The following is a 54,335-nucleotide window of genomic DNA, read 5'->3' as shown; positions in this document are numbered from 1 at the left end:
TGGTCGCCGACCGCGCCGCAGGCGCGTTCGCCCAGGCCCGCAGCGTCGAGGCCGAGCGCCGGCGCTCGGACCGCATCTGGACCAACGCCCGCGACCTCATGGTGGTGGTCGATGGCGAGGGGCTGTTCCGCTCGGTCAGTCCGGCGTGGACGCGAATCCTGGGCCACCCGGTCGAGGAGGTGGTCGGTCGCCCGATGTCCGCCTTCGTTCCCGATGAGGAGATCGAGGACACCTACGCCGCGCACGCCCGCGTCCTGGACGGCGACCAGGTCACCGGCTTCGAGAACCGATACCGCACCAAGAACGGCGACTGGCGCTGGATCTCCTGGAACACCGCCGTCGAGGACGGCCTGATCTACGGCTACGGTCGAGACGTCACCGAGGAAAAGCAGCAGGCTCAGCAACTCAACCAGGCCGAAGAGGCCCTGCGCCACGCCCAGAAGATGGAGGCGATCGGCCAGCTCACCGGCGGCGTCGCCCACGACTTCAATAACCTGCTGACCGTCATCCGCGCGTCGGCCGACCTGCTCCGGAAGCACGAGCTGCAGCCCGAGCGCCGCCAGCGCTATCTCGACGCGATCTCCGACACGGCCGACCGCGCGGCCAAGCTCACGGCGCAGTTGCTCGCCTTCTCCCGGCGTCAGGCGCTCAAGCCCGAACGCTTCGACGTCGCGCTCAAGGTCGACGCCCTGACCGACATGTTGCGCTCGGTGCTGGGCGCGCGCGTCCGCCTGGACATCCTGGTCGATTGCGAGAACTGCGTGGTCGAGGCCGACGTCGCCCAGTTCGAGACCGCCCTGATCAATCTGTCCGTCAACGCCCGCGACGCCATGGACGGCGAAGGGAAGCTGGCCATCCGCATCGATACGGCCGAGTCGATCCCCGCCTTGCGCGGTCACGCCGCCAGTCCCGGCGAGTTCGTGACGATCTCGGTCGTCGACCACGGATCGGGCATCGAAGGCGAGGATCTGGCCAAGATCTTCGAGCCGTTCTTCACCACCAAGGAGGTGGGGCGCGGCACCGGTCTCGGGCTCAGCCAGGTCTACGGCTTCGCCAAGCAATCGGGCGGCGACGTCGCGGTTCACAGTCAGCGTGGAGAGGGCTCGGCGTTCACGCTCTTTCTGCCGCGATCGCGCGGGCCGCTGACCCCGCCCGGTCCGTCGGCGGACACGCCTCAGGCCTACCACAAGGGACGCATCCTGGTTGTGGAGGACAACGCCGCGGTCGGCGAGTTCGCGACCCAGCTGCTGTCCGACCTGGGCTACCGGACCGAATGGGCCGCCAACGCCGCCGACGCCTTGGCGCGGCTGGAACAGGACAGCGAGTTCGACGTCGTGTTCAGCGACGTGGTGATGCCGGGGCTCGGCGGCGTCGAGCTCGCCCGCGCCATTCAGAGCCGCTGGCCCGCAACGCCGATCGTGCTCACCAGCGGCTACAGCCAAGTCCTGGCTGCGGATGCGCGGCACGGATTTCCTCTGCTGCACAAGCCCTACTCGATCGAGGAGCTCGCGCAAATTCTCCGCCAGGTCGCCCTGGCCCCGGCGAAGGCGCCTTAGAGGGCCCTAATCCTCGGCCGCCAGCAGCCAGACCGGCAGCTCGGCGACTGTTCGGAAGCCCAGGCTCTCATAGAGCGGCAGCCCCGCCTCGGTGGCGCCCAGGTGGAAGCGCCGCATGCCGCGCCGCCGATAGTCGCCGATCACCTGGCTCAGCAGCGCCCGGCCCAGGCCCCTGCGTTGGTGCGCCGGCGGCGTCGCCATCAGCGAGATCGCCCCGGTATCGCCCGTCGGCGTGACTGAGACGGTGCACATGGCCCCGTCGTCGCCGTGGCCGACATAGGTCTCGACGCCCGAGGTCCCGGTCATCCCGATATCGATGTACCTGGCGATGACGTCGCGCGGTTCATCGAACGCCGCGGCGATCAGGTCCCCGGCGACGCCCGCCGACTGCGGGTCCAGCACGCGGACGACCTTCATCGGGCGGCTCGGCCCGATGGAAACCTCCGGGCCGAGCACCATGAGCGGCGAAGACCCGACCTCCGCGAAGCCGAGCCGCGCTACGGCCGGCGCCAACGCTCGCGCCGCCAGAGGACTCATCGTCGCCACCAGCGGACGGCGCCGCTCCTTCGCCCGCGCCACGGCGCGCACCAGAAAGCCTTCGGCGTCGCCGCCGGCGCCCAGGATCAGCCGGTTGAAGTCGGCCAGCGGCTCGTCGGTCAGCCCCAGAACGCAGCTGCGCGTGACGTGCAGCTCAATCCCCGGCGCCGCGATCATCTGCGAAACCAGCGCGCGCACGCACAACTCGATCAGCTCATCGGCCTCGTCCATGCGCATCTATCCGTCGCCTTGGAGGTCGGCGGCCACCTCCGTCAGCGTCCGCCGGGCCATCTGGCAGAGCACCGGATTGGTCTGCAGGTAGAACGCCATCGCGATGACGGCGTTGAACACCGCCCAGCCGCGCCCGCGCGCCCACATGGCGTCGTCCGCCCCCGCGGCCGCACGGAAGGTCTCGCGGGCTGGGGCGTCGAGCAGGCTCCAGCCGACGAAGAGGTCAGCCGCGGGATCGCCCACGCCCAGCAATCCGAAATCGAGAACGGCGACGATCCGACCGTCTCTGACTAGCAAGTTGCCCGGATGGAGATCGCCGTGCAGCCAGGCGCCTGGCCGGTCCCAGACGGGCGCGCCCAGCGCCCTCTCCCAGGCGGTCAGCGTCGCGGCGACATCGATCTCGCCGGCCAACTGCGCGACGTCGCACCGCACCCGCTCGTCAAGGAACGCCAGCGGCACGCCCCGTCCATGGTTCGCGCGGCCCGCCCGCGGCCCGCCCGTCGCGTCGATCGCCCGTAAAGCTGCGAGAAAGCTCCCGAGGTCGCGGGCGGCCTGCGGTAGGTCAATCGCCCCCGCGCTCGCCGCATCCTCGCCGCCCAGCCAACGGCAGACGGACCATGGCCACGGATAGCCCTCGGCCGCGACCCCGGCCCCGACAGGGGCGGGGATCGCCAACGGCAAGTGCTGCGCCAGCACGGGCAACCACCGCTGCTCCTTGGCCACCTGCGGAACCGCGCTTTCGCGCAACGGCAGCCGGACCGCGAGATCCTCGCCTAGCCGATAGATCGCATTGTCGGTGCCGGCGCTCGCCAGCGGGACGAGAGTTCGGCTCGCCAGTTCCGGAAACTGCGCGCCGATCAGCCGCCGCACGCGCGCCGTGTCGAGTTCAGCCTGAGCGTCTTCCATCCCGAAGCTTAGCCTCAGGCGCGCGCTTTCCGCTACGCCCGCAGGCCAAGTCGCATCACTAGAAGAGGTGGACACATCCCACCCGAGGGAACGACCGCCTCAGGTATTATGCCAATAAATCATTGGCCAAAGAAGGTAGCGAACGCAACTCGTCCGCCCTGACAATATACAGATCAATGATCGCATGAAACGAAGCGAAACTGCTCAAATATCACCATATTTCAACAACGTAAGCTTGAGCATCAACACTCAGGTCCATGCCTGATGGATGCCGCACTCCATTGACGCACGCAATGCTCGGATAGCCATAATCTCTGAAGGCGGGGACACAGCCGGAGAGACCGATGCCTCATTCGAGCGATTTGTCCCGACGCGTTGTTGTTCAAGCTGGCGGACTGGCGTTGGCGGCCGGAACCGCCGCCCTGACGTCCGCCACGGCCGAGGCCGCCGACCGCGACTTCGATATCGATCGAACGTTCTCGCAGTTCATGCGTGACATCGGCGGCGACGTGTCCGACGCCGGCGGGCGGGTCGCCTTCACCGGCGCCGACCCGATCATCCGCAGTCACTTTCGGGTCGGATCCTGCATGGCGATCGCCGCCATGGGCGCAGGCCTCGGGGCGGCCGCCATCTGGCGTGACCGGACGGGCGAAAGCCAGGACCTGACCGTCGACCTTCGGGAGTCCGTCTACAACGTCAATCCGCTGATCGGCGCCATCCTGCTCATGGCCCAGCGCGACGGCACGATTCCCGCCGCCGATCCGGTGCCGCGCGACTTCGTCATCCCGACCGTGAACGGCCTCATGCTCCAGGCGCCCCTGGGCCTCGGCAATCCGCTGACCTTCGTGCCCTTCGAGACGCGGGACGGCCGCTACCTGAATGTGACGGGCGCCTACCCGCACCTGGAGGCGCGCGCCCTCAAGGCGATGAAGTCGCTCCCAGGCCGCGAGAACATCGTGAGGGCGCTCAAGCAGGTCGACGCCTTCGAGTTCGAAGAGGAACTGAACGCGGCGGGCGGCGTCGGCGTCGTGCACCGCACCAAAGAGGAGTGGCTGGCGCATCCGGAAGGTCAGGTGCTGGCCAGCACCCCTCTGATCGAGATCATCAAGATTTCCGACGGCTCGCCGGTTCCATGGGCCGCCGGTCCCGCCGCCCAGCCCTTGTCGGGCCTTCGCGTGCTTTCGAACACCCACGTGATCGCCGGCACCTGCTCGTCACGCACGCTGGCGGAGTACGGGGCTCAGGTGTTGCATGTGGCGCGCGATCAGGCTTTCGAGCACGAGGCGTTGGTCGTCGACGTCAATGTCGGCATGCGCTCGACCTTCGTCGACCTTCGCAATCCTGACCAGAACAAGCGGCTCAAGGCGCTCACGCCCCAGGCGGACGTGTTTGTCGAAAACTACCGCGTCGGCACGCTCGACCGCCTCGGCTTCAGCCCCGCCGAACTCGCCAACGGCCATCGCGGACTCATCTACCTCTCCTGCAACGCCAACAGCGCGACGGGGCCTTGGGCGCACCGCGGCGGGTTCGACATGGAGGGTTTGTCCGTCTCGGGCTTCACCATTGCGGAGGGCGGCGGCGGCGTGCCGCGCTTTCCGCCGACCCTGGTGATGAACGACTACATCGCCGGATATCTTGGGGCCTGCGGCGTCATCGCCGCCCTGCGCCGACGCGCCAAGGAGGGCGGCAGCTATCACGTCCGGATCAGCCTCACGCGGGCGGCCATGTGGTACGCCAGCCTCGGCCGCTTCCCGAACACCCAGTTCGACCTGTCCGGTCCCCAAAACCGCCTGATCACGCCCGAACTGCTGGTCGCCCAAACCCCTTATGGAGAAGTCCGCCGCCTCGGACCGCAGGTGAAGCTCAGCCGCACGCCAGGCCGCTGGCGCACGCCGCTGGTCGCGGTGCGAGGATCCGACAAGGTGGCGTGGGCATGATGCGCGCGCCTCTCATCGCGCTGGCCTTCTGCGCGACGGCCGCCGTCGCCCACGCGCAAACGCCGGCGTCGCAGCCTGCTGACGAGGCTGAGCTCAGCCCCTACCCGGAGTTGCTGGAAACGCCTCTCTCCACAGAGGGAGACATGGCCGAGGACGAGCGCCTGGCGAAGGCGGCCTCCAACAAGCCCGAGCTCCAACCCTGGTTCGCCTTCAAGCAGCGGTTCGAGGATCGCACCGGGATCAGCTTCGGCGGCTCCTATGGCGTCCTCGCCCAAAGCTACTCGGCCAGCCTGGTCGATCAGGACTGGGCCGCCGGCCACAAGTTCACCTTCAACGCCTCGGCCGCCCTGCTCGACCGGGGCAGGCCCAATGCGCTCTACTTCGACCTGACCGTCGAGGACAGACGTCCCATCTTCGGGTCGGAGCGCGCGCCCCTCGCCGCCGGCGTGCTGGCCGGATCAGGCGTCCCGACCGCGGCGACCTGGGGCGACTTCGAGCTTGGGGTCACCCAGGCCTACCTGCGTCAGACCCTGGCCGGCGGCCGGTTTCAGTACACGATCGGCAAGGTGTTCGCGCCGAACTTCGTGAACCCCTACCCGTTCTTCGACGACAACCGTCAGTTCCTCAATCTCGCCTTCTCGACCAGCCCCACCATCGCCGTACCGCTACGTGGCGCCGGGGCGGTCGCAGCGGTCTATCCGGGCACAGGCTCGGTCTACATCAAGGGCGGCGTCTTCACGGCCAACTCCAACGATACAGGCTGGACCGTGGATGACTTCTTCAGCCGGAACGAGCGCTTCTATTTCGTCGAGGTGGGTTCAACGAGCTTCGCCCGCCGCCCCATCCCGATCCACGCGCGCGGCCCGATGGATGCGAACAATTTTCACGTCACCTTCTGGTATCGCGACCCGCTGGAGCGTCGCGGCCCGCAGGACATCACGCGCCCGCAGGACGAAGCCTACGGCGTCGCCTTCAACATCAATCAGATGGCCGGCGAGAACATCATGTGGTTCGTCCGCGGAGGGCTCGGGACCGGAGGCTTCGCCAAGGTCAATCTGACGGTCGGAATGGGCTACAGGCCCCCTGAGCGACAAGCCGATCTGTTCGGCCTCGGCGTCGGCTGGTCCGATCCCGACGACGCGCAACTCCCGCAGCAGCTCCCGGTCAACCTCCGAGACCAGACCACGCTCGAGACCTTCTACAGGTTCGCCCTGACGCCCAACGTCGCGCTCACGCCCGCCTACCAGCTGATCGTCAATCCGAGCCTCAATCCAAACGAAGACGCGCTGTCGGTCTTCAGCATCCGGGCGCGGTTGGCGTTCTGATCAACCACTTGGAGCGCATACGCAAAGCCGGCCCCGCTCTTCCGTCTCGCCTAAGCGTCGCCCGCCGCTACGCCCGCAGGATCTTCGCCATCGCCTTGCCCTTGGCCAGTTCGTCGACGAGCTTATCCAGATAGCGGATCTCGCGCATGGTCGGTTCTTCGATGGTCTCGACCCGCACGCCGCAGATCACTCCGGTGATCAGCGAACGCGCCGGGTTCATCGCCGGCGCCTGGGCGAAGAAGTCCTCGAAGCTGGCCTTCATCGGCGCGTCGAGCGCGCCGGCGTCGTATCCGGTGAGCCAGGCGATGATCTCGTCGACCTCGGCCCTCGAGCGACCCTTCCTTTCCGCCTTGGCGACATAGGCCGGATAAACGCTCGCGACGCTCATGGCGTAGATCTTGTGCTTGGACATGCGCGCTCCTGTGCTCTGGGAGAGCCACCAGCCTAGCGGGTCCCGGACGCGGTTGTCGCGCACCGGGCAAGACCTCTCGCCTTCGACCCACGAATAGGGCACGAAGCGCCGCATGAAGCGCCTCGCCTTTCTTGCTCTTTTCGCCGCGGGCGCATTCTGGGGGTTGGGTTTTCCCCTCGGCAAACTGGCCCTGCGCGAGACCGACGCCGCCCACATGGTGCTGCTGCGCTTCGCGGTCGCGGCCCTCGCCGCCGCGCCGTTCGCGTTCCGGGACGCGCAGACCCGAGCGCTGTTCCGCTCGCCGCCGGTGCTGGCGGCCGGCGCGCTCTACGGCGTGGCCTTCATGGTGCAGTTCGAGGGCCTGGCCCATGTCAGCGTCACCCTGGCGGCGCTGCTGGTCGGGGCCATGCCGGCCCTGATCGCGGTCTCCGCCCGGCTGCTCGGCGAAAAGGTCAGCCGCGCCTCCTGGGCCGGGGTCACCGCCGCCACCCTCGGCGCGGCCCTGATCGCCGGCAAGCCGGACGCCGGCTCCTCGCCGTTCGGCGTCGCCCTCTCGCTGATCGCGCTGCTGATCTTCCTGGCCTGGCTGCTGGTCCTGCGCCGCGCGCCCAAGGCGGCCAGCCCGATGGCGATCCCGGCCGTCACCGTGGTCATCGCCGCCCTGACCATCCTGCCGATCGCGCTCATCATGCATGGCCCTCCAAAACTCGACCTCAGCGGCGCGGCCTGGGCCGGCATCGTCGGCCAGGGCGTGCTCTCGACTCTGGTCGCCACCGCCGCCTGGCAGTTCGGCTCGGCCCGGGTCGGCGCCGCCAGCGCCGGGGTGTTCATCAACATCGAGCCGCTGATGGGGGCCGGTATCGGGGTGGCCCTGTTCGGCGACCAGCTGAGCCTGGCGCTCGCCGCCGGCGGCCTGCTGATCGTCGCCGGCAGCCTGGCCGTCGTGCTGGGCGAGCGCTCGACCCCGGCCATCGACACGCCGGCTCCGACCCCGGCCTAGTCGGCCATCCCGCCCGCCGCCCAAGCGTCGGCGACCGCCAGGATCTCGCGCGCGCCGTCCAGGCCGATCTTCAGGGCCAGCAAGCCGGTCGAGGTGCGCGCCGCCTAGCGCAGCAGCGCGGCGATCATCGCGCGCAGCGGATTGGCGGGGTCGCTCAGCAGCTTCACCGTCATGGCGAGCGAGATCACCACCAGCAGCGGCCGGATCAACCGCGGCCCCCAGCGCATCGCCGCGCGCGAACCCAGCCGCCCGCCGATGAACTGACCGACCGCCATCGCCCCGCCGAGCGCCCACAGCACGTGGCCGCCCAGGCCCAGCACCACCACCGACACGATGTTGCTGGTCAGGTTCAGCGCCTTGGTGTGAGCCGTCGCCCGCACCAGCCCCATGCCCAGCAGGGTCACCAGGCTGAGCGTATAGAACGAGCCCGCGCCGGGCCCGAAGAAGCCGTCGTAGAAGCCGATGCCGCCGGCGACCAGCCCGTAGCCCAGCGGCCCTAGGCGCGCGTGCATGTCCTGCTCCCCGATCTTCGGGCCGAACAGGAAGTAGAGCGCGATCGCCACCAGCATCACCGGCAACAGCAGCATCAGCCAGCGGGTGTCGACCACCATCACCGCCAGCGCGCCCAGCACAGCGCCGGCCAGCACCATCACCAGGGCGAACTTGATGGCGGCCAGGTCGATCCGCCCGGCCCGCCAGAAGGTCCAGGTCGCCGAGGCGGTTCCGACGCTGCTTTGCACCTTGTTGGTGGCGATGGCCGAGACCGGGTCGACGCCGGCAGCCAGCAACGCCGGCACGGTGATCAGGCCGCCGCCGCCGGCGATCGCATCGACGAACCCCGCCGCCAGCGCCGCCACGCACAACAGCGCCACGGCCTGCGGCCCCAACTCAGCAAACAATACGGCCCCTCCGAGAGGCCGCTGCTATAGGCCCGCGACGCCGCGCCGGCCAGTGCGCCTGACCGCGCAGGTCCGCACCAATCGATTGCCAACCACGACCTTAGATAGCAACCTCCACCATAAGGCGGGGGAAATGGACATGAGCAATCCGATCGTCGCGGGCCTGACCCGCTTGGCGCAGTTCGAGGGCCGCGACTCGACAGGCCGCTTCTGGCCCTACGCCGCCCTGGTCCTCGCCCTGACTTTCGCCGTCATGTGCGCGCCGTTCGTCATCGAAGTGAATAAGACGTTCGAGGCCTTCAACAACTTCGCCGCGGAACATCCCGAACTGACCACCGTCCAGCGCAGCGCAGGTCAGGTCTCGATCCAGGTCGAGGGCTCGCATCCCGAACTGATGCCGAACTTCGGCTATCTGATAAAGACGACCGGCTTCGTGGCGGCAGGCGCCGTCCTGCTTCTTGCCGCGGCGGTCGCGCGGCGGCTGCACGACACCGGTCGCTCGGGCCTCTGGGGCCTCGCGCCCCTGCCCTTCATGGCGTTCGGCCTGTTCGGATTTGGGGCGGTGATCGAGAGCTTCATGACCGATGGTCCGATCATGCCCTTGTTCGCCGCCGTGCTGCTCAACAACATGATCTATCTGCTCAGCCTGGCCGGGCTGGTCTGGATGCTCGGTTCGGCCGGGTCGCCGGGTCCAAATCGCTTTGGCCCGGCGCCGGTCGATGCGGCCGTGGAGGCCTGAACCTACATCCGGTGCAGAGCGCAGAGCTTGTTGCCGTCCGGGTCGCGCAGATAGGCCAGGTACATCTTGCCGGTGCTGCCCGCGCGCACGCCCGGCGGCTCCTCGATGCTGACCCCGCCCGCGGCCACGCCCGCGGCGTGCCAGGCGTCGGCCTGCTCGGAGCTGGCGCAGTTGAAGCCGACGGTGCTGCCGTTGCCGATGGTGGCCGCCTCGCCGTCGATCGGCAGCGACACCGCGAACACGCCGGTCGGGGTCATGTAGAAAATCCGGTGGCCGTCGACGAAGCCGGGCGACACGCCCAGCGCGCCCAGCAGCGAGTCATAGAAACCCTTGGCGCGGTTGAGGTCGTTGGTGCCGACCATCACGTGCGAAAACATTGGCGTTCTCCCCTTTTCGATTCCGGCTCGAGGCCGGCGGCGGGACGCTATCACCACCGCCGGCCAGAGGAGAAGGCCGCCGGCTACTGCGGCTGCGGCACGATCCGCAGGTAGGGGCGCGGGGCGTCCCAGCCGTCCGGATAGATGGTCTTGGCCTCGTCGTCCGACACCGAGCCGGCGATGATCACCTTCTCGCCCTGCCGCCAGTTCACGGGCGTGGCCACCCGGTGCTTGGCGGTCAGCTGCATTGAATCCAGCACCCGCAGGATCTCGTCGAAGTTCCGGCCCGTGGTCATCGGATAGGCCAGCATCAGTTTGATCTTCTTGTCGGGGCCGATGATGAACACCGTGCGCACCGTGGCGTTGTCGGTGGCCGTGCGCCCGTCCGAGCCGCCGGCCGTCTCCTCGGGCAGCATGTTGTAGAGCTTGGAGACCGTCAGGTCGGTGTCGCCGATCATCGGATAGTTCGGCGCCGTGCCTTGCGTCTCGGCGATGTCCTGCGCCCAGCGGGCGTGGTTGTCGACCGGGTCCACCGACAGGCCGATGACCTTGGTGTTGCGCTTGTCAAACTCCGGCTTCAGCTTGGCCATGTAGCCCAGCTCGGTCGTGCAGACCGGCGTGAAGTCCTTGGGGTGCGAGAACAGGATCGCCCAGCTGTCGCCGATCCAGTCGTGGAAGTTGATCTTCCCTTCGGTGGTCTCGGCCGTGAAGTTCGGCGCCTCGCCGTTGATACGAAGTGACATCGCCCGTTCCTTTTCGTTGAGCCCGAGGCAGCTCGCGGCTCCTGCGACGCGACATGCCTTGCCAATGCCGCCCTCGTGTCAAGGCCGGCGGCCGGCGACTATGCAATTCCGGCATGAACCGGCCGCGCGCTAGGCTTCGCCCACCGTCCGCAGCCGTTGGGCGTCGCGCACCACGATGCGGCCATAGGCCAACTGCACCATACCGGCCCGCTCCAGCGCCTTCAGCTCCTTGTTGATGGTCTGGCGCGAGACCCCGATCATCGCCGCCAGGTCCTCCTGGCGCACATGCAGCTCCGAGCCGCCCGAGCTGCGCGCCGCCCCGGCCAGGGTGCGGGCCAGCCGCACGCCGATCGGCTGGGCGATGCTGTGGGCCATGAAATTCAGCGCCGAACGCTGGCGCGAGCAGATCAGCACTCCGAGGTCGCGATAGAGCAGCGGATGCGCCTGCGCCACCTGCTCGACCGCCGCCAGCCCGACGTGCAGCAGCCGCGCCGGCTTGACCACCACCGCATCATGCGGCCGCGGCCCGCCGTCGATCACCGACAGTTCTCCGAACCAGGCGCCGGGCCCCAGGATCATCGCCACCGACTCCATGCCGACGGCGGGATAGGACACCAGCCGCACCTCGCCCTCGGCCACCGCCCACAGTCCGTCCGGCGGATCGCCCAGGCCGTAGACCCGTGCGCCGGCGCCCGCCGTGCTGGCCCGCGCCCGCGCCAGCAGCGCCTCGCGCCGCGCGGCCGGCAACATCGAGAACCAGGGATCGGGCGACAGGTCGGTCATGGCGCGAAAAGATCGCCTTGCGCCGCCAATTGTCAATTCGGCGACAATCTGCGCCCCGCGCCCGTGCGAGGACTGGCGCCAACAGAAGGAGGAGACTGGCCATGACGACCATGACCGAGACGTGCGCCGAGGGCCCGTCGATCCGCGACCAGGTGTCCGAGGAAGAATGGGCGCTGCGCGTCGATCTCGCCGCCGCCTACCGTCTCGTGGCCCATTACGGCTGGGACGACCTGATCTTCACCCACCTGTCGGCGCGGGTGCCGGGTCCGGAACACCACTTCCTGATCAACCCCTACACCCACATGTTCGACGAGATCACCGCGTCCTCGCTGGTCAAGATCGACGTCGACGGCAACCGGGTGATGGAAGCGCGCCAGCCGGTGAACAAGGCCGGCTTCGTGATCCACTCGGCGATCCACATGGGCCGCGACGACGCCCACGCCGTCCTGCACCTGCACACCCCGCACGGCCAGGCGGTATCGGCCATGGCCGAGGGCCTGCTGCCGCACACCCAGACGGCGATGATCGCCCGTCACGACGTCGCCTATCATGACTTCGAAGGCATCGCGACGGACCTGGACGAGCGCGAGCGCCTGGTCGCCGACCTCGGGACCAAGAACGCCATGATCCTGCGCAACCACGGCACCCTGACCGTCGGCGAGAGCGTCGCCCACGCCTTCCTGCGCATGTACTATCTGGAGCGCGCCTGCGAGGCGCAGGTGCTGATGCTCAGCGCCGGCCGCGACGGCCTCTACAACCCGCCGCAGGGCGTCGAGGAGAAGGTCGAACACCAGACAGCTCCGGCCGGCATGAAGCGCCTGGCCGAGGGCCTCGCCTGGCCGGCCCTGCTACGCAAGCTGGACCGCATCGACCCCAGCTACCGCAACTGACGAACCTCTCCGGTGCGCGGCCAACGCTGCGCACCGGACACCGGTCATCCCGGCGAAGGCCGGGACCCAGATGCATCCGCGGCAGATGGTGTTGCTCCGCCAAAGCGCAGCCCTACGACCTGGGTCCCGGCCTTCGCCGGGATGAGCGGATAAGGAGCGCTACGCCGCACCGAGCTCCGGCGACGCCTCGCCCTTGGCGTAGGCCCGCGTCAGCTGGCGGTAATAGCTGGAATTGAACGCAAGCAGCGTCACGATCACGCCCGCCACCCCGGCCAGGGTGAAGACCAGCGCGATGCCACGGTCCTCCCCACGCCCGAACCAGTCGCCGATCGCGTCGGCCCCGGCCCCGGTGGTCATCAGCGGAATGAACACGAACTGGGTCAGCGGCCCGATCAGGAACGCCGTCAGCGGCGAGGCTGCCTGCTCCACCGACTGGGCGAAGCCGAACACCCGTCCCTGCCGCTCGAACGGCACCACCTTCTGCAGCGTCGTCTGCTCCGCCGCCTCGGCGTAGGGCCCCAGGAACATCCAGACGAAGCAGCCGGCGATCAGCAGCGTGATCGAGGGCTGCAGCGTGAACACGCAGCAGACGCCCCAGCTGATCAGGTTGACCAGCAGCAGGGTGCGCAGCGGACTGCGCCCCAGCCCGGTGCGCGCGATCAGCAGGCCGCTGATGATGAACGCAGTCGACAGCAGCCCCCAGAGCAGGCCCCAGGTCTGCACCTTCACCAGCGACAGGCCGTAGGCGTCCATCAACGCCATGAAGATGCCGCCGAGGAAGTTGTTGAAGGTGGCGAAGAAGATCAGCGCGAACAGCCCCGGCACCGCCCCGATCACCCGGATCGTGCCGGCCAGGTCGACCTTGCGATGCTCGTGCGGGCTCGCCGGCGCCGCCGCGTCCTCGTCCAGCCGCACGAACAACAGATGCGCGAACGCCGCCGCCGTGAACACCAGCGCGAAGACCAGCGTCGAGACCATGCCGCCCCAGGCGACGAGAAAGCCGCTGATCACCGAGGTGGTCAGAAAGCCGACGCCCGAGACCATGCCGACCAGGCCGTTGGCCTTGTCGCGCCGATCCTCGGGGATCATCAGCGTCACCAGGGTCGGCAGCGCGATGCCGCGGATGTTGCCGGCGATGACGCCCAGCATGACCAGCGACACCAGGATCCACACCGGCGCCCCGTAGGGATCGGCCAGGCTGCCCTTCGGCGCCAGCCCATAGGCGGCGAACGCGAGGGCGTAGAGCGCGAATGACACCGCGCTCGAGGCCAGCATCACCGTCCGCTTGCGATGATGGTCGACCAGGCTTCCGAACCAGATGCCGGTGCTGGCCGTCAGCACCAGATAGATCCCCGCCACCATGCCGGTCGCGAAGACCGACTTGGTTTCCAGGTAGATCCAGAAGGTCAGCGCGAACCACACCGTGAAATTGGTGATGTTCGCGACCAGGTTATTGGCCAGCAGCTGATAGAAGCGGTTCACCGCGCGGCCCTCTGCGTATGACCGCGAGACGCGCCGCGGAGCGCCCGTGACTTAGGCGCCGCCCCGGGCAAGCTCAAGGACCTCGACGCCCCTCGCGCGCGTCCAGCTACCGCGCCGGGCGGGCGTCGACGGGCGGCGGCGTCTGCCAGCCGCACGCGGCGGGCCTGGACGCCTGAGCCGTCCGCCACTTCTGGAAGACGCTCGGCGGATACGCCGCGATCCTCGCCCGCAGCAGCTCCATCGGCCGCTGGCTTTCGACCACCGCGCCGCCCAGCGGCCCGTCGATATCTACGATCATCGCGAGCGTCATGGTGAGCAGGGCCAGCAGAACGCCGGCCGCGACCCGTCCCCCGTTCCCGCGCAGCACATAGCCGAGCACCGCCGCCGTGGTGATCATGTAGACAAAGAGGACGACGAAGACCTCGAACGGCACCCGCGCTATGCGCGCGGCCTTGCGCGACGCATCCGACGTGACGATCGTGTTCATCGTGTCCAGGTAGGTGCTCGACCAGTCGTAGCACTTGATGCCGTCCAGGGCCGCCGCGGTCGCCGCCCACAAGTCGTTGATCAGGGCGTCGTTCCGCGAGAGCAGCGCCTTACGGCTCTGATCGTCGGCCTGCGCCAGCGTGATGCGCAGGTCCAGATAGGCGACCAGCAACTGGCTCGTCCGCGTCCGGTCCGGCTCATCCAGCAGTTGGGCGCGAAAATAGGCCTCGCCGATCGCGTTCGCCTCGTCGCGGACCAACAGCCGTCGCGCGTCGTAGCGATCGACGGCCAACGAAAAGCTGAACCCCAGCAAAAGCGCCAGCAGCCCAAGCACCGCCGACACGATGTAGGCCTCGGCGCCCTTGTTCGCGTCCAGATCCGACTGGCTCGGCGGTCGCCGGCGTTCGCGAAGCCTCCGCACGTTCATCGCGGCGTAAGCTGCAATCGCCATTGACGCATATAGCGTGGCCGCCACGCGCCAAAGTGAAACCGAAGTCAAAAAGGGTTCCAGATCGCGCCAGTCCATGGGGCGATACTTGCACCGCTGCAGCGGCGCCGGGCATCGGGTCGATGCCCTATCGCCGGCTGGATCTGCAAAGTCCTTCGCTCAGCATTCGGCTTTGACAGCCCTCGCCCAGACCATCCGCCGCAACCAGCAGATGAGCCAAATTGCCAAGCCCCCGGCCTGGTCGTACTGACGTCGGGCAGCACCTCCCTCCCCGGGGCTCCCCATGACGCCTGACCGGCGCCCTTCGCCGTTCCCGACCTACTACGGCGACTTCGCCGACCCTGCCTCGATGGCGCTGGCGCTGCTCGGCGAGGATGTGCGCGAGGGGCCGCGCCCGGCGGTCGATCCCGCCCTGCGCAGCATGCTGGCCCGTGGGGCGCTCGGGGACCTCAATGTCGCCGTCGGACGGTTCGGCCAGGGCATCGCCCAGTCCCACGTCACCCGGGACATGCACACCTTCGTCTTCCCGACCGAGACCCGGGCGGTGCGCCAGGTGTCGGGCCAGAGCCTGGGGCATGGACAGATCTTCCACTTCCGGCCCAACGCCCCGACCCATTCGGCCTCATTGGGCGACCTGCCCTGGGCGTTCGGCCTGATCACCCTGCCGCTCGGCGCCTTGGCCGCGGGCGGTCCGCACGCGGCCGGGCTCGATCCCGGCGTGCCGCTCGACGCCGACCGGATGTTCCTGGCGCCGCCCCATGCCCGGGACCGCCTGATCGCGCTCATGGACGACGTCGTCCGCGTCATCCGCGACACGCCGTGGATCACGGCCCGTCCCGCGCCCTCGGCCGCCCTCGCCGGCACGCTCATCGAGGCCCTGCTCGCCTGCCTGACGGAAGGCCTCGCCCTGCCCGACCGCGCCGCCCTGCGCCGCCATCGCCAGATCGTCACCCGGTTCGAGGACCTGCTGCGCGAGCGGCCCGAGGAGATGCTGTCGCTATCGGCCATCTGCACCGCCCTGGGCGTCGCCGAGCGCACGCTCAGCCTGGCGTGTCAGGAGTTCCTCGGCCAAGGCCCCATGCAGTACGCCCGCGGCCGGCGACTGGACCTGGTGCGCCTGCGGCTGCTGGCCGCCGATCCGGCGCTCGCCCAGGTCACCGACGTCGCCATGCACTACGGCTTCTGGGAGCTCGGCCGCTTCGCCCGCGCCTACCGCCTGCGCTTTGGCGAGCTTCCATCCCAGACCCTGCGGCGCGACGGCCCCGTTCATGCGGAAATTGCATAGTGAGCAGCCGCCGCAACCTCTAGCAGCGCCCCATCACTCATTCGCAAGGGGGCGACCATGCGCAAACTGAACCTCGCCGCGGCCGCCGCCGCGCTCGTCCTGGCGGCGCAGCCCGCCGCCGCCGCCACGCCGCTGCTGTCGATCAACCTCTACCATGGCGACTCGAACGGCAATTGCGCCGACACCCGGCCCGGCTCGGGCTGCTCGCCGATCGGCGTGACCGCGATCGGCGGCACGGCCAATCCGTTCCTCAACGACACCGCCACCAAGGCCATCAGCCTTGCGCCCGGCTCCTACTACCTGTTCGGCAATCCCTATGCCGGCACGAACTTCATGACCCAGGGCGCCGTGATCAGCAGCATGATCACGGTCGGCGCCGGCGACGCCGGCTCCTCCTATCTGATGATGGGAAACACCCTCGTCCCCGACCTGTCGGTCGCCGGCGTGACGCTGTTCGACTTCGCCAAGTACGGCGTGAAGATCAGCACCACCGGCCTGACGGCCGACCGCATGTCGTTCGGCTATCCGCCAGGCGCGTTCAAGCCGGACGGCGCCACCGACTTCGTGCTGCGCCTCGACTACCTGGTTCCGGGTTCAGCCGTCCCTGAGCCGGCGACCTGGGCGATGATGATCGCCGGCTTTGGTCTGGCTGGCGCGACGCTGCGTCGGCGGCGCACCGCTTTCGCCTAGCGGCCCTGCCGATACACGATGTCCAAGGTCACCGAGCTGAAGCTGGCGACCTTTTCGGACTTGGCGGCCGCGCTCAGGCTGCGGTCGTCGCGGATCACCGGGCAGAACATCGCCGTCAGGTAGTTCACCGTATCGGCGTCGGAAAACCCGTGCTCGCGGAACAGGCCCACGGTGCGGGTCAGCCCGCCGATGTCGTTCAGCGCCCGCGGGTCCGGGACCAGTTCAGACGCCAGCTTTCCGCTGGCGTCCGGACCGAGCTTGGACAAAACCGGGCACTCGAGCGGCTCGGCGGTGAATGCAGCGTGCGGCGCCGTCAGGACGACGATCCCCGCTAAGGCCGCGATCAGATGCTGCTGCATGTCTGGCCCTCAAGGCAGGCCGCGAGTTATGCGCCCCCGGCCAACGCCGCCTCAAGTCACACGCCCGCGATCAGCTTCAGAACACTTCGATCCAACGCTCGTTGTCGGCGTCGGGGTTCGACTTGCCGCGGCAGACCAGGCCGTCCCGCGCCCTGGTCTCCTTGCCGCGGGTCAACTCCCAGCGCAGCTGCTTGCAGGCGAACGGCCCGACGGCGTCGGCGCTGACCGCCGTGATCTTCCCGACCCCGGCGCGCCCACGCCAGTTCAGCGCCTGGCCGACCTCCAACCCGCCCAGGGCGCTGTCGAACGCCCACATGTCCCGCAGATCGAGGAACTTCTTGGCCGCGGTGTCGAAGCTCACCCCGCCCTCGCAGTCGTTGCACGACACCTCGCCGAACTTCTTGAAGGCGTCCTTCTGCGCCTCCAGCGCCGGATCGAACTTCAGCTGGCCGGGGCGCTTCAACTTCGGATCGCCCAGATTGATCGGCTGCGGCCCCGCGCCGACGGCCGCCTGCGCCGTCGAGGCTGCTGCCAAGGCGACCATCGCCGCCAAGATGAAACGCTTCACGAAAACCTCCTTGCGATTGCTCGGTCGGAGATTGCCGCCCCTGGCCGCAGGCGGCGCGTCGATGTCGACCGAGGCCGGCATTGTTCGTCCTATCGATCAAACCGGCCTCCGGCGCGACCGGGACGGTGCGCGCTTGCCCGCGCAGGATTCGGCTGCGACCTTTGCTCGTGGGGGACGGAGACGACATGGAGGTCAACGATCTGAGGCGCGTGCTGGCCGTGCACGAGCATGGCAGCTTCGCGAAGGCGGCCACCGCCCTGAACATGGCCCAGCCTAGCCTCTCGAAAGCGATCAGCCGGCTCGAGCGTGAGCTCGGCGTACGGATCTTCGAACGCGACGCCACGGGTTGCGAACTCACTCCGATCGGCGAGCTCCTGGTCGCGCGCGGCCGCGGGCTGGTCGCCCAGGCCGGCAATCTCATGCGTGAGGCCTCGCTGATCGCCAACGGCGAAGCCGGTCAGCTGCGCATCGGCGTCGGCACGCCGCTGCGCCAGCCCTTCCTCGCCCGCTTGCTGCCGGCGCTGACCACGCGACATGAAAGACTGCGGCTGGACGTCGAACTGGGGCACGGCACCGACCTGATCCGCCGCCTGAAGCTCCGAGAACTGGACCTCATTTTCTGCGGCCAGCCGTCGCCGCTCGAAAAGCCCCTGCTGTTCTTTCCGATGCTGACAGCGGCGGCGATCGTGGCCGTGGCGCCCGGCCATCCGCTGGCCGGCCAGCAAGGCGTGACCGTCGAGCGCCTGGTGACCCACCGGCTCGCCGGAACCAATTTCGCGTTCCGCAACACCACCCTGTTCGACCGGCCGGACGACGATCCATGCGCCGGCGCCTTCATGGCGAACGACTACGAGGCGCTCACCGGCCTCGCCATCGACGGGATCTGCGCCCTGGTGGCCCCCAACTTCGTCGTCGCCGAGCATCTGCGCGCGGGCCGACTGGTCGAGGTCGACATCGACTGGCGCCTCGACGTCACCTTCGGGGCGGTGACGACGCCGAGCGTCGCCCTATCGCCGGTCGCGCAGAGCGCGATCGCCATCGCCCAGGCCATCTTCGACGACGTCTAGGCAGCACCACGCGCCTGTTCCTGCGGTTCGGCGGCTTCGAGCGCCACCAGAGTGAAGCCCTCGCACACCTCGTCGCGCATGCGCCGGCAGAGCGCCGCCCGAAGCACCCGCTGACCGCCGTTGCGCTCCACCATGTCCAGTTCGACCACCACCCGGTCGGCCTCGAAGTGCATGAGCTGGTTGAACGCCTCTCTCAGGCTCTGGCGGCAGAGCGCGGTGGCCAGGTCGGTCAGTTGCACCTCGCCCAGCTGCGCCTCGGTGAAGCCGAGCACGCGTCGCAGCGCCGTGTTGGTCTTCAGCAAGAAGCCCAGCACGTTGAGTTCAGCCAGACAGATTTCGTCGTGCGCCTCGAGCAGCTCGAGTTCCGCCAGCCATTGCGACCGCTCCCGGCGAAGCGCGGCCAGCTCGGTGGTGTTCTCAAACACCACGCCGACCCCTTCTCGATACGGAAACGCCCGGATCTCGACCGTGCCGCCGTCGCGCAGGAGCGTCGACGTCTCCATCGCCAGCGGCTCGCCGCTGCGCAGCACCCAGCGCAGCCTGTCCTCCAGGACTCCGGCCCGCCCCGCCATTTCCCGTTGCGGCAACGGACCGCCGCGCAGCGCCTCTTCGCTGCGGCCGAGCAGACTCTGGGCGGCCGGATTGGCCTCCACGATCCGCAGACCTGCGTCCAGGGCGACAAACGCCTGCCCCATGCCCGTCAGCAACGCCTGCAGCGCCTCGGCGTCTCCCGACGCCGCCACGGGCGGCGCGCCCTCGCCCGCGCCCAGGCGCAGGCGTTCGAACTCGTTGCTCGCCAGCAAAACCACCCGCGGGCGACCGTGGTGAGTCACCAGGACCGGCCCCTGCAGGGCGCGGTCCTGCCACATTCCAAAGTTGCGGCTGATCTCCGCCGCGGCGACTTCAAAATCCTTCATTTCGGCCCGCTCCCCCACGGCTCCGAAATCTGATCCGCCTGCGATGCCCCAAACGCACTACCCTGGATATAGCTGCGGCCTGTGGGAGCCGGATCTCAAAACTTCGGAAAATGCCCAATTGAGATTGGGTAGGAGGGAAGTCTCCGGTCCGGTATCTGGTTTCTTCGGCGCGCCCCTATAGCTAACACCTATGACCTAGGCCGATTGGCCAGGCGCTTCTCTGCTTGCGGCGACTTCCGATCTCGCCATTCTGCACCTGTGGACATCAGGAACCTCCGCCAGCTCGCCGCCGTCGCCCGTCATGGCAGTTTCACCAAGGCCGCCGACCACCTCGGGATCACCCAGGCCAGCCTTTCGCAGGCGATCGGCAGGTTCGAGGACGAACTGGGTCTGCGCCTCTTCAGCCGCACCGCCGCCGGCGCGGCGCTCACCCCGGTAGGCCAGGCGCTCCTCGATGGCGCCGATCCGCTGCTACGGGACATGGCGGACCTCGCGCGCGAGGTCGAACTGGCGGCTCAGGGCGACAGGGGCGTCGTGCGCATCGGCGTGGGGACCGCGTTGCGCGATACGCTGGCCCCCGCGCTGTTGACGCGCATTCTGCAAGCGCATCCCCAGATGCGGCTGCACATCGACGTGGCCGACGGCGAGTTGCTGCAGGCTCGCTTGATCGACGCCGACCTCGACCTCGTGCTCATGGGCGAACACCCCGGCGCGCGGCATCCCGACTTCACGTCGTTCCATCTGTTCAACTCGCGCTTCATCGCCTGCGCCAGCCCGGCCCACCCGTTGGCCGGCGAGAGGGCCATTCCGCCGGAACGCCTGTTGGAGTTCAGATGCGCCGGCGGCGTGGCTCCGCCGTTTCGAAACGATGCGATCTACGATCTCCAGGGCGTCGGCGGCCTGCTGGCGGTGATGACCAACGAGCACGCGCTGATCCCAGCCGCCGTCGAAGCGGGCCTTATCGTCACCTGTGTCGAGTTCGTCGGTCAGGCCCATGTCGCGGCAGGCCGTGCAGTCGCGCTCGATATCGACTGGAGCTCGCCCCTGCCGTTCGTCGCCCTGGCGCGCCGCGCGGTCAGCTCCCTGCCGGCAGTCAAGGCCGTCGTCGCCCACGCTCAGGAGATCGGCGCGACGATAGAGGCGCAGGCCGATCGCACGCGTACGGCGCTGTCCGCCGCCGACGGGCCGAGCTAGGCGCCGCCCATCGCCGCCTTGATCTCCGCGGCCGGGATTTCGCCGCTGGCGAGCTTGGCGAGGATCAGCGCCGACAGCTGCGCGCGTTCGACGAAGCTCTCGGGCCAGGCGTATTCGTCATGCGAATGGATGTCGCCGCCGCGAACCCCCAGGGTGTCGACGTTCGGCAGGCCGGCCGCGAACAGGTTGTTGCCCTCGCACACCCCGCCGGACGGCGCCCAGGTGATGTCCTGGCCGATCAGCGCGCCGGCGTCCTTCACCGCGCCGAACAGCTGCTGCTGGGCCGGGGTGAACGGCTTGGCCGGGCGGGTGAAGCCGCCGTGCAGCTCGGCCGCGATCCCGTCCGCCGCGGTCGCGGCGACCTCGCGCTGCACATGCGCCAGCGCCCAGGCGGCGGCTTCGGCGTCCGGCAGTCGGATGTTGAAGCGCACGACGGCGACGTCGGGCACCATGTTCAGCGGTCCGCCGCCGTCGATGCGCGCCACGTTCAGGGTCACCCCTTCGCGCTGGCCGTTGGCGGCGGACAGCCGCACCGCCAGCTCGGCGGCTGCGGCGATGGCGTTGCGGCCCTTGTCGAAGTCGCGCCCCGCGTGGGCCGCGCGCCCGCGCACCACCACATGGAAGTTGCCCGAACCCTTGCGCTGCGCGGCCAGCGCGCCGCCGGCCATCGCCGGCTCGTAGGTCAGGCCGACGTGCCCGCCGGCCGCCAGCCGCGCCAGCACCGGGCCGGAGGCCAGCGAGCCGATCTCCTCGTCGGGCGACAGCAGCACCCGATAGCCGACCTCGCCCTTGTCGGGATGGTCCTCGAACGCGCGCAGCGCCGCCAGCATGACGCTGATCCCGCCCTTCATGTCGGCCAGGCCCGGCCCGTTCAGCGCCCCGTCAGCGCACCGGGTCACCGCGGTGAACGGCGTCCCGGCCGGATAGACGGTGTCGTAGTGCCCGGTCAGCACCACCTGCACCGGCGCTTGCGGCCGCACGGTCAGCATCAGCGCGTCGGGATGCGCTTGGGCCGACAGGCTTCCGTCGGCGGCGACCTCGTGGCTGTCGGCCAGCGGCACGTTCTCGACCTCGCCGGGCAGCTGGGCCATCACGCCCTCCAGCACGGCGCGCTGCGCCTCCAGTCCCGGCAGGTTCCGACTGCCTGACGATAGGGCGCACCATTCCACGGCGCGGCCCAGAATGTCGGTTTCCTCCCCGGCCAGGCGGCCGAGGATGGATGAATCTTGCGCGGTGAGTTTCATGTCCGCGAGCCTCGCCCCCAAAAGCGGGCTCGCGCAAGGCCCCATCGGGAGGTTACTGGAAGCCCATGGCCATAACCTTCCTGAATCGCCTCTCCCCCGACGCCCAGAGCCGCTGGCTGGAGGCCCTCCGCGCCGCCCTCCCCGGCGAGACGATCGGCGTCGAGCCCTCGCCGCAGACCGAGATCGCCATCGTCGCCAATCCCGGGCGCGGCGTGCTGGGGAGCCTGCCGAACCTGGCCTTCGTGCAGTCGGCCTGGGCCGGCGTCGACAGCCTGCTGGACGATCCCGACCTGCCCCGCGTTCCGATCGCCCGGCTGATCGATCCCGGCCTCGCCGCCCAGATGGCCCAGGCGACCGCCGCCCACGTGCTCTACCTGCACCGCCAGGTCCCGGCCTACGCCGCCCAGCAGCGCCGCGGCCTCTGGCGCCAGTTGCCGCAGCCGGCCGCCGCCGAGCGCCGCGTCGGCTTCCTCGGCTATGGCGAGCTCGCAGGCGTCGCCGCCAACCTTCTGGAATCCATCGGCTTTCAGACCTATGGCTGGAGCCGCCGGCTCGGCGACCTCGACACCCTGCTGGCCACCAGCGACATCATCGTCAACCTGCTGCCGCTGACCGACCACACCCGCGGCATCCTCAGCACGCCGGCCTTCCAGCGCATGAAGCGCGGCGCGGCGATCGTCAATCTGGCCCGCGGCGCCCATGTGGTGGAGGACGACCTGATCGCCGCCCTCGACGCCGGCCAACTGTCGCACGCCGTGCTCGACGTCTTCGAGGCCGAGCCGCTCGAGCGCAAGCACCCGTTCTGGTCCCACCCGCAGATCACCGTCACCCCGCACGTGGCGGCGATCACCGATCCGGTCAGCGCCAGCGCCGTCATCGCCGCCAACATCGCCCGCTTCCGGGCCGGCCAGCCTGTCGAAGGCCTCGTCAACCGCAAGGCCGGCTACTGATACAACCAATTGCTCCCCCTCTGGGGGAGCTGTCGGCCGCATGGCCGACTGAGGGGGCTTGCTGACTCAGCAGTCCCCCTCCGTCTCGGCGCTTCGCGCCGATCCACCTCCCCCAAGAGGGGAGGAACTGAGGCCGCCTACACCGGCAACTCGGTCACCGACTTCACCTCTTCCAGCACCGCATAGGTCCGCGTCTCGCGCACCCCGGGCATGGCGACCAGCACTTCGCCGAGGAAGCGGCGATAGGCCTCCATGTCGCTGACCCGCGCCTTGATCAGATAGTCGAAGCCGCCCGCCACCATGTGGCATTCGAGGATTTCCGGCGTGCGCTGCGCAGACTGGGCGAACTCGCTGAAGGTGTCGCCCGTTGTACGGTCGAGCTGAACCTCCACGAAGATCAGGAGCGCACGGTCGATGGCCTTCGGATCGAGGATCGCCGCGAACCCGGTGATCACCCCGCGCTCGCGCAGCCGCCGCACCCGGTCCGAACAGGCCGATGGCGACAGGTGGCACTGCTGGGCCAGGTCCAGGTTGCTGATCCGCCCGTCCCGCTGCAGCACGCGCAGCAGCCGCCGGTCGGTATCGTCCAACTGTACGGTTTCCGGCACATCATCCTCCATGGACGTTTCCGTCCGGCCGAAATGCCGAACGTCCGTCGGACATCCGCCATCATAAGCGATACGCCGGACGACAGGAAACAACCCCTACGAAGGCCTCGCCCGTCATGACCTCCTGGACCGCCCTGGACGATCCCGCCGCCAAGTATCGCGACGAAACCGAGGCTGTGACCGCCGTGCTCGCGGCCCGACCGCTAAGCGCCAATCAGCAGATCGCCGTCCGCGCCCAGGCCGAACACCTGGTCCGCACCGCCCGCAAGGCGGCCAATCGTCAGGGCGTGGTCGAGAGCTTCCTGCAGGAATTCAGCCTCGGCACCCGCGAGGGCTTGGCGCTGATGTGCCTGGCCGAGGCGCTGCTGCGCACGCCCGACGCCGAGACCCGCGACCGGCTGATCGCCGAGAAGATCGGCGGCGCCGACTGGGCCAGCCACCTCGGCCAATCCGAAAGCCTGTTCGTCAACGCCTCGACCTGGGGCCTGATGCTGACCGGCAAGATCGTCGAGGTCGACGAGGAGGCCCGCCGCGACCCGCCCGGCTTCCTGCGCCGGCTGGTCGAGCGGATCGGCGAGCCGGTCGTCCGCCGCGCCGTCGCCCAGGCGATCGGCATCATGGGCGAGCAGTTCGTGCTCGGCCGCACCATCGAGGCGGCCTTGAAGCGCGCGGCCAAGGAAGGCCAGGTCTGCTCGTTCGACATGCTGGGCGAAGGCGCCCGCACCGCCGCCGACGCGGCCCGCTACGAGCAGGCCTACGCCGAGGCCCTGGAAGCGGTCGGCCGGCATGGAAAAGGCGCAGGGCCTGAGGCCGGCCATGGCGTCTCGGTCAAGCTCTCGGCCCTGTCGCCACGCTACGAGGCCACCCACGAGGACCGGGTCTGGAGCGAACTCTATCCGCGCCTCAAGCGCCTGGCCCTGATCGCCGCACGCCACGACCTCAACTTCACCATCGACGCCGAGGAGGCCGACCGCCTGGTGATCTCGCTGAAGCTGCTCGAACGGCTGGCCGGCGAGAAGGCGCTCGGCGACTGGCGCGGCCTTGGCCTGGCGGTGCAGGCCTACCAGAAGCGCGGCGTTCTCGCCGTCGCCCGCGTCGCCGAGATCGCCCGCGCCAGCGGCCGACGGCTGATGGTCCGCCTGGTCAAGGGCGCCTATTGGGATTCGGAGATCAAACGCGCCCAGGTGAACGGCCGCCCCGACTATCCGGTCTACACGACCAAGGCCGCCACCGACCTCTCCTACCTGGTCTGCGCCCGCGCCCTGATCGAGGCCAGCCCGCACGTCTTCGCCCAGTTCGCCACCCACAACGCCCACACCCTGGCCGCCGTCCACGCCATGGCTGAGGCCGCCGGGGTGAAGATCGAGTTCCAGCGCCTGCACGGCATGGGCGAGGCGCTGTACCGCGCCGCCGACACCCTGCGCGACGGCGCCGTGGTGCGCACCTACGCCCCGGTCGGCGGCCATGAGGACCTGTTGCCCTACCTGGTCCGCCGCCTGCTGGAGAACGGCGCCAACACCTCGTTCGTCCACGCCCTGCTCGACGAGAGCGTGCCGGCCGAGGACGTGGTCGTCGATCCGATCGTGGCGGTCGAGAAGGCCGGCGTCGGGCCGCACCCGAAGATCCCGCGCCCGGCCGACATCTACGGCGCCGAGCGCAGGAACTCGGCCGGCGTCGACCTCTCGATCCCCGAGGAGGCCGCCCGCCTGCACCACGCCGCCCGCGCCCTGGCCCCACTCAGCGCCGGCCCCGCTGGCGGCGACGCCCAGGAGGTGCTCAGTCCCTCCGAGACCGGCGTTGTCGTCGGCCAGGTTCGCGAGGCTTCGGTCGCCGAGATCGACGCGGCCTTCGCCGCCGCCAAGGCCGCCCAAGGAGCCTGGGACGCCCTCGGCGGCTTCCGCCGCGCCGAGGTGCTGCGGGCCATGGCCGACGCCCTGGAGGCGAACGCCGAACGGCTGATCGCCATCTGCGCGCGCGAGGCCGGCAAGACCCTGGCCGACGGCGTCGCCGAGGTGCGGGAGGCGGTCGACTTCTGCCGCTACTACGCCCACCTGGCCCAGACCAGGTTCGCCGGGCCCGAGACGCTCAAGGGTCCGGTCGGCGAGACCAACAGCCTGGAACTGCACGGCCGCGGTGTCTTCGTCTGCATCAGCCCGTGGAACTTCCCACTGGCGATCTTTACCGGCCAGGTGGCCGCGGCGCTGGCCGCGGGCAACGCCGTGCTCGCCAAGCCGGCCGAGCAGACGCCGCTGATCGCCGCCCAGGCGGTGGCGCTGTTCCATGAGGCCGGCCTGCCGCCCGCCCTGCTCGCCCTGCTGCCGGGCCGCGGCGAGACCGTGGGCGCGGCGCTCACCGCCCACCCGCAGTGCGATGGCGTCGCCTTCACTGGCGGGACCGACACCGCCCGGCGCATCAACCAGAGCCTCGCCGCGCGCCAGGGTCCGATCATCCCGTTCATCGCCGAGACCGGCGGCTTGAACGGCATGTTCGTCGACACCACGGCGCTGAAGGAACAGGTCGTCGACGACGTGGTGCTCTCGGCCTTCGGTTCGGCCGGCCAGCGCTGCTCGGCCCTGCGGATCCTTTTCCTGCCCAACGACACCGCCGATCTGGTCATCGAGACCATCAAGGGGGCCATGGACGCCCTGGTGCTCGGCGACCCGGCCGACCCCGCCGTCGACGTCGGCCCGGTGATCGACGAGGAGGCCCGCGAGACCCTGGCCGCGCACCTCCAGCGCCTTGAGCGCGAGGCCAAGGTCCTGCACCGCCTGGCCGCGCCCGAGGCCGGGACCTTCTTCGGCCCGGTGCTGGCCGAGATCCCTTCGGCGAAGTTCCTGGAGCGCGAGGTGTTCGGCCCTATCCTGCACGTCGTCCGCTACGAGCCGTCCGAGCTCGCCAGGGTCGCCGGCGAGCTGGCCGGCCAGGGCTATGGCCTGACGCTCGGCGTGCACTCGCGCATCGACGCCTTCGCCCGCGAGGTGCGCGAGCTGGTCCCGGCCGGCAACGTCTACGTCAACCGCTCGATCATCGGGGCGGTGGTCGGGGTGCAGCCGTTCGGTGGCGAGGGCCTGTCGGGCACCGGGCCCAAGGCCGGCGGTCCCAACTCGCTGTCGCGCTACGCGATCGAGCGGGCGCTCAGCGTCAACATCACCGCCCAGGGCGGCGATCCGGCCCTGCTGAACCTCAGCCTCTAGCGGCCGTCCGGCTCCTGAAACGAAGAAGCCCGGGGCTCGCGCCCCGGGCTTTTTCATATCCGGCGATGGTACCACCTCTCGGATTCGAACCGAGGACCTCTAGAGCCACAATCTAGCGCTCTAACCAACTGAGCTAAGGCGGCGCATCGCGGAGCGGCCGTTCTAGTCGCACCGGGCCGCGCGATCAAGGGCTCCGGCCTGCGGCCATGCGTTCTCCCCGAAAGATTTTCGCAAGCCCGCGTTTCGGCAAAGAAAAAGCCCCGGAGCCGAAGCTCCGGGGCCTGATCTTTTGGCGTATCCGAGAGGGCTTTAGCCCTTCGGCAGGTTGAAGCGGATCGGGATCCGCACGCTGCCGCCTTCGACGGGCGCGCCGTCTTGGGTCTTCGGACGCATCCGGAAGAGCTTGCTCATCCGGAGGGCCGCTTCACCGAAGCCCATGTCGGCAGGCTCTTCAGACTGCACGTCACAGGACTCGAGCGTCCCTTTCGCCGTAACCGTGCAGCTGATCGTCGCACGGCCTTCCATGTTCATCCGCATCGCACGATCCGGATAGTACCGCGCGATATCCTCACCCGAGGGACGACGAGCCCAATCCGGGTTCGTAATCACCGACGGACGCGGCGGGGCCGGCGGGGCGGCCTTCGGCGGTTCCGGCGTTTCGATCCGCTTTTCGACCGGCGGAACCGGCAGAGGCGGGATCGTCGGCAGATCAGCCGGCACGTTCACCGGAGGCCGCGGTTGCAGCTTCGGCGGAGGCGGCGGCGGAGTGTTCGGCGGCGGCGGCGGGGGCGGCGGCGGCGGGGGCGGAGCGGGCTTGATGATAGCCACGTCCGTCACGTCGTCGGTGTACTCCCGATACTTCGGCTCGAACTTGTTCTTATACAGATAGTAGCCGAGGACCGCGTGGACGATGATCGAGCCAACAATGGCCGCGGTCACCGCCGGGTTACGCTTCTTCTTCGGCGCGTCGAAGACACTGCGATGTTCGTGGGTAGTGTCGGTGGTTTCAGCCATACGTCACCCCCTCTAGTTCTTATCTTCGCCGATCAGGGCCACGCTGTAGAAACCGTTGTCCTGAAGCATGTTCATCACACCCATGAAGTCCCCGTAGAGGACGTCCTTGTCGGCGCGGATGAAGATGCGTTCCTTCTCCGGATTACGTTGCCCGATCGTGCTGCGCAGATTGTCTCCGATATCCGCCAGCTCCACAGGCGTGTCGCCGATGTAAATCGAACCGCCAGCCTGGAGGCTGATGTAGACGGGTTTCGGAGGGTTCGTAGAAGGTTTGGCGACCGCGGGCGGAAGATTAACTTTCACAGTCACGGCGGCCATAGGCGCCGCAACCATGAAGATGATCAGGAGCACCAACATAACGTCCACAAAGGGCGTAACGTTGATTTCGCTGTTCGCCTCGACCGCGTACTTGCCACCCCCAGAACCTGAGAGTTTGGCTCCCATGTGGGTTACGCCCCTTTGTCGAGCTGCCGGGAAATGGCGTTCATCAGTTCAGCAACGAAGCCTTCCGTACGAGCACCAAAAGCCGAGATGCGGGTCTGGAAGTAGTTGTAGAAGATAACGGCCGGGATAGCGGCGAACAGACCAATACCGGTGGCGAGCAGCGCTTCGGCGATGCCGGGGGCGACGACGGCCAGGTTGGTCGTGTTGGTGTTCGCGATGCCGATGAAGGAGTTCATGATCCCGTAAACGGTACCGAACAGACCGATGAACGGACCCGACGAACCGACCGAGGCCAGGAACTGCATGCCGCCCGAGAGGCGCTTGGCCATCAGGGCTTGCACCGCGCCGACCGCGGCTTCAGCCCGGTGCAGCGTGGTTTCGCGGTGGGTGCCCGAGACGGCCAGGCCGGCTTGACGCGACAGTTCGACTTCTTGGGTCGCCGCAGCGGTCATGTCCGCCAGCGGGTTGCCTTCGAACTCGTCCGCCATGGCGATGCGGTTCATTTCGGTGACCGACTTGGCGCCGCGGAAGGCTTCGATGAAGCGGTCCGAGGTGCGGTTCAGCGAGCCGAATTCCATCAGCTTGGTGACCAGCAGGGTCCAGGAGAGGATCGAGGACAGCACCAGGCCGATCATCACGACCTTAACGACCGGGTCGGCGTCCATGAACATCTGCATGACGGTCAGCTTGCCGGCATGTTCGATGGTGGCGGGGGCTTCGTCGGAAGCCGGGGCGGCGGGGTCGGCGGCCGGAGCGGCGGCGTCAGCGGCCGGAGCGGCGGCGGCGTCAGCAGCCGGAGCGGCCGCGGCGTCGGCGGCGGCCGGAGCAGCCGGAGCGGCCGCGTCCTGCGCGAACGCCGGCGCGCTCGCCATCAGCGCGACGGCGCCGATGAGAGCGATGAAAGGGGTCTTTCGTTTATTGTCGAGCATCTGTCGCCAGTTCCTGATTGGTCTAGCACGTTTGGACCGAAGGGTCGTCGCGCGAGAGCGTCTCCCACCCTAACTAAATAGCCCGTCGCCCTGTCTGGTCGCCCAGTCAAAGCGCGAGAGCCGCTTCGCTGCGCCCGACCCTGGCGCCGTCTTCCACCTGCGTGAAACCGGGCGTTCGGATACGGGAGCGATATCGAGCTTCCCGAGGGGAACCCGAAATCTTACCGCAATGTTAGACGTGCGGCAGGGGTCCTTTGGCAACCCCTATTCCAAGCGTCAAGAGGCCATGCAGAGGGGTGCGACCCCAAGAAGTCTGGGGTGCGGCGCGCTTTGCTGCGGCGCACAACGGCCCAGCCAAGTAAAGCGCGGCGATTTTTCATTTTTGGCGGCGATTTTGCGCTGCATCGCAGCAATCGTCGCGGAACACCGATCTCAAAATAACCGGCGCCAGCCTGCCCTTTCGGCGCCGGCCAGCACGAATTTCGGTCATCGAACTGTCGCGCCGGGGAAATGAGAGTCCGCGCGCCCCGAGTCAACCAACGTTCGGCTTCTGCAAGCCAATCACGCGCAGGGCGTGTCCCTGGCGCCATGGCCGCGCTCAAGGCCGGGGTTTTGCGGCAATTCGTCGATTTCGGCCCATAACCGTCGCGACTGCCCCATTGCGGAAACGGAAACCGTTCTCGCAGGCGCCAAAACGGAAACTTCGCGGCCGGAATCGCTGCGCGCGCGACCTTTTGCGCCGCCGGCCAGAATCGAACCCGGACCGGATTGAGGTCGGCACAGCACTGGCGTCATCTGCTCTGCCGGGCCACTATCGCCCCATGACCTCGCCCGCCGACGCCGGCCGCAAGGCCTCGTTCGCCCCCGTGGCCGACGCCCGCACCCGCCTGCTCGTGCTTGGCAGCCTGCCGGGCGAGAAGTCTCTGGCCGCCGCCCAATACTACGCCAATCCGCAGAACCAGTTCTGGCGGCTGATGCAGGCGGTGACCGGCTCGCCGCTGCTCTCCCTGCCCTATGGCGAGCGGCTGGAGCTGCTGCTGGCCGCCGGGGTCGGCCTCTGGGACGTGGTCGGCTCGGCGGTCCGGCCCGGCAGCCTCGACACCGCCATCCGCGACCACCAGCCCAACGCCCTGCCCGAACTCTGCGCCAGCCTCCCGGGTCTGCGCGCCGTCGCCTTCAACGGCGGCAAGGCGGCCAAGCTCGGGGTCAAGATCCTCGCCGACCGCCCCGGCCTCGCCCTCATCCCCCTCCCCTCCAGCAGCCCGGCCCACGCCGTCCGCTTCGAACGCAAGCTGGCGGCCTGGGAAGTGCTGGGCGCGCACCTGGACTGAGGAGGCGATCCAAGCTGTGCTATGGCCGATCCATAGACCTGCCTGGATGAGAAATGAGAGCCGCCAAAGCCGCCTATCACGACTATCTGCGAGCCAAGGCCGAGGCGACGCCGCCGATGGAGCGCCAGAGGCTCTTCGCCCTGTTGGGTTTGCTCTGGCTCGCGCCGCCGACGCTTGCGGCGCTGATCTCCGGGGCGCTGGGGATCCCTCGCCAGACGCAAATCGCAGTCGTCCTGCCCGTCTTTGCTTTGGCGATGGCGGGATATATCCATGCGGCGGCCAAGATCGTCGCCTATGGCTCGAAGTTCGACCGCAGGCCTCCCGCCTGGGCCGACACTCCGAACGGCCGGGCTCTGTTCGAGGCGCTGCACCGCTGGAGCCTGCGAGGCTTCGCCGACCTGGCGCCAGAGACGCGGCTCGCTGCTGATCTCAAGCTCACACAGAGGGAGGTGTCCGGCGTCCTGGCGGACCTCGCGGCGAACCTGGGCTTGGAGACCCTGCCCCTTCAGCAGGCGCACGACCCGACCGCGCGCGATATCCTCGATGCGATGGACCAGGCTCCCCCTCGTCAGGCCGCCTCGTAGTCGGTGCGGACCAGCGTCTTCAGATAGTACTCGACGCGGACCGGGGCGGCCGTCCGTAGTTCGAACCAGTAGGTGTCGCCGCAGGGCGCCTGCGTCCCGCGGGTCAGGCCGCACAACCGCCACCCCGCCCCGTCGCGTTCGCACACCTCGACGGTCCAGCGCAGCGCGCCGCCCGGCAGCCGCGCCTCGATTACGCCTTCGTCGCCGTTCGGTGTGAAGGCCAGCTCGTACAGCCCGTGCGGCCCCGTCATCCGCGCCGCGAACGGCTCAGGCTGCTCGACCAACAGATGCTCCCTCGCCAGAAGGTCGACCACCCGACCTCACTCTTCGGGCTCGGCATACGCGGCCGCGCGTTCGGGCTTCACGGCATAGGCCTCGCCGGTCCAAACCAGATCGTCCGCCGACGGCAGGCTGCCGCTCGGCATTACAGGAACTTCGCGGGCGTCCGGCCACCGCGCCCTGATCTTCGCCTGGAGCCGCAGCCGCGCGCCGGTCGCGAGGTCAGGTCGCTCGCCGCGGAAGAACATCAACCAGGGGCGACCCTGGTGGCCGCCGTCGTCCACCGACACTTCCTGGTCCTTGTCGTCCCGATCGCGCCAGACGCTCGCATAGATGGTCTTGTTGAGCGGGCTGGAGGCCTCATGGTCTTTGGACTCGAGGGTTTGCTGAAACGCGCCCCACTCTTCACTCCCGTCATCCACATGCTGCCCCTCCTCCCTGGCGTGCGCGTGCAGCATGGCGAGCAGGTCGGCCCGGTCGGTCGCGCTGCGAAGGGGAACCTCGACCACGGCGACCACGCGGCTGCTTTCAGAGCTTCCACGAGGAAGAAGCCACTGCGCCAGGACGACGAGCGCGCCGAGGAGCAGCAAACCGGCGACCGCGTAGCTCCCGACGCGCCGATAGCGCTCGGGAAGCAGGCGCATCGACGCCCGCTGGGCCTTGACCAGCGCCCAGACAAGTAGGGCCCCGACAAGACCGAACCCGAGAACGGCGCCAGCCGCCGCTAGCGACCCCGTGGCCAGCGCGCCCAACGCGAGCGGCGCGGCGAGGCCCGCTCCCCAGGCCATGGCCGCAAGCGGCCCGTGGTGCCCCCGCGCGCGAGCGATCGTCGCAGCCGGCCACGCCACGATCAAACAGACGAACAGAAGCATCAGCGGGACAGCGCCGGCGACGATCGGGCTTATCCCCTTCGAGACCGCGATGCCCAAGCCGAGAGCTGTCGTCGCGATGGCCGCGCCGTCTCCGAGGAAGACGGAGCCGCTCAAACCGCGATCATTCGAGGCGTCGGCCGACGAAATCGTCACCTCCCCAAGCTTGGCCGTACAAACCTAGACCGCTAGGGCGCGCGGCCGCCAGCATTTCCGCCACGGCCTAGGCGCAGATCGCCGCCCAACGCACGGCGAAGACCGGTCCAAGGCCGGGCCGCACGACATCAAGGATTGGGAAGAAAAATGGTGCCTGGGGGCGGATTCGAACCACCGACACGCGGATTTTCAATCCGCTGCTCTACCAACTGAGCTACCCAGGCGCCGGGCCGTTCCGATCAGATCGGAGGGCGAAGCAAGGTCCCGCCTGCGCGGGAGCCGCGTCTATAGAAGAGGCGTTCGCCCCTGTCCAGCGGCGGATTCAGTCTTCTTCGCTTCCGTCGCCTTCCGCCTCGTCGTCGCTCGAGGGAATGGCGTAGCGGCCGGTCAGCCAGCGCTGCAGGTCGACGTCGGCGCAACGCTTGGAACAGAAGGGCCGGTACTCGGGCTGGGCCGGCTTGCCGCAGATCGGACAGGGCGCGCTCACGCCGCCCTCACGTCGAAGCGGGCGCGGGACAGGCCGTCCTGCGGCGTGATCGCGAACCGCGCGCCGATCTTGCCGGCCAGCCGCTCGGCATAGGGCGCGGCGGCCTTGGCGACCGCCGGATGGCAGCGCGCTTCCAGCCGCGCGCCCGGCTGGCTCGCCCCCTCGGTCTCGATCGCCCGGATCAGGCGCAGGGCCAGGGTCAGGTCGCTCAAGGCGCCGCCGGCGTCGCAGAGGATGTCGGTCAGCGCCGCGGTCCGGCGCGGAATGGTCATCTCCATGGTGCCGAAACGCCCGACCGGGCCGATCGCGACACCGGGATTGTCGGGGCCGAACGCGGCCCGCGCCGCGGTCAGCAGCGCGTTGCCGTCGTGGCCGCGCCCGACCAGGTCGAACACCACGATGCCGCCCAGGCCTTTCAGCCGCAGCAGCCGCGCGCCCTGCGCCAGCGCCGCGTGGTTGGCCGCGCGGGTCACCCGCTTGACGTCATTGCCCTTGCGCTCGCCGATGTCGACGTCGATGGCGACCAGCGCCCGGGTCGGTTCGATGGCGATGTCGCCGCCGCCCGGCAGCTTGTGAACGACCGCCAGCGCCTCATCCTGCGCCTCGTCGGCGACCAGCCGCGCCTCGCGGCCCTCGACGATCTCGGCGTCCCGCGCGAAGGCGGCCAGTTGTTCGGTCAGCTCCGGCGCGGCGGCCAGCAGCTTCGGCGCGCCCTGCGCCGGGCCCAGCACCCGCACCGTCGCCAGCTTGCCGTCGCGCGGCTCGCTGCGGATCTCGACTTCCAGCGACGCGCCCTCGACCGGGCGCGCGTCCGGCTTGAACGACAGCATCGCCTCGACGCCGCCCAGGTCGACGAAGGCCGAGGCGAAGGCCGGCTCGACCTTGCGCACCCGCGCCACGTGCCGCGCGCCCAGCCGGGTGCGGGCGTCGTCGCCGTCACGGACGATCAACAGCCGCTCAGGCGCGCCGTCCAGCAGCACCACCCCGCGGCTCTCGCCGATCCCGCGATCGAGGAAGAGAGTGCGCTCGCTCATGCCGCCGCAAATCCCACGCCGCGCAGAATGTTCAAGGTCTCGTAGAGCGGCAGTCCGACCACCGCCGGATACGATCCCTGGATCGACATGACGAAAGCGCCCGCATGGCCCTGGATCCCATATCCGCCGGCCTTGCCAAGCCCCTCGCCGCCGTCGAGATAGGCCTCGATCTCGGCCTTGGTCAGCCGCTTGAAGTGCAGCCGCGTCTCGACCAGCCGGCTGGCGGTCCGCCCGCCTGGGCCGTGCGCGGCCACGCCGGTCAGCACCTTGTGCGCGCGGCCCGACAGCAGCTCCAGGCAGCGGCGGCCCTCTTCGCGGGTCTCGACCTTGGGCAGGATGCGGGTTCCCACGGCGACCACCGTGTCGGCGGCCAGCACGAAGTCGTCCGGACACGCGCCGGCCACCTTCGCGGCCTTGCCGACCGCGAGGCGCAGCGCCGTGCGGCGCGGGGTCTCGTCTTTGAGCGGGGTCTCGTCGATCTCGGCGGCGATGATCGCGTCGGGCTCGAGCCCGACCTGGCGCAGGAGATCCAGCCGCCTGGGACTTGCTGAAGCCAGCACCAGGCGCTGAAGGGGCGGCGTGGCCAAGCGGCCTAGCGGACGCGGAAGGTGATGCGGCCCTTGGTCAGGTCGTAGGGCGTCATCTCGACCAGCACCTTGTCCCCGGCCGAGACGCGGATGCGGTTCTTGCGCATCTTGCCGGCGGTGTGGGCGATGATCTCGTGGTCGTTCTCGAGTTTCACGCGGAAGGTCGCGTTGGGCAGGACTTCGCTGACCACGCCCGGAAACTCCAAAAGCTCTTCTTTAGCCATGCAGGCTCCCAAGTGGTGTTTATCGAATCACCAACGGCCCGCGCAGTGTGTCTCGGCGCGAGCCGTGGCGTGCAATCCAATTATAGCGCGTTGCCCTTTACGCCCTCAGAGCCCGGAAGGCTAGCGCGGGAAGCGCTCGGCGATCCGCTTGGCCAGATGGTCGCGCACCTCGCGATAGGCCGCCAGCCGCGCCTCGCGCGATCCTTCGGCCAGGGTCGGGTCGAAGGTCGGCCAATACTCGATCTCGGCTGAGCGCCCGCGGGTCATCTCCACCGCCCGGTGCTGGGCCTCCGGGGTCAGCGAGATCACCAGGTCGAACGAGGCGTCCTCCAGCTGGTCGAAGGTCTTCGGCGCATGGCTGGCCAGGTCGACGGAAATCTCCTCCATCACCGAGCGTACGAAGGGGTCGGCCCCCTCGCCTTGCTCGCCCGGCTCCTTCTTCAGCCCGCAGCTGTCGACATAGACCCGGTCGCCCAGCGCCCGCTTCAGCAGCGCTTCGGCCATGGGCGAGCGCACCCGGTTGAAGTTGCAGGCGAACAGGACCGCGCCCGGCAGCGGCGCGCGTGGCGAAGCTGACGCCACCCCTAGCCTCGCCAGTGCAGGGCGCAGATCAGCGTGAACAGCCGGCGCGAGGTGTCGAGGTCGGTCTCGATCTTGCCCGCCAGCCGCGTGCGCAGCAGTTCGGAGGCTTCGTTGTGCAGGCCCCGCCGGCCCATATCCAGCGCCTCGATCTGCTGGGGCGAGGAGTTGCGGATCGCCTGGTAGTAGCTCTCGCAGATCATGAAGTAGTCTTTGATCAGCCCCCGGAACGGCGACAGCGACAGGATGTGGCGCTTCTCGTAGGCCGGACCATGGACGTCCAGCACCAGCCGGTTCTCCATCAGCCCCATGCGCAGGTCGTAGGGGCCGGCCTCGGCGCCCTCCGGATAGAAATAATTGGCCTCCAGCAGGTCGAAGATCGCGATCTGCCGTTCCTGTTCCTGGTCGCGCGAAACCGCGGCGAGGGACTCCTCGTCGATCTCAACAGACTGCAGTCGATGCTTGGTACGGTCTTCGTCGGCCATGGCGCTGCGGGGAGAGGCTTGCCCCGAGCTTTATTGCAAACCAACCCCTAACGTCATCCTGCCGCGTGCGATCTTGCGTGCTGTGCACAAGAAAAGACGCCCGGCGTGGCCGCCGGGCGTCAGTGCTCTCCATTTTATCCGCTTTTAGTAGCGGGCGTATTGGTAGCTGCCGGCCGGGCGGACATAGGCGCCGTGGACGTAGCCGACGCCGACGCCGTTCTGGCCGACCAGGATCCAGTCGGTGCCGCGCACCCGGGCCAGGGCCTGGAAGCCTTCGCCGGCCCGCATCGAGCCCACGCGGGCCGAGCTGGTGGTCGGGGCGGCCCGCAGGTTCAGCGTCGAGTTGGCGACGAACGCGCCGCCGTCACGCTGGAAGTTGGCCGGGGCGATGTCGCCGTTAAGGCGGTAGCCGTTCTGGCTGTAGGTCGCCGGGCGATACGAACCGCCGCCTTGCTGGGCGTAGCCGGCCCGGACCGCGTCGTCCCGCTGCATCTTGCAGCCGACGTACGAGCCGGTGGCCGCGCCGGCGACGGCGCCGATGGCGGTGCCGGTGCCGCGGTCGTTCTTGGCCAGGTTCGAACCGGCCGCCGCGCCCAGCAGGGCCCCGATCAGCGCGCCGCCGACCTGCTTGTTGCCTTGGGCGTCGCAGCTGACGATCGAGCCGGGGCCGCCGCCGGTCGGCGTGCGGTACTGCTGGGCGTTGGCGGTTCCAACCGCGCCCGCCGCGATCACGCCGGCCAGGGCGACCACAGCCATCTTGCTGTTCATCAGGTTGCGCATTGCGGGTCTCCGTTCTTCATCTCGTTGGGGCCGCTGCGGCCCCGATGAAGGAGACCCTAGAGGGCGCTACCTGAACGGCCTCCGGGACGGAATTGACAGGAACTGTTCAGCTTCGTTTTCAGCCGTGCCTACTGCCCCAGCCGGATCGCGGCCGAGCGGGCGTGCGCCGGCAGGCCCTCGGATTCGGCCAGCGCCACGGTGTGCGGCCCCAGCACCGCGAACGAGGCGGCGTCGCACTTCACGATCGAGGTGCGCTTGATGAAGTCGTACAGCGACAGCCCCGACGAGAACCGCGCCGCCCGGCTGGTCGGCAGCACGTGGTTCGACCCGGCGACATAGTCGCCGATCGCCTCGGGCGTCACCCGGCCCAGGAAGATCGCCCCGGCGTGGCGCACGCGGTCCGACAGCCGCTCGGGATTCTCCATCGCGAACTCGACGTGCTCGGGCGCGATCAGGTCGACCAGGCGCGGCGACTCGTCCAGCGGGGCGATGACCACCGCCCCGTGGTCGCGCCACGAGGCCGCGGCGTCCTCGCCGGTGGTCAGGGTCGCCAGTTGCTCCTGCACCTGCGCCTCGACCGCCGCGGCGAAGGCCTCGTCGTCGGTGATCAGGATCGATTGCGCGGCCGGGTCGTGCTCGGCCTGGCTCAGCAGGTCGGCGGCGATCCAGTCGGCGCGGTTGGCGCCGTCGGCCACCACCACGATCTCGGAGGGCCCGGCCAGGGCGTCGATGCCCACCGTGCCATAGACCCGCCGCTTGGCGGCGGTGACATAGGCGTTGCCCGGCCCGACGATCTTGTCGACCGGCTTGATCGGCCCCGCGCCATAGGCCAGCGCGGCCACCGCCTGGGCGCCGCCCACGCGCCAGATCTCGGTGACGCCGGCCTCCTTGGCCGCCGCCAGCACCGCCGGCTGCAACCGGCCGGGCGGGGTCACCATGGCGATGCGCTCGACGCCCGCCACCCTGGCCGGCACGGCGTTCATCAGCACGGTCGAGGGATAGGCCGCGCGGCCGCCGGGCACGTAGATCCCGACCGCCTCCAGCGCCGTCCAGCGCCAGCCCAGCTCGACCCCGGCCTCGTCGGTGAACGCCTGGTCGGCCGGCCGCTGGCGAGCGTGATAGGCGCCGATCCGCGCGGCGGCGAAGGCGATCGCCTCGCGCACCTGGGCCGGGCACTGGGCCGCGCCCTCCTCGATCTCCTCGGCGGTGACGCGGATGTTGCTCTCGTCGATCTCGACCTTGTCGAACTGTCGGGCGAAGCGCAGCAGCGCCTCCATGCCCTCGGCCCGCACCGCGGCCAGCACGTCGCGCACGGCGGCGTCGACTTCCTCGGGCGTCTCGCGACGCTCGTCGATGAAGGCGGCGAAGGCGGCCTCGAAGCCGGGATCGGTAAAGGAGAAGCGGCGCATGGGCCGCTCTTTAAACGCCGGGGCCTTACCGCGCTAGGGCCGCGCTGTCGGTCGGCGGAGCGGCGCAGAGCGGGCGGAGGTCTTCGGCCAAGTCGTCAAGGGCGAGGGCGAAGACGGCGTTGGCGTGGTCGTTGAACTCCTTGGTGGAGCCCCACATGTTCACCGCCACCTTATCACCGCGATAGACCGTTTCAGATACGGGGGGCGCGCCTGGAGCCGCAAGGACGCCGCGCAGGACGACGCTGCCCACCTTGTTCATCTGCTGGGTGCTGATCCAGATCGCCTGGATCCGGATGCGGGCCGTGACCGCGGCAGGAGCAGGCGGCCCGCCGGCATCCAAGAAGCTGGGCGTGAAGCCACGGACCTTGAGGCCGACATCGAACACCGAACGCAGCCAGGCCTCCCGGTCCTCTGGCGCACGGTAAGCGATGCCTGCAGCTCCCACGATATGAGGATCGCGGCGGAGATCGGTAAGCTCGATCTGGACCGGGCACCCGCCGGCGGTGGACGGGCCCGCGGCGTCTGCGGCTGATGCCGGCTCGACGTAGAGCGGTCCAAGCAGCCGGGCGTCGCCGATCCCGGCGGCGGCGGAACCGGCGGTCAGCAGGCCCGCGGCCAGGATTGCGGCGGCGAGGATGGGAGGGCTGCGCATGCCGCTATTCCTGAAGAGTCTGGACATGGATGAGGCCCGTGGGGAGCGGGTTGAACAGCAGGGTTCCACCGGCGCTCTCCTCGAGCGGCTTGCCGCTGAGGGAGCCGATCGTCTTGCGCTCGGCGGCGCCGACGCGGGTCACCTCGGCGTCGGTGAGGGTGAGGGCGCGGGGGATGAGAACGCCGACCTCGCCGAAGGCCAAGGCCAGGGCCTTCTTCGTCAGGGCGCTATCGTTGGCCGCCCAGCGCTGCGCGTTCTCGACCGGGGTGGTGGGAGCGGCCAGGCGCACGACGCTGCTGACCAGCTGGCCGTAGACCAGATTCTTGTCGATGAGCCGGGTGTAAGGCGCGCCCTTCTTGGCCTGCTCCTTGTTGGCGACGGCTATGCCGACGCTGACGTTCACCGACGAGAAGTCAGGCGCCATGTCGTAGACATAGGTGAAATAGACCGCCTGGCTGGTGGGGGCGGCAGTGAGAAAGTCGCTCTTGCTGAATATGGTGGCGTCGCGGGTGAAGGCCGGCTCCTGGCCTTCGAGCCAGGGCATGCCCGCCAGGGCGACCTTTGTGGTGTCGATGGCCAGTTGGTCGGCGTCGAAGTCCATCAGGTCGCGGCGGATAGGAGTGATGCCGAGCTGGGCGCGCTGGGCGCGGTCGGCGCCGACTTTCGCCTCGATGAGCACGCCGACCGCGCCGCCAGCCGCCATGGCGAAACCAAGGGTGGAGTTGATGTTCGACCCGAGCTCGGCCTGGCCGACGCTGACCTGGACGGCGCGACCGCCGGCGACGGGACGGGCGGCCTCTGGCAAGACGTATTTCAGAGGTTTCGGCGCGGCCTGCACGGGTAGCGCGACGCACAACATCAAGGCCGCGGCGCATACGCCGCGCAACTGCATCCGGATCATCAGCCCCCCCAGGCCGGCATTACGGTCAAGCTTGCTACCAGAGCGACCTGACGGGCACAATCGTCGCGCGACGGACTGCGTATTCCACGTCCGCCCGAGGACGAATCTCCCCGTCCCTAGTCCTCGTGCTTGGGCGTCCGCGGCGTCGCCCACGGGACGCTGACATCCGCCAGCACGACGTCCAGGCACTCGACCTGCGCGCGCAGGTCGCCGCCGCCGGCGAAGGTGAAGGTGACCGCGCCGCCCGGCGCCTCGCCCGGCTCGAAGGCGACGTCCAGCAGTTCGACCACCGCGTCCTTGGCCGTGCGCCGCAATTTGCGGCCCTGGACCTTCTGCACCGACCCCAGTTGCAGCGCAGCGCGCACGCGCTCGGAGCCCTTGGCCTCCCAGCGATAGCGGTTGAGCGTCAGGGTCAGCCGCTGGGCCGCCGGCTCGTAGGAAATGTCGCCGATCTTGCCGACGGCGTCCTGCAAGGCCGCAGCGATGACCTTCAGGTCCTCGGCGTCTTCAGCCAGCAGCCTCAGCGGAACAACGCGCGTCATCTCAATCCTCGGGCTCGCCGTCGCCGACAATCCGGCGGACGTTCGCGCCACAGGCGCTGAGCTTCTCTTCCAGCCGCTCGAAGCCTCTGTCCAGATGATAGACGCGGCTGACCGTGGTTTCCCCGCGCGCAGCCAGGGCGGCGATCACCAGGCTGACCGAAGCGCGCAGGTCGGTGGCCATGACCTGCGCGCCTTCCAGCGCCTCGACGCCGCACACCCGGGCCTCGCCGCCCTGCACGGCGATCTCGGCGCCCAGCCGCGACAGTTCCGGGGCATGCATGAAGCGGTTCTCGAAGATGGTCTCCTTGATCACGCTCTCGCCGTCGGCCAGCGTCATCAGCGCCATGAACTGCGCCTGCAGGTCGGTGGCGAAGCCAGGATAGGGGTCGGTCTCGACCTCGACCGCCTTCAGCCGGGCTCCGTTGCGGCGGATGGTCATGCCGTCGGCGTGGCGTTCGACCTCGACGCCGGCCTCCTCCATCTTGACCAGCAGCGCGTCGATGAAGTCGGTGCGGGTCTTGGTCAGCCGCACCTCGCCGCCGGCCATCGCCGCGGCCAGGGCGTAGGTGCCGGTCTCGATGCGGTCCGGAATCACCGCGTGCGTCGCCCCGTGCAGGCGATCGACGCCCTCGATGACGATGGTCGAGGTCCCGGCCCCCGACACCTTCGCGCCCATGGCGTTCAGGCAGTCGGCCAGATCGCCCAGCTCGGGCTCGCAGGCGGCGTTCTTCAGCACGCTCGTCCCCTTGGCCAGCACCGCGGCCAGCATGGCGTGCTCGGTCGCCCCGACCGACACGAACGGAAAGACGATCTCCGCCCCCGTCAGCCCGCGCGGCGCCTGGGCGTAGACATAGCCCTCGTGCAGGTCGATCGAGGCGCCCAGCGCGCGCAGCGCCTCCAGGTGCAGGTCCACCGGCCGCGCCCCGATGGTGCAGCCGCCCGGCAGCGAGACCTTGGCGTGGCCGGTGCGCGCGATCAGCGGCCCCAGCACGTTGAACGAGGCCCGCATCTGGCGGACCAGGTCGTAGGGGGCCAGCGCGCTGACGATCTCGCGGGTGTGCAGCACCGTCTCGGGGCCGTCCTCCCCGTCCTGCTCGACGACCTCGGTCCCCAGCCGGCGCAGCAGCCGCGCCAACAGCCTAGTGTCGGCCAAGCGCGGCATGTTGGTCAGGCGCAGCGGTTCGTCGGTGAGCAGGCTGGCCGCCATCAGCTTGATGGCGGAGTTCTTGGCGCCGCTGATGGGGATTTCGCCCATCAGCTTTGCGCCGCCGGTGATGGCGATGCGATCCAAACGTGTCCCTCGGCGGGCCCCAGGGCGCGATCACCGCGCCGGTCGGCCCTTTGGGCGCTATCTATCGCGCTGCTGCGGCGCCGAAAAGCGGTCGGCCCATCACGAGACCTTGTCCGAATCGTCCGACTTCGGCGCGGGCGATTGCGCTGGTTTCGGCGCAGCTTTGCGTCGGCGCAGGTTGGCGCGCAGCGCCGCCGCCAGTTTCGCCTCGCGCTCGTTCACGGGGGTTTCGTCGTGCTTTCCCATCGAAACCGGGGGTGCGGCGAGACGCTCCACAGGTCAAGGACAGTTTCTTCAGATTGGGGCTTTCCACCGGCCACGGGTTTGGCTATAGCCCGCGCCTCGTCGCCGCCGTAGCTCAGTGGTAGAGCGCATCCTTGGTAAGGCTGAGGTCGGCAGTTCAATCCTGCCCGGCGGCACCATCACCCCCCAGTCCAGCGAAGGGCTGGGGGGTGACCACACTCTCCAGACATCACAGATGACCGTTCAGAACAGACGACCGTTCAGAGCGTGATCGCACCTGTCGACAGCCCATAGGCGCCGACGGCCGCGCCGATGCCCACCAGGCCGAACAGCAGCAGCTCCCCCCGGTTGAACACCCTCATCTTCTGCTCGCGCATCGCGTGGAAGAACAGGATCGTGGCCGGTAGGTAGAGCAGCGTCGAAAGCACGACGTACTTGCTGCCGCCGACGATGATGATCAGCGCGATGTAGACCGTCGCCACGAGGCTGCGGATCAGGTCCTGCCGGCGCGACGTCGAGCCTGCCTCATAGGTCCGCCCGCTCCAGGCCAGTTGAACGCCATAGGCGGCGACCAGCAGGTACGGGATCAGCACCATCGCGCTCGTCATCTTCAGCGCCATGACGAAGGCCTGTTCGGCGAACCAGGAGATGATCAGGAACAGCTGGATGACGCCGTTGCTGAACCACAGCGCCGCGGCCGGCGCCCCGACCGCGTTCTCCTTGCCCAGATAGGACGGCAGCGTGCCGTCCTGCGCCGCGACGTGCATGACCTCCGCCGACAGCAGGCACCAGGACAGGTAGTTGCCCAGCACCGAAATCAGCAGCCCGATGCTGACCAGCAGCGCGCCCCACGGCCCGAGCAGGTAGTCCATGATCCCGGCCATCGACGGCTCGGCCAGCGCCGCCAGGTCGGACCGCAGCATGACCCCGAACGACAGCAGCGTGACCAGCACCAGCAGGCAGAGCACGCCGAGGAAGCCGAGCACCGTGGCGACGCCGACGTCCTCGCGCCGTTTGGCGTAGCGCGAATAGACGCTGGCCCCTTCCAGCCCGACGAAGACGAAGACCGTCAGCATGAGGGTGGCCCGCACCTGGCTGGCCAGGGTTCCGAGCCCGGGGGGCTCGCCGCCCCAGAAGTTGAGCGCGAAGATCTCGGCCCGCACGCCGGTGACGATGACGAGGAGGAACAGCCCGATCGGAATCATCTTGGCGTAGGTGGCGATGGTGTTGAGCAGCGCCGCGCTCTTGACCCCGCGCAGCACCAGGAAGTGGACGCCCCAGACGATCAGCGAGGCGCCGATGATCGCGACCACCGTGGTGCCGTCGCCGAACACCGGGAAATAGACCCCCAGCGTCGACTTGATCAGGATCAGGCACGCGGTGTCGGCGAAGCACGCGCCGATCCAGTAGCCGATCGCCGCGATGAAGCCGAGATAGCGGCCGAACCCGGCCTTGGCGTAGGCGAAGATCCCCGCCTCCAGATCCGGCCGGCGCTGCGCCAGGGATTGGAAGACGAACGCCAGCATCAGCATGCCGACGCCGGAGATCGCCCACGCGACCATCGCGCCGGCGCCGCCGGTCGTCCGCGCGAACGTGGCCGGCAGCGCGAAGATGCCCGCCCCGATCATCGAGCCGATCACCAGGGCGATCAGCGCCTTCAGCGACAGTTTCTGATCTGAGGCGGGGTCGGGCGTCATGGCGGACCTGTTGGGTTAGAAGGCCTTTGCAATCTCGACCCCCACGTCCAATGCGGTGAAGCGGGACCGCTCGCGGTTGGAAAAGCGGTTCACGAACGCCGCCTCCCACGTCAGCGAGACTCCCCGGCCCAGCTCGCGCTCGGCGGTCAGCACCAGCGCGGCGGTCACGTCGTTGCGGTTGGCGTTCGCCCCGCTCGTGAAGTCGGAAAACGCCAGGTCGCCCTCGATCGTGATCTCGTGGCCGAGCTGGGGTTCGGCCAGGGTGTGCCCGATCATTGCGGTGAGCCGCGTACGGCGCAGCTCCGGCACGTCGGAGTCCTGGTATTCGGCCGACACGTCGGCGTCGATCGCGCCCAGGCTGGCGCTGTAGGTCAGGTCGTAGATCTGCAGGTCGAAGTCGTGGTCGGAAAAGTCGTTCTCATAGGTTCCGACGTAGATGAACTCGGCCGTGAAGGTCCCCGCGCCCAGCGGCCGCTCGGCGAAGACGAACGCCTCGGCGCGCCCCTCCCCCAGGTCGTCGTCATAGTTGCTGGAATAGTAGTCGCCATCGACCATAGCGCCGCCGCCGACGCCCCAGCCGGCGACGGGGACCGGGGTGACGCTCAGTCCCAGCGCCGGCGTCACGTAACCCGTCTCGATCCGGTCCCAACGGCTCGTCCCGGCGTTGGTCGAGAACGTCCCGCTCACCGAGGCGTCGAACGTCACCGCCCGCCCCCGGGCCTCCTCGACGCTCGGCAGCTCGGAAACGTCGTGCGGGCGGCGGTGCAACGCGTCGTCGATGTCGTACCGGGCGCTCGGATCACGCTCCTGCGCCTCAGCGCCCGCAGCCGCACAGAAGGCGGCCGCGGCGAGGGCTGCCGCAAGGCGCATGGCGCTCTAGAACTCCACCGCGTCGCGCTGCAGCGGGCAGGTCATGCAGTGCCCGCCGCCGCGCCCGCGCCCGAGCTCGGCCCCGGCGATGGTGATCACCTCGATCCCGGCCTTGCGCAGCAGGGTGTTGGTGTAGGTGTTCCGGTCATAGGCGTAGACCACGCCGGGCGAGGCGCAGACCAGGTTCGCGCCGCTGTCCCACTGGGTGCGCTCGCGCTGGTAGGCGGTGCCGCCTGTCTCAACGACCCGCATGGTCTTGACCCCCAGCGCCTCGCCGATGGTCTCGACCAGCGAGCCGCTGTCGCGCCGCAGGTCCAGCGTCCCAGCCTTGTCTCCCGGCCGATAGGAGTAGGCGTGGATGTGGTCGACGATGTCCGGATAGACCAGCAGGCAGTCACGGTCTGCAAAGGTCAGCACCGTGTCCAGGTGCATGGCCGCGCGCAGCTTGGGCATGGCCGCCACGATCACCCGGCTCGCCGCGCCCTCCTCGAACAGCCGCGTGGCCAGCTGGCCGATCGCCTGGCGCGAGGTGCGCTCGCTCATCCCGATCAGCACATTGCCCTTGCCGATCGGCATGACGTCGCCGCCTTCCAGCGTCGCCAGCCCCCAGTCGGCGGTCGGATCGCCCCACCACACCTTCACCTTGCCGGCGAAGTCGGGGTGGAACTTGTAGATCGCCGTCGTGAGGATCGTCTCCTCGTGCCGCGCCGGCCAGTAGAGCGGGTTGAGCGTCACCCCGCCATAGATCCAGCAGGTGGTGTCGCGCGTGTAGAGCGTGTTGGGCAGCGGCGGCAGCAGGTACTCGGCCACCCCGGCCGCGTCACGGATCAGCGGCAGCATCGCCCCGCCGTGCTCGACCGGAAACTCTTCCGTCGACAGCCCGCCGATCAGCACCTCGGCCAGCTCGCGGTCGGGCAGCCCGTCGAGATAGCTGCGCACCTCGCCGAGCAATTCGACCCCGACCTGGTTGGCGATCACCTGGTTGTCGAGGATCCAGGCGCGCCCCTCCGGGATCCCCGCCACGGCGGTCAGGAGATTGTGCATCTCCAGCACCTCGATCCCGCGGTCGCGCATCTTCTGGGTGAAGTCGAAGTGGTCGCGCTTGGCGTTCTCGACCCATAGGACGTCGTCGAACAGCAGGTCGTCGCAATTGCTGGGGGTCAGCCGCTGGTGGGCGCGGCCCGGCGCGCAGACCATGACCTTGCGCAGTGGGCCGACTTCGGAATGGACGCCGTACTCGCCTGCCATGGGATGCCTCCGTTCAGCGATTTCAGAGAGTGATCCGGCCTGAAGCCAGGGCGTAGACGCCGTACGCGGCGCCGATGGCGGCGATGGCCAGCAACGCCCAGTCGAGGCCGCGGAAGACCTGCCGGCCCTGTTCGCGCCGGGCCCAGAGGTAGAGCAGAGTGCCCGGGGCGTAGAGCACAGCCGAGAGCAGCAGGAACTTCAGGCCGCCGGCCAGGATCATGAAGATCGTGTAGAGCGTCGCGATCCCGGCGAAGATCAGGTCGCGGTTCCGCTCCTGCGGCCGCGTCTCGTAGGTCAGCCGCCCGCGCGCCAGCTTCAGGCCGTAGGCGGCCACCAGCATGTAGGGGATCAGCGACATCGCACTGGTCAGGCTCAGCATCAGCGCGAAGGCGTCGCTGGACCAGTAGGTGCTGATCACGAACAGCTGGACGACGGCGTTGGTCATCCACAGCGCCGCGGCCGGGACCTGGTTCTTGTTCTCGGTGGCGAAGACCTTGGGCATGTCCTGGTTCTTCGCGGCGACGAACAGCACCTCGGCGGCGATCAGCGACCAGGCCAGGTACGCGCCCAGCACCGACACCACCAGGCCGACGCTGACGAATACCGCGCCCCACGGCCCGACCACCGCCTCGAGCAGCGCGGCCATCGACGGCTGGCGCATCTCGGCGATCTCGGCCCGCGGCAGGACCGCGAACGGCAGCATGGTGACCAGCACCATCAGGGCGGTCACGCCGATGAAGCCGATGATCGTCGCCGCGCCGACGTCCGAGCGCTTCTGCGCATACCGCGAATAGACGCTGGCGCCTTCGATGCCGAGGAACACGAACACCGTCACCAGCATGGTGGCGCGGACCTGCTCGAACAGGCTGGTCTGCGGCATGCCCACGCCGCCCCAGAAGTTCTCGCGGAACATCCCCGCCTTGATCGAAAACGCCAGCACGACGACGAAGACCAGGATCGGCACGATCTTGGCGACGGTGACGACGGTGTTGACCAGGGCGGCGTTCTTCACGCCGCGCAGGATCATGAAGTGGAACAGCCAGATGCCGATCGACGCGACCACGATCGCCGTCACCGTGTTGCCGTCGCCGAACACGGGGAAGAAGGCGCCCAGCGTGGCCTTGATCAGCACCCAGTAGGAGACGTTGCCGATGCAGCTGCCGATCCAGTAGCCGAACGCCGACAGGAAACCCGGATAGTCGCCGAACCCGGCCTTGGCGTAGGCGAACACCCCGGCGTCGAGATCGGGCTTGCGCTCGGCCAGAGCCTGGAACACGCGCGCCAGCATGTACATGCCGCCGCCGGCGATCGCCCAGGTGATCAGCACCCCGACCGGGCCCGACGCCGCGCCGAAGGTGCGCGGCAGCGAGAAGATGCCGGCTCCGACCATCGAGCCGACCACCATCGCGGTCAGCGCGGGCAGCGACAGCTTCTGTGACGACATGGCGGCTCCTGGCGCTCCGAACCGGGCGTCGGAGCTCGCCGATTTCGGCTCGTGTTCCAGCGTCGGGGTCACGTCCCCCTCTGCCCATCGGGCGTTGACCCCAACTTCGGCCGTCGGAGGGCCTTAGGTCGGCCAAGCTCGATCGCGCGGCTCAGCTGGGCTCTGGCTCGTCGCCTGGGCCCTGCGCCTCCGGGAGCGGATCGCCGTCGTTCGACATGAGGATCGCCAGCCATTTCAGGCGCTTGGAGCCTGCCAGCTGATAGATCAGCGCCAGGGTCAGCGGGATCGCCAGGAACGCCCCCGGCAGTCCCCAGATGATGCTCCAGACCCCGACCGCGATGAGGCCGGCGCAAGGGTCGATGTTCTGCTGCGAGGCCTGCATCTTCGGCGCGATCAGGTTGCCGACCACGAAGGCGATGATCTGGATCCCGAGAAAGATCACGACGCTGGGCATGGGCGACGGGAACTGGATCAACGCGAACAGCGCCGGCCCGACGCTGCCGACCGCGACGCCCAAAAACGGAATGTAGGACAGCAGGAACAACGCCACGGCCCAGAACAGCCAATGGTCGAGACCCACCGCGACCATGACCAGCGCCGCGGCCCCGCCGTTCATCACGCCGGTGATGGTCTGGATCCACATGTACGACTCGATCCCGCGGATGGAGCGTTGCAGCACCTGGATCGGCGCATCGCCATGCGGTTCGGCCGCCAGCCGGACGCGGCGCGCGATGGTGTTGCGCATGGCCAGCAGGAACACCAGGAACAGCGCCGTCAGGACGAAGCCGGAGGTCAGGCCGCTGATGCTGCTCAGCCCCCAGGATGCGACGAGCCGCAAGTCCAGGCCGCCGATCAGCCCCCCGACCGTGACCGGGTGTTCCATCCCGAAGCGTTCGCTGCCCGCCACCAGCAGCCGGTCGAGTCGCTGCTGCAGCAGCGGCGCGTCGGCGCCCAGCGCGGTCAGGCTCGGGAGCATGAACAGCCCGGCCGCCAACAGCAGGCCAAGCATCGCCACGCTGCAAAGGATCAGCGCGACCTGTTGATTCACCCACGGAAACAGGCTGACGACCGAACGGACGAAGGCGTCGATCAGGACCGCCATCACCACGGCGAACGCGAACGGCCAGAGGATCGAGCGAAAGACATAGAGCAGCGCAACCGCCGCGGCCGCACCGACCAGGTCCATGGCCACGCTGTCGTTTGGTCGACCTCGCATGGCGGGCCCTTCCTGCCTGAGCGCTCCATGCTGGGCGCCGGCGGGCGGGGCCGCAATCAGGCGGCCACCTGAGTGAGCGGCGCTGGCCTCGACGCTACTCGAACCATCGCGCAGGCAGATGCCAGATCGCCTCGCACCAGGCCGCGGCGACGATCAGATGCACGGCGACGAAGATCCATCCGGCCGATCGCAACCGGGAGACCGCGATGCAGGACAGCACGATATCGGCGAAGGCGTAGATCTGAGGGGCGCCGAAGGGCGCCCGCCAGACCGCGAGCGTGGCGATCGTCGCCACGACCGCCGCGACGATGATGACGGCGCGGGCCGCCAGCAGCAGCCGCCAATCGAACCGGCGCCATGCGGCCTTGGTCCCGCTCATTGCGCCGCGACCTCGGCGCCCGCGCGCCAGATGCGGTAGCGGATCTCGACGTCGGTCGGCGCGAACACCACCAGCGGCAGGCGGCTGTTGTAGCGCAGCAGCGGCTCCTCGGCGCTGCGGACGAACTGTCGGCTGCGGGCGTTGGTCGGACAGGCCATCATGGTGCTGGCAGGCGGGCCGGCGCTCGTGACCACGTAGTAGTCGTACCCCCATCCCTCGGCCGTGCGCTTGTCGATCCGCGCGGCGAAGACCTGACGGTTGCAGTCCACCCACATCGTGCGGCCGACGATCAGGCCCACCCGCAACCCGTTCTCGTCGCGCTCCGACGGAAGGCGGATGACCCGGCGCGCCTGGCCCGGTCCCGCCTGCGGAAATGCCTGCAACTCGTCCCCCGCCGGTCGCCGCCCGGATTGGGCCGACGCCCCGTCCACGCACAACGCCACGGCGCCGACGCCCAGCGCCAGTCGCCATCCAATGTCTGACCGTGCGGCTCTCGCTCGTGTCATGGCCGGTCCTCCTCGAACGAAGAACCATATGGCCTTTGCCGACGGCGCCCACCGGGGCGCGCCCCAGAGCCGCCTAGGATTTGACCGGATGGCGTTCCGGGCGCCCGCCGACGGCGAGGACGCCCGGAGCATCGGCCGTCAGCTGAACAGGAAGTCCTGCGCGGTGAGGCTGCCCATCGAGACGCCCGCCAGCACGATGGTCTGCGCGCCAAGGCTGATGACGGTGTCGGCGCCGACCATCGTCATCTTCGCGGCCAGGGCCTGGAAGTTGGCGGCCTGGCTGGTCGACAGCACGATGACGTCGCCCTCGGCGCTGCTGAAGTCCGTCACGACGTCGCGTCCGCCGCCATCCCGGAAATAGAACAGGTCGGCCCCCGCGCCGCCGGTCAGCACGTCGTCGCCAAGGTCGCCGGAAAGCAGGTCCCTGCCCTCGCCGCCGTGGATCACGTCGTCGCCTTGCCCGCCGAGCAGACTGTCGTCGCCGAGATCGCCGATCAACACGTCGTCGCCGGCGTTGCCGTGCAGGAAGTCGTTGCCCTGCCCGCCGGCGACGCTGTCGCGGCCCATGTCGCCGAAGATGACGTCATCGCCCTGGTTGCCGTGCAGGAAGTCGGCCCCCTGGCCGCCCAGCACGGTGTCCGCGCCCAGGCCGCCGAGGATGTAGTCGTCGCCCTGGTTGCCGTGCAGCAGGTCGGCGTGCTCGCCGCCATAGATCCGGTCGTCGCCGGCGCCGCCGGACACCCTGGCCGGGGCCAGCCCTCCCACCAGGATGATGTTGGCGGTCGCATCGCCCGTGTAGATCGTCGCGCTCGGCGTCACGTCGACGACGACGCTCGGCGGCGGAGGCTCAGGCTGCGGAGCGACCGTTCCCTCGATGGTCACCGACAGGCCGCCGCTGACGACCGACACGTTGCCGGCCGCGTCGAACGCCCTGGCGGTGATGGTGTGGGCTCCCGCCGACAGCGTCGACGACGTGATCGACCATGTCCCCCCGGTGGCGATGGTCGAGCCCAGGACCGTCGTCCCGTCGGTGTCGTACAGCCGCACGGTGGCGCCGGCCTCCGCCGTGCCGGTGAAGGTCGGCGTGTTGACCGTGGTGACGTCGTCGGTGGCCGACGCCCCGTCGTCGGACGCCGCGTCCAGGTCCGGCGTCGACGGCGCGGTCGGGACCAGCGTGTCGAAGGTCAGCGCCGGCGACACCCCGGCGCCGCCGGCGTTGCCCGCCGCATCGGCGTAGCTGCCCGGCGCGACGGAGATGCTGGCCGCGCCGCTGTTGACCCCCGCCGTGGGCGTGAAGGTCGCGGTGTAGACCACGCCTGAGCCCGACAAAGGGCCCAGCGTCCCGCCAGCTACCGAAATGTCGCCGATGGCGAAGTCCGAAGGAGCCTCGCTGAAGGTGAAGCTGATGGTCGCGCTCTCGCCCGCCTTCAGGGTGGAGGCGCTGCTGGTGATCGCCAGCGTCGGAGCGCTCGTGTCGATGCTGACCTGCAGTCCGGAGCCGGCGGCCGAAGGGTTGCCGGCCGCGTCGGTCGCCTTGGCCGTGAGCGTGTGCGTTCCCTGGCTCAGCGCGGAACTGGTGATCGACCAGTTCCCGCCGGTGGCGACGGCCGATCCCAGCACCGTCGTCCCGTCGGTGTCATAGAGAACCACCGTCGAGCCGGCCTCCGCCGTCCCGGTGAAGGTCGGCGTGGCGATGTTGGTGATGTTGTCGGTGCTGGAGGCTCCGCTGTCGCTGCCGGAGGTCATGTCCGGCGCCGAGGGCGCCGCCGGCGCGCTTGTGTCGATCGTCACGACCAGCCCCGACGAAAGCGGACTGGCGTTGCTGGCGCCGTCGACCTGAACGACCCTGAGCGTATGAGATCCCTGGCTCAGCGCGCTCGAGGTGATGCTCCAGTCGCCGGAGCCGTCCGCCGTGGTGGTCCCCAGCAGCGTGGTTCCGTCGGTGTCATAGAGCTTGACGGTGTTGTTCGCGCCGACGGTTCCGCTGACGGTCGGGGTCGTGTCGTTGGTGATCCTGTCGCCCAGAACCCCGCTGTCGCTGCCGGCGTCCAACGTCGGCGCGGCAGGCGCCGAAGGCCCCGGCCGTCCGATGGCGGCGACCAGCGTGCGGCTGAAGCTCGCGGCGTCCGCCCCGTCGAGGCCCTGGATGGCGAGGAGGTCGTCGCCCGCGGTCGGATCCGTATAGACGACATCGACGACATCGCCGGCGAGCAGGACCGTGCCGGTGAAGCCCACCCTCACCGCCTGCGCGTCAGAGTCGGCGACGACGCTGGTGACCGTGACGCCCGTTCCATTGACTTGCATCTGAAACGCCGACAGATCGGGCAAGGCGGCGCCGTCGATCGGCGCATCGAACTTAAGCGTTACAAACGACTCGCCGATATAGCCGTTCGAACTCGAATACGCGGGACCAGGCACTAGACGCTCCACTCGAAACTAGATCACTCGTTTCGAGCAGGCATCGCACGCGAGGGTTAAGAGCCCCGCAACCTCCGCAACTTTAGCGAGACGTCAGGACAGCCGGTCGCGGAAGTCGGCGTAATCGAACTGACGCACCAGCCGCAGCGCGTCGGTCTGGCTGTTCCACAGGGCGATGGCCGGCAGCGGCACGCCGTTGAAGGTCGTGGTCTTGACCATCGAATAGTGGGCCTGGTCCAGGAACGCGATCCGCGCGCCCGGCGCCGGCGTCGTCGCAAAGACATAGTCGCCGATGACGTCGCCAGCCAGACAGGACGGCCCGCCCAGGCGGACCGAAACGCCAGCTTCCGCCTCGTTCAGCATCGCCGGGCGATAGGGCGCCTCCAGCACGTCGGGCATGTGGCAGGTCGCCGAGATGTCGGTGATCGCGACGTGCACGCCGTTGTCGAAGACGTCGAGCACTTCGCCCACCAGGATCCCGGCGTCGAGCGCGATCGCCTCCCCCGGCTCCAGATAGACCTCGATCCCGTGGCGCTCGCGGAGCTCGCGCAGGAAGGCGACCAGGTCCTCACGCGCGTAGTCGGCGCGGGTGACGTGGTGGCCACCGCCGAGGTTCACCCACTTCAGTCCCGCCAGCAGCGGTCCGAGCCGCGGCTCCACCGCGTTCCAGATCCGCTGCAGCGGCGCGAAGTTCTGCTCGCACAAGGCATGGATGTGCACGCCGTCCACGCCGTCCAGATGCTCCGGCCGCAGCTGCGACACCGGAAAGCCCAGCCGCGATCCCGTGCAGCACGGATCGTACTTGGCGACCTCCGCCTCGCTCCACTCCGGGTTCAGCCGCAGCCCCACCTCGAAGACTTCGCCCTGCGCGCGGGCCTCGGCGATCAGGCCTTCGAAGCGCGCGATCTGGGCCGGCGAGTTGAAGATCACCGTGTCGGACAGCCGCAGGATTTCGGGCAGGTCCTCGGCGCGATAGGCCGGCGAATAGGTGGTCAGCTCGCCCTTGTAGTGCTCGCGCGCCAGCCGGGCCTCCCACAGCCCCGAGGCGCAGGTCCCATGCAGATGCTCAGCCACGAGATCGGCCGTCGCCCACATCGAGAAAGCCTTGAGCGCCAGCAGCACCTTCGCGCCGCTGCGATCGGCGATGTCCTGCAGGACGACGAGGTTGCGGCGCACCGCCGCCTCGTCGACGACGAAACAGGGCGACGGCACGCGGCCAAGGTCGAATTGGGCGAAGGCGCCCGGGCCGCCGGCTTGGGTCTCCATGTCGGCGGCGATCAGAAGGCCAGCGGCGCGGGCAAGGTCTCGACCTTCCAGGGCAGGCCCTGGCTGTTCATGAGCGCCATGAACGGATCGGGATTGAGCTGCTCCATGTTGAACACGCCGGCCCCTTTCCAGGCGCCGCTGAGCATCAGCGAGGCGCCGATCATCGCCGGCACGCCCGTGGTGTAGCTGACCGCCTGGTTGCCGGTCTCGGCATAGGCCTCTTCGTGGTCGCAGACGTTGTAGACGTAGACGGTCTTCTGGACGCCGTCCTTCTGGCCGGTGGCGATGACCCCGATGTTGGTCTTGCCGCGCGTCACCGCGCCCAGCGTCGAGGGCTCGGGCAGCAGCGCCTTCAGGAACTGCAGCGGGATGATCTCGACGCCCTGGAACTTCACCGGGTCGATGCGGGTCATGCCCACATTACCCAGCACTTCCAGGTGCTTCAGGTAGCTGTCGCCGAAGGTCATCCAGAAGCGGATCCGCTTGATTTCCGGATAGAACTTGGCCAGCGACTCCAGCTCCTCGTGGTACATCAGGTACATGTTGCGGGTCCCGACTTCGGCGAAGTCGAACGCCTGCTTGTGGGCCAGGGCCGGCCCCTCGACCCACTGCCCGTTCTCCCAATGGCGCGACGGCGCGGTGACCTCGCGCAGATTGATCTCGGGATTGAAGTTGGTGGCGAACGGGTGGCCGTGGTCGCCGCCGTTGCAGTCCAGGATGTCGAGCGTGTCGATGCGGTCCAGCAGGTGCTTGCGGACATAGGTGGCGAACACCGACGTCGCGCCGGGGTCGAAGCCGCAGCCGAGCACCGCCATCAGTCCGGCGTCCTTGAACCGATCCTGGTAGGCCCACTGCCAGCTGTACTCGAACTTCGCCTCGTCCCGCGGCTCGTAGTTGGCGGTGTCGAGATAGTTCGCGCCCGCCTTCAGGCAGGCGTCCATGATCGACAGGTCCTGGTAAGGCAGCGCCAGGTTCACGACGAGCTCAGGCTTGACCTGCTCGATCAGCGCGGCGGTCGCGGCGACGTCGTCGGCGTCCAGTTCGGCGGTGCGGACCTCCACGCCGGTGCGTTCCTTCACCGACGCGGCGATGGCGTCGCACTTCGAAAGCGTACGGCTCGCCAACGTGATCTGCGAGAACACGTCGGGATTCATCGCCATCTTGTGGACCGCAACCGAGCCCACGCCACCGGCTCCGATCACAAGCACCGTGCTCATTTCTATGTAACTCCGACCTCAGTATCGCTGGCGACGCGCGCCATTCCGCTGCGTCGCCGCGCGCTTATACGTGGTCCGAACGGGCCGTGCCCAGACTCGTTGCAACTGCAAGCATCCATGCGCCCCGCCGCCGACCGGAGGTGTTCGGGATTCAACCTGATAGCGTCCAGCGCCTACCTGCGGTCCAATTCGGGTCGGGGATAACCAGCGCCGCATTCGTCAGACCCGGCCACAGCCCGTCCTGGAGACGCGCCGAAATGACCAAGTATCAATATCTTAGCCTGCCTCTCCTCGCGTCCGTCGCCCTACTCGGCGCCTGCACGCCGCAACCGACGCCGAACAGCTACAGCCGCACAGAGACGATGCGTCCGCAGACCGTCGAGCTTGGCACGCTGCAGAGCATCCGGCCCGTCAACATCCGGCCCGG

General features: G+C 68.9%; 57 protein-coding genes and 3 tRNA genes (2 of these 60 cut by a window edge). 16 read left to right on the top strand and 44 right to left on the bottom strand.

The features are described 5' to 3' along the window. Positions 1-1,556, top strand: partial view of a PAS domain S-box protein gene (locus ACSQ2H_RS07565; protein ID WP_436060827.1) — the 3' portion only. 832 nt of this gene lie to the left of the window's left edge; only the last 1,556 of its 2,388 coding nucleotides appear in the window; the start codon falls outside the window, past its left edge; the stop codon is at positions 1,554-1,556. 6 nt (positions 1,557-1,562) lie between these two features. On the opposite strand, the gene ACSQ2H_RS07560 is transcribed toward ACSQ2H_RS07565, so the two are convergent. Both ACSQ2H_RS07560 and ACSQ2H_RS07555 read right to left on the bottom strand, forming a co-directional pair. Further along, positions 1,563-2,324 (bottom strand): GNAT family N-acetyltransferase, encoded by a 762-nt coding sequence (locus tag ACSQ2H_RS07560; protein WP_436060826.1) that lies wholly within the window; start codon positions 2,322-2,324, stop codon positions 1,563-1,565. A 6-nt stretch (positions 2,325-2,330) separates the two neighbouring features. Then, positions 2,331-3,230, bottom strand: a complete 900-nt coding sequence (locus ACSQ2H_RS07555) for an aminoglycoside phosphotransferase family protein (protein WP_436060825.1) — start codon at positions 3,228-3,230, stop codon at positions 2,331-2,333. 401 nt (positions 3,231-3,631) lie between these two features. Between ACSQ2H_RS07555 and ACSQ2H_RS07550 the strand changes: the two genes are divergently transcribed. Continuing rightward, positions 3,632-5,167 (top strand): CoA transferase, encoded by a 1,536-nt coding sequence (locus tag ACSQ2H_RS07550; RefSeq protein ID WP_436060824.1) that lies wholly within the window; start codon positions 3,632-3,634, stop codon positions 5,165-5,167. Next, positions 5,167-6,492: a carbohydrate porin gene (locus tag ACSQ2H_RS07545; protein WP_436060823.1), complete on the top strand. Its 1,326-nt coding sequence runs from the start codon at positions 5,167-5,169 to the stop codon at positions 6,490-6,492. The genes ACSQ2H_RS07550 and ACSQ2H_RS07545 overlap by 1 nt, the downstream gene beginning before the upstream one ends. A 67-nt stretch (positions 6,493-6,559) precedes the next feature. Here the strand turns inward: ACSQ2H_RS07545 and ACSQ2H_RS07540 are convergent, their stop codons facing one another. Further along, complete coding sequence (locus ACSQ2H_RS07540; RefSeq protein ID WP_436060822.1) at positions 6,560-6,904, bottom strand: DUF2200 domain-containing protein; 345 nt, start codon at positions 6,902-6,904, stop codon at positions 6,560-6,562. A gap of 112 nt (positions 6,905-7,016) precedes the next feature. On the opposite strand from ACSQ2H_RS07540, the gene ACSQ2H_RS07535 reads away from it, so the two are divergent. Continuing rightward, positions 7,017-7,904 carry a DMT family transporter gene (locus ACSQ2H_RS07535; RefSeq protein WP_436060821.1) on the top strand — a complete coding sequence of 296 codons (888 nt, stop codon included), beginning with the start codon at positions 7,017-7,019 and terminating at the stop codon, positions 7,902-7,904. A gap of 104 nt (positions 7,905-8,008) precedes the next feature. Here ACSQ2H_RS07535 and ACSQ2H_RS07530 read toward each other — a convergent pair whose 3' ends face one another. Further along, positions 8,009-8,803 carry a TSUP family transporter gene (locus ACSQ2H_RS07530; RefSeq protein ID WP_436060820.1) on the bottom strand — a complete coding sequence of 265 codons (795 nt, stop codon included), beginning with the start codon at positions 8,801-8,803 and terminating at the stop codon, positions 8,009-8,011. Between the two features lie 139 nt (positions 8,804-8,942). Between ACSQ2H_RS07530 and ACSQ2H_RS07525 the strand changes: the two genes are divergently transcribed. Next, positions 8,943-9,542 (top strand): DUF805 domain-containing protein, encoded by a 600-nt coding sequence (locus ACSQ2H_RS07525; RefSeq protein WP_436060819.1) that lies wholly within the window; start codon positions 8,943-8,945, stop codon positions 9,540-9,542. 2 nt (positions 9,543-9,544) lie between these two features. Here the strand turns inward: ACSQ2H_RS07525 and ACSQ2H_RS07520 are convergent, their stop codons facing one another. The 3 genes from ACSQ2H_RS07520 to ACSQ2H_RS07510 all read right to left on the bottom strand — a co-directional run bounded on the left by ACSQ2H_RS07520 (position 9,545) and on the right by ACSQ2H_RS07510 (position 11,445). Further along, positions 9,545-9,919, bottom strand: coding sequence for a VOC family protein (locus tag ACSQ2H_RS07520; RefSeq protein WP_436060818.1), 375 nt, complete (start codon positions 9,917-9,919; stop codon positions 9,545-9,547). Between the two features lie 83 nt (positions 9,920-10,002). Continuing rightward, positions 10,003-10,662 carry a peroxiredoxin gene (locus ACSQ2H_RS07515; protein WP_436060817.1) on the bottom strand — a complete coding sequence of 220 codons (660 nt, stop codon included), beginning with the start codon at positions 10,660-10,662 and terminating at the stop codon, positions 10,003-10,005. Between the two features lie 129 nt (positions 10,663-10,791). Then, positions 10,792-11,445, bottom strand: coding sequence for a Crp/Fnr family transcriptional regulator (locus tag ACSQ2H_RS07510; protein WP_436060816.1), 654 nt, complete (start codon positions 11,443-11,445; stop codon positions 10,792-10,794). Between the two features lie 101 nt (positions 11,446-11,546). On the opposite strand from ACSQ2H_RS07510, the gene ACSQ2H_RS07505 reads away from it, so the two are divergent. After that, a complete protein-coding gene (locus ACSQ2H_RS07505) occupies positions 11,547-12,335 on the top strand; it encodes a class II aldolase/adducin family protein (protein ID WP_436060815.1) in 789 nt (262 codons plus the stop codon). 159 nt (positions 12,336-12,494) lie between these two features. Here ACSQ2H_RS07505 and ACSQ2H_RS07500 read toward each other — a convergent pair whose 3' ends face one another. Then, complete coding sequence (locus ACSQ2H_RS07500) at positions 12,495-13,817, bottom strand: MFS transporter (RefSeq protein ID WP_436060814.1); 1,323 nt, start codon at positions 13,815-13,817, stop codon at positions 12,495-12,497. Between the two features lie 106 nt (positions 13,818-13,923). Continuing rightward, positions 13,924-14,829, bottom strand: a complete 906-nt coding sequence (locus tag ACSQ2H_RS07495) for a hypothetical protein (protein WP_436060813.1) — start codon at positions 14,827-14,829, stop codon at positions 13,924-13,926. 205 nt (positions 14,830-15,034) lie between these two features. Between ACSQ2H_RS07495 and ACSQ2H_RS07490 the strand changes: the two genes are divergently transcribed. Both ACSQ2H_RS07490 and ACSQ2H_RS07485 read left to right on the top strand, forming a co-directional pair. Continuing rightward, on the top strand, positions 15,035-16,036 hold the full coding sequence (locus ACSQ2H_RS07490) for a helix-turn-helix domain-containing protein (protein WP_436060812.1): 1,002 nt from the start codon (positions 15,035-15,037) through the stop codon (positions 16,034-16,036). Between the two features lie 57 nt (positions 16,037-16,093). After that, entirely contained in the window at positions 16,094-16,726 is a 633-nt protein-coding gene (locus tag ACSQ2H_RS07485; protein ID WP_436060811.1) for a PEPxxWA-CTERM sorting domain-containing protein, read from the top strand. Here the strand turns inward: ACSQ2H_RS07485 and ACSQ2H_RS07480 are convergent. Together ACSQ2H_RS07480 and ACSQ2H_RS07475 are read right to left on the bottom strand one after the other, a co-directional pair. Further along, positions 16,723-17,085, bottom strand: a complete 363-nt coding sequence (locus ACSQ2H_RS07480; protein WP_436060810.1) for a hypothetical protein — start codon at positions 17,083-17,085, stop codon at positions 16,723-16,725. The genes ACSQ2H_RS07485 and ACSQ2H_RS07480 overlap by 4 nt on opposite strands. A gap of 76 nt (positions 17,086-17,161) precedes the next feature. Continuing rightward, positions 17,162-17,653, bottom strand: a complete 492-nt coding sequence (locus ACSQ2H_RS07475) for a hypothetical protein (RefSeq protein ID WP_436060809.1) — start codon at positions 17,651-17,653, stop codon at positions 17,162-17,164. 185 nt (positions 17,654-17,838) lie between these two features. Here ACSQ2H_RS07475 and ACSQ2H_RS07470 point away from each other — a divergent pair, with 185 nt between their 5' ends. Then, on the top strand, positions 17,839-18,720 hold the full coding sequence (locus ACSQ2H_RS07470) for a LysR family transcriptional regulator (protein WP_436060808.1): 882 nt from the start codon (positions 17,839-17,841) through the stop codon (positions 18,718-18,720). On the opposite strand, the gene ACSQ2H_RS07465 is transcribed toward ACSQ2H_RS07470, so the two are convergent. Further along, complete coding sequence (locus tag ACSQ2H_RS07465) at positions 18,717-19,637, bottom strand: PAS domain-containing protein (protein WP_436060807.1); 921 nt, start codon at positions 19,635-19,637, stop codon at positions 18,717-18,719. The genes ACSQ2H_RS07470 and ACSQ2H_RS07465 overlap by 4 nt on opposite strands. Positions 19,638-19,895: 258 nt before the next feature. Between ACSQ2H_RS07465 and ACSQ2H_RS07460 the strand changes: the two genes are divergently transcribed. Further along, positions 19,896-20,831, top strand: a complete 936-nt coding sequence (locus tag ACSQ2H_RS07460) for a LysR family transcriptional regulator (RefSeq protein WP_436060806.1) — start codon at positions 19,896-19,898, stop codon at positions 20,829-20,831. Here ACSQ2H_RS07460 and ACSQ2H_RS07455 read toward each other — a convergent pair. Further along, positions 20,828-22,075: a hydrolase gene (locus tag ACSQ2H_RS07455; RefSeq protein WP_436060805.1), complete on the bottom strand. Its 1,248-nt coding sequence runs from the start codon at positions 22,073-22,075 to the stop codon at positions 20,828-20,830. The genes ACSQ2H_RS07460 and ACSQ2H_RS07455 overlap by 4 nt on opposite strands. A gap of 65 nt (positions 22,076-22,140) precedes the next feature. Between ACSQ2H_RS07455 and ACSQ2H_RS07450 the strand changes: the two genes are divergently transcribed. Then, the gene (locus ACSQ2H_RS07450) at positions 22,141-23,025 is read left to right on the top strand and encodes a 2-hydroxyacid dehydrogenase (protein WP_436060804.1); all 885 of its coding nucleotides are present in this window, start codon (positions 22,141-22,143) and stop codon (positions 23,023-23,025) included. A 137-nt stretch (positions 23,026-23,162) separates the two neighbouring features. Here ACSQ2H_RS07450 and ACSQ2H_RS07445 read toward each other — a convergent pair whose 3' ends face one another. Continuing rightward, a complete protein-coding gene (locus ACSQ2H_RS07445) occupies positions 23,163-23,645 on the bottom strand; it encodes an Lrp/AsnC ligand binding domain-containing protein (RefSeq protein ID WP_436060803.1) in 483 nt (160 codons plus the stop codon). 104 nt (positions 23,646-23,749) lie between these two features. Between ACSQ2H_RS07445 and putA the strand changes: the two genes are divergently transcribed. After that, positions 23,750-26,827 (top strand): bifunctional proline dehydrogenase/L-glutamate gamma-semialdehyde dehydrogenase PutA, encoded by a 3,078-nt coding sequence (putA, locus tag ACSQ2H_RS07440; protein ID WP_436060802.1) that lies wholly within the window; start codon positions 23,750-23,752, stop codon positions 26,825-26,827. A gap of 66 nt (positions 26,828-26,893) precedes the next feature. Here the strand turns inward: putA and ACSQ2H_RS07435 are convergent. From ACSQ2H_RS07435 to ACSQ2H_RS07420, 4 genes are all read right to left on the bottom strand, one after another. After that, positions 26,894-26,970 (bottom strand) — tRNA-His (locus ACSQ2H_RS07435). A 166-nt stretch (positions 26,971-27,136) separates the two neighbouring features. After that, complete coding sequence (locus ACSQ2H_RS07430) at positions 27,137-27,841, bottom strand: energy transducer TonB (protein WP_436060801.1); 705 nt, start codon at positions 27,839-27,841, stop codon at positions 27,137-27,139. 12 nt (positions 27,842-27,853) lie between these two features. Next, positions 27,854-28,285, bottom strand: coding sequence for a biopolymer transporter ExbD (locus tag ACSQ2H_RS07425; protein ID WP_436060800.1), 432 nt, complete (start codon positions 28,283-28,285; stop codon positions 27,854-27,856). Between the two features lie 5 nt (positions 28,286-28,290). Further along, complete coding sequence (locus ACSQ2H_RS07420; protein ID WP_436060799.1) at positions 28,291-29,214, bottom strand: MotA/TolQ/ExbB proton channel family protein; 924 nt, start codon at positions 29,212-29,214, stop codon at positions 28,291-28,293. Between the two features lie 821 nt (positions 29,215-30,035). On the opposite strand from ACSQ2H_RS07420, the gene ACSQ2H_RS07415 reads away from it, so the two are divergent. Then, entirely contained in the window at positions 30,036-30,545 is a 510-nt protein-coding gene (locus ACSQ2H_RS07415; RefSeq protein ID WP_436060798.1) for a DNA-deoxyinosine glycosylase, read from the top strand. Positions 30,546-30,598: 53 nt separating this feature from the next. Continuing rightward, on the top strand, positions 30,599-31,129 hold the full coding sequence (locus ACSQ2H_RS07410; RefSeq protein ID WP_436060797.1) for a hypothetical protein: 531 nt from the start codon (positions 30,599-30,601) through the stop codon (positions 31,127-31,129). Here ACSQ2H_RS07410 and ACSQ2H_RS07405 read toward each other — a convergent pair. The 16 genes from ACSQ2H_RS07405 to ACSQ2H_RS07330 all read right to left on the bottom strand — a co-directional run bounded on the left by ACSQ2H_RS07405 (position 31,114) and on the right by ACSQ2H_RS07330 (position 41,626). Then, positions 31,114-31,413 carry a hypothetical protein gene (locus tag ACSQ2H_RS07405; RefSeq protein ID WP_436060796.1) on the bottom strand — a complete coding sequence of 100 codons (300 nt, stop codon included), beginning with the start codon at positions 31,411-31,413 and terminating at the stop codon, positions 31,114-31,116. The two genes, ACSQ2H_RS07410 and ACSQ2H_RS07405, sit on opposite strands and share 16 nt — an antisense overlap. A gap of 36 nt (positions 31,414-31,449) precedes the next feature. Further along, the gene (locus ACSQ2H_RS07400; RefSeq protein ID WP_436060795.1) at positions 31,450-32,433 is read right to left on the bottom strand and encodes a hypothetical protein; all 984 of its coding nucleotides are present in this window, start codon (positions 32,431-32,433) and stop codon (positions 31,450-31,452) included. Between the two features lie 148 nt (positions 32,434-32,581). Then, positions 32,582-32,657 (bottom strand) — tRNA-Phe (locus ACSQ2H_RS07395). A 98-nt stretch (positions 32,658-32,755) separates the two neighbouring features. Then, positions 32,756-32,920, bottom strand: a complete 165-nt coding sequence (gene yacG, locus ACSQ2H_RS07390) for a DNA gyrase inhibitor YacG (RefSeq protein ID WP_436060794.1) — start codon at positions 32,918-32,920, stop codon at positions 32,756-32,758. Continuing rightward, positions 32,917-33,954 carry a ribonuclease E/G gene (locus ACSQ2H_RS07385; RefSeq protein ID WP_436060793.1) on the bottom strand — a complete coding sequence of 346 codons (1,038 nt, stop codon included), beginning with the start codon at positions 33,952-33,954 and terminating at the stop codon, positions 32,917-32,919. The genes yacG and ACSQ2H_RS07385 overlap by 4 nt, the downstream gene beginning before the upstream one ends. Next, positions 33,951-34,541: a Maf family protein gene (locus tag ACSQ2H_RS07380; RefSeq protein ID WP_436060792.1), complete on the bottom strand. Its 591-nt coding sequence runs from the start codon at positions 34,539-34,541 to the stop codon at positions 33,951-33,953. Before ACSQ2H_RS07380 ends, ACSQ2H_RS07385 begins: the two co-directional genes overlap by 4 nt. 5 nt (positions 34,542-34,546) lie before the next feature. After that, positions 34,547-34,765 (bottom strand): translation initiation factor IF-1, encoded by a 219-nt coding sequence (gene infA, locus ACSQ2H_RS07375; RefSeq protein WP_012522747.1) that lies wholly within the window; start codon positions 34,763-34,765, stop codon positions 34,547-34,549. 120 nt (positions 34,766-34,885) lie between these two features. Next, a complete protein-coding gene (locus ACSQ2H_RS07370; RefSeq protein WP_436060791.1) occupies positions 34,886-35,347 on the bottom strand; it encodes a low molecular weight phosphatase family protein in 462 nt (153 codons plus the stop codon). A 2-nt stretch (positions 35,348-35,349) separates the two neighbouring features. Next, positions 35,350-35,829 carry a UPF0262 family protein gene (locus ACSQ2H_RS07365; RefSeq protein ID WP_436060790.1) on the bottom strand — a complete coding sequence of 160 codons (480 nt, stop codon included), beginning with the start codon at positions 35,827-35,829 and terminating at the stop codon, positions 35,350-35,352. A gap of 144 nt (positions 35,830-35,973) precedes the next feature. Then, positions 35,974-36,609 carry an SH3 domain-containing protein gene (locus tag ACSQ2H_RS07360; RefSeq protein WP_436060789.1) on the bottom strand — a complete coding sequence of 212 codons (636 nt, stop codon included), beginning with the start codon at positions 36,607-36,609 and terminating at the stop codon, positions 35,974-35,976. Between the two features lie 128 nt (positions 36,610-36,737). Further along, positions 36,738-38,018 (bottom strand): histidinol dehydrogenase, encoded by a 1,281-nt coding sequence (gene hisD / locus ACSQ2H_RS07355; protein ID WP_436060788.1) that lies wholly within the window; start codon positions 38,016-38,018, stop codon positions 36,738-36,740. 25 nt (positions 38,019-38,043) lie between these two features. Then, positions 38,044-38,670 (bottom strand): hypothetical protein, encoded by a 627-nt coding sequence (locus ACSQ2H_RS07350; protein WP_436060787.1) that lies wholly within the window; start codon positions 38,668-38,670, stop codon positions 38,044-38,046. A 4-nt stretch (positions 38,671-38,674) separates the two neighbouring features. Then, entirely contained in the window at positions 38,675-39,475 is an 801-nt protein-coding gene (locus ACSQ2H_RS07345) for a hypothetical protein (RefSeq protein WP_436060786.1), read from the bottom strand. 212 nt (positions 39,476-39,687) lie between these two features. Continuing rightward, positions 39,688-40,113, bottom strand: a complete 426-nt coding sequence (locus ACSQ2H_RS07340; RefSeq protein ID WP_436060785.1) for a DUF2948 family protein — start codon at positions 40,111-40,113, stop codon at positions 39,688-39,690. A gap of 1 nt (position 40,114) precedes the next feature. Then, positions 40,115-41,404, bottom strand: a complete 1,290-nt coding sequence (gene murA, locus ACSQ2H_RS07335; RefSeq protein WP_436060784.1) for a UDP-N-acetylglucosamine 1-carboxyvinyltransferase — start codon at positions 41,402-41,404, stop codon at positions 40,115-40,117. Positions 41,405-41,503: 99 nt separating this feature from the next. Then, entirely contained in the window at positions 41,504-41,626 is a 123-nt protein-coding gene (locus tag ACSQ2H_RS07330; RefSeq protein WP_436060783.1) for a hypothetical protein, read from the bottom strand. A gap of 125 nt (positions 41,627-41,751) precedes the next feature. On the opposite strand from ACSQ2H_RS07330, the gene ACSQ2H_RS07325 reads away from it, so the two are divergent. Further along, a tRNA-Thr gene (locus ACSQ2H_RS07325) sits at positions 41,752-41,826 on the top strand. 81 nt (positions 41,827-41,907) lie between these two features. Here ACSQ2H_RS07325 and ACSQ2H_RS07320 read toward each other — a convergent pair. The 10 genes from ACSQ2H_RS07320 to ACSQ2H_RS07275 all read right to left on the bottom strand — a co-directional run bounded on the left by ACSQ2H_RS07320 (position 41,908) and on the right by ACSQ2H_RS07275 (position 53,908). Further along, complete coding sequence (locus tag ACSQ2H_RS07320; protein ID WP_436060782.1) at positions 41,908-43,344, bottom strand: basic amino acid/polyamine antiporter; 1,437 nt, start codon at positions 43,342-43,344, stop codon at positions 41,908-41,910. Between the two features lie 15 nt (positions 43,345-43,359). After that, the gene (locus ACSQ2H_RS07315; protein ID WP_436060781.1) at positions 43,360-44,214 is read right to left on the bottom strand and encodes a hypothetical protein; all 855 of its coding nucleotides are present in this window, start codon (positions 44,212-44,214) and stop codon (positions 43,360-43,362) included. A 6-nt stretch (positions 44,215-44,220) separates the two neighbouring features. Next, positions 44,221-45,462, bottom strand: a complete 1,242-nt coding sequence (locus ACSQ2H_RS07310) for an arginine deiminase (protein ID WP_436060780.1) — start codon at positions 45,460-45,462, stop codon at positions 44,221-44,223. A gap of 22 nt (positions 45,463-45,484) precedes the next feature. Continuing rightward, on the bottom strand, positions 45,485-46,906 hold the full coding sequence (locus tag ACSQ2H_RS07305) for a basic amino acid/polyamine antiporter (protein ID WP_436060779.1): 1,422 nt from the start codon (positions 46,904-46,906) through the stop codon (positions 45,485-45,487). Between the two features lie 151 nt (positions 46,907-47,057). Next, positions 47,058-48,122 carry an AI-2E family transporter gene (locus tag ACSQ2H_RS07300; protein WP_436060778.1) on the bottom strand — a complete coding sequence of 355 codons (1,065 nt, stop codon included), beginning with the start codon at positions 48,120-48,122 and terminating at the stop codon, positions 47,058-47,060. Positions 48,123-48,216: 94 nt separating this feature from the next. After that, positions 48,217-48,501 carry a hypothetical protein gene (locus tag ACSQ2H_RS07295; protein WP_436060777.1) on the bottom strand — a complete coding sequence of 95 codons (285 nt, stop codon included), beginning with the start codon at positions 48,499-48,501 and terminating at the stop codon, positions 48,217-48,219. Then, a complete protein-coding gene (gene eco / locus ACSQ2H_RS07290; RefSeq protein ID WP_436060776.1) occupies positions 48,498-49,007 on the bottom strand; it encodes a serine protease inhibitor ecotin in 510 nt (169 codons plus the stop codon). The genes ACSQ2H_RS07295 and eco overlap by 4 nt, the downstream gene beginning before the upstream one ends. A 138-nt stretch (positions 49,008-49,145) precedes the next feature. Continuing rightward, positions 49,146-51,425, bottom strand: a complete 2,280-nt coding sequence (locus ACSQ2H_RS07285) for an Ig-like domain-containing protein (RefSeq protein ID WP_436060775.1) — start codon at positions 51,423-51,425, stop codon at positions 49,146-49,148. Between the two features lie 93 nt (positions 51,426-51,518). After that, positions 51,519-52,691, bottom strand: coding sequence for a carboxynorspermidine decarboxylase (locus ACSQ2H_RS07280; protein ID WP_436060774.1), 1,173 nt, complete (start codon positions 52,689-52,691; stop codon positions 51,519-51,521). A gap of 11 nt (positions 52,692-52,702) precedes the next feature. After that, complete coding sequence (locus tag ACSQ2H_RS07275) at positions 52,703-53,908, bottom strand: saccharopine dehydrogenase family protein (RefSeq protein WP_436060773.1); 1,206 nt, start codon at positions 53,906-53,908, stop codon at positions 52,703-52,705. A 257-nt stretch (positions 53,909-54,165) separates the two neighbouring features. Between ACSQ2H_RS07275 and ACSQ2H_RS07270 the strand changes: the two genes are divergently transcribed. After that, positions 54,166-54,335, top strand: partial view of a hypothetical protein gene (locus ACSQ2H_RS07270; RefSeq protein ID WP_436060772.1) — the beginning only. It continues 292 nt past the right edge of the window; 170 of the gene's 462 nt are visible here — the first part of the coding sequence; its start codon is at positions 54,166-54,168; its stop codon lies off the right edge, out of view.

This window comes from Phenylobacterium sp. LjRoot97 (assembly GCF_964254345.1).
GTDB lineage: Bacteria > Pseudomonadota > Alphaproteobacteria > Caulobacterales > Caulobacteraceae > Phenylobacterium.
This window is presented reverse-complemented; position numbering and strand designations above follow the sequence as displayed.

What these genes read in the sequence shown, in the direction of transcription:
- ACSQ2H_RS07560 (WP_436060826.1), bottom strand. Translation starts at nt 2,324, where the DNA reads ATGGACGAGGCCGATGAGCTGATCGAGTTGTGCGTGCGCGCGCTGGTT.
- ACSQ2H_RS07555 (WP_436060825.1), bottom strand. Translation starts at nt 3,230, where the DNA reads ATGGAAGACGCTCAGGCTGAACTCGACACGGCGCGCGTGCGGCGGCTG.
- ACSQ2H_RS07545 (WP_436060823.1), top strand. Translation starts at nt 5,167, where the DNA reads ATGCGCGCGCCTCTCATCGCGCTGGCCTTCTGCGCGACGGCCGCCGTC.
- ACSQ2H_RS07540 (WP_436060822.1), bottom strand. Translation starts at nt 6,904, where the DNA reads ATGTCCAAGCACAAGATCTACGCCATGAGCGTCGCGAGCGTTTATCCG.
- ACSQ2H_RS07535 (WP_436060821.1), top strand. Translation starts at nt 7,017, where the DNA reads ATGAAGCGCCTCGCCTTTCTTGCTCTTTTCGCCGCGGGCGCATTCTGG.
- ACSQ2H_RS07525 (WP_436060819.1), top strand. Translation starts at nt 8,943, where the DNA reads ATGAGCAATCCGATCGTCGCGGGCCTGACCCGCTTGGCGCAGTTCGAG.
- ACSQ2H_RS07520 (WP_436060818.1), bottom strand. Translation starts at nt 9,919, where the DNA reads ATGTTTTCGCACGTGATGGTCGGCACCAACGACCTCAACCGCGCCAAG.
- ACSQ2H_RS07515 (WP_436060817.1), bottom strand. Translation starts at nt 10,662, where the DNA reads ATGTCACTTCGTATCAACGGCGAGGCGCCGAACTTCACGGCCGAGACC.
- ACSQ2H_RS07510 (WP_436060816.1), bottom strand. Translation starts at nt 11,445, where the DNA reads ATGACCGACCTGTCGCCCGATCCCTGGTTCTCGATGTTGCCGGCCGCG.
- ACSQ2H_RS07505 (WP_436060815.1), top strand. Translation starts at nt 11,547, where the DNA reads ATGACGACCATGACCGAGACGTGCGCCGAGGGCCCGTCGATCCGCGAC.
- ACSQ2H_RS07495 (WP_436060813.1), bottom strand. Translation starts at nt 14,829, where the DNA reads ATGGACTGGCGCGATCTGGAACCCTTTTTGACTTCGGTTTCACTTTGG.
- ACSQ2H_RS07490 (WP_436060812.1), top strand. Translation starts at nt 15,035, where the DNA reads ATGACGCCTGACCGGCGCCCTTCGCCGTTCCCGACCTACTACGGCGAC.
- ACSQ2H_RS07485 (WP_436060811.1), top strand. Translation starts at nt 16,094, where the DNA reads ATGCGCAAACTGAACCTCGCCGCGGCCGCCGCCGCGCTCGTCCTGGCG.
- ACSQ2H_RS07480 (WP_436060810.1), bottom strand. Translation starts at nt 17,085, where the DNA reads ATGCAGCAGCATCTGATCGCGGCCTTAGCGGGGATCGTCGTCCTGACG.
- ACSQ2H_RS07470 (WP_436060808.1), top strand. Translation starts at nt 17,839, where the DNA reads ATGGAGGTCAACGATCTGAGGCGCGTGCTGGCCGTGCACGAGCATGGC.
- ACSQ2H_RS07465 (WP_436060807.1), bottom strand. Translation starts at nt 19,637, where the DNA reads ATGAAGGATTTTGAAGTCGCCGCGGCGGAGATCAGCCGCAACTTTGGA.
- ACSQ2H_RS07455 (WP_436060805.1), bottom strand. Translation starts at nt 22,075, where the DNA reads ATGAAACTCACCGCGCAAGATTCATCCATCCTCGGCCGCCTGGCCGGG.
- ACSQ2H_RS07450 (WP_436060804.1), top strand. Translation starts at nt 22,141, where the DNA reads ATGGCCATAACCTTCCTGAATCGCCTCTCCCCCGACGCCCAGAGCCGC.
- ACSQ2H_RS07445 (WP_436060803.1), bottom strand. Translation starts at nt 23,645, where the DNA reads ATGGAGGATGATGTGCCGGAAACCGTACAGTTGGACGATACCGACCGG.
- putA (WP_436060802.1), top strand. Translation starts at nt 23,750, where the DNA reads ATGACCTCCTGGACCGCCCTGGACGATCCCGCCGCCAAGTATCGCGAC.
- ACSQ2H_RS07430 (WP_436060801.1), bottom strand. Translation starts at nt 27,841, where the DNA reads ATGGCTGAAACCACCGACACTACCCACGAACATCGCAGTGTCTTCGAC.
- ACSQ2H_RS07425 (WP_436060800.1), bottom strand. Translation starts at nt 28,285, where the DNA reads ATGGGAGCCAAACTCTCAGGTTCTGGGGGTGGCAAGTACGCGGTCGAG.
- ACSQ2H_RS07420 (WP_436060799.1), bottom strand. Translation starts at nt 29,214, where the DNA reads ATGCTCGACAATAAACGAAAGACCCCTTTCATCGCTCTCATCGGCGCC.
- ACSQ2H_RS07415 (WP_436060798.1), top strand. Translation starts at nt 30,036, where the DNA reads ATGACCTCGCCCGCCGACGCCGGCCGCAAGGCCTCGTTCGCCCCCGTG.
- ACSQ2H_RS07410 (WP_436060797.1), top strand. Translation starts at nt 30,599, where the DNA reads ATGAGAGCCGCCAAAGCCGCCTATCACGACTATCTGCGAGCCAAGGCC.
- ACSQ2H_RS07385 (WP_436060793.1), bottom strand. Translation starts at nt 33,954, where the DNA reads ATGAGCGAGCGCACTCTCTTCCTCGATCGCGGGATCGGCGAGAGCCGC.
- infA (WP_012522747.1), bottom strand. Translation starts at nt 34,765, where the DNA reads ATGGCTAAAGAAGAGCTTTTGGAGTTTCCGGGCGTGGTCAGCGAAGTC.
- ACSQ2H_RS07365 (WP_436060790.1), bottom strand. Translation starts at nt 35,829, where the DNA reads ATGGCCGACGAAGACCGTACCAAGCATCGACTGCAGTCTGTTGAGATC.
- ACSQ2H_RS07360 (WP_436060789.1), bottom strand. Translation starts at nt 36,609, where the DNA reads ATGCGCAACCTGATGAACAGCAAGATGGCTGTGGTCGCCCTGGCCGGC.
- hisD (WP_436060788.1), bottom strand. Translation starts at nt 38,018, where the DNA reads ATGCGCCGCTTCTCCTTTACCGATCCCGGCTTCGAGGCCGCCTTCGCC.
- ACSQ2H_RS07350 (WP_436060787.1), bottom strand. Translation starts at nt 38,670, where the DNA reads ATGCGCAGCCCTCCCATCCTCGCCGCCGCAATCCTGGCCGCGGGCCTG.
- ACSQ2H_RS07340 (WP_436060785.1), bottom strand. Translation starts at nt 40,113, where the DNA reads ATGACGCGCGTTGTTCCGCTGAGGCTGCTGGCTGAAGACGCCGAGGAC.
- ACSQ2H_RS07320 (WP_436060782.1), bottom strand. Translation starts at nt 43,344, where the DNA reads ATGACGCCCGACCCCGCCTCAGATCAGAAACTGTCGCTGAAGGCGCTG.
- ACSQ2H_RS07315 (WP_436060781.1), bottom strand. Translation starts at nt 44,214, where the DNA reads ATGCGCCTTGCGGCAGCCCTCGCCGCGGCCGCCTTCTGTGCGGCTGCG.
- ACSQ2H_RS07310 (WP_436060780.1), bottom strand. Translation starts at nt 45,462, where the DNA reads ATGGCAGGCGAGTACGGCGTCCATTCCGAAGTCGGCCCACTGCGCAAG.
- ACSQ2H_RS07305 (WP_436060779.1), bottom strand. Translation starts at nt 46,906, where the DNA reads ATGTCGTCACAGAAGCTGTCGCTGCCCGCGCTGACCGCGATGGTGGTC.
- ACSQ2H_RS07300 (WP_436060778.1), bottom strand. Translation starts at nt 48,122, where the DNA reads ATGCGAGGTCGACCAAACGACAGCGTGGCCATGGACCTGGTCGGTGCG.
- ACSQ2H_RS07295 (WP_436060777.1), bottom strand. Translation starts at nt 48,501, where the DNA reads ATGAGCGGGACCAAGGCCGCATGGCGCCGGTTCGATTGGCGGCTGCTG.
- eco (WP_436060776.1), bottom strand. Translation starts at nt 49,007, where the DNA reads ATGACACGAGCGAGAGCCGCACGGTCAGACATTGGATGGCGACTGGCG.
- ACSQ2H_RS07280 (WP_436060774.1), bottom strand. Translation starts at nt 52,691, where the DNA reads ATGGAGACCCAAGCCGGCGGCCCGGGCGCCTTCGCCCAATTCGACCTT.
- ACSQ2H_RS07275 (WP_436060773.1), bottom strand. Translation starts at nt 53,908, where the DNA reads ATGAGCACGGTGCTTGTGATCGGAGCCGGTGGCGTGGGCTCGGTTGCG.